The organism is Nocardia iowensis (assembly GCF_019222765.1).
Classification (GTDB): Bacteria; Actinomycetota; Actinomycetes; order Mycobacteriales; family Mycobacteriaceae; genus Nocardia; species Nocardia iowensis.
This window is the reverse complement of the sequence record NZ_CP078145.1, coordinates 1550645-1607476: the sequence shown is the minus strand read 5'-3', so window position 1 is coordinate 1607476 and position 56832 is coordinate 1550645. Positions and strand designations below refer to the sequence as shown.

Sequence of the window (56832 nt, the reverse complement as noted above, 5' to 3'; positions counted from 1 at the left end):
ATGAGGATCACGACGGTGGCGAAGATGGCCACCTTGATCACCGCGGCGATCACGTCGAACCCGGCCACGAATTGGAAGAAGTAGTGGTCGTACACGCCCGCGGATTGGCCGTGCACCAGCGTGATCAGCCCGCGGCAGGACAGGTACGCCAGGATCAGACCGATCAGGAAGGTCGGCACGATCGAGATCGCGCCTGCGATCACCCGGGTGGTCACGACGAAGGGCACCGAGCGCACACCCATCGCCTCGAGCGCGTCGATCTCCTCGGAGATGCGCATGGAGCCGATCTCGGCGGTGATCCGGCACCCGGCCTGCGCGGCGAAGCCGATCGCTGCGGCGATGGGCGCGAGCTCGCGGGTAGTCGCGTAGGCGGAGACGATGCCGGTGACCGGGCCCATGCCGAGGATGTTCAGCATGGTGAACGATTCGACGGCGACGGAGGCCCCCATGACCAGGCCGAGCACCATCATCATCGGGACCGTGCCGCCGCCGACGATGACCGAGCCGCGACCCCAGGTCATATCGGAGATGATGCGCATCGTCTCGTCGCGATAGTGCTTGAGCGTCAACGGAATCGACGAAAGCACCTGCCAGACGAAGGCCAGCACGAAGCCCAGCGACTCGAACCGCACCAAAATCAGGCCGCGGCGCTGGTAGAAGCGGGAGATCCAGCCCAAGCCCTTGGGCACGTAGGTCGAAGCAGCCACGTCACACCAACCTGGTCGGCAGGAACATCTCGACAACCTGGGTGACGCCGAGGTTGACGACCGCGATAGACACGACCGACAGCACCACGGCCGCGTTCACCGCGTCGGCCACACCGCGCGGTCCACCCTTGGCCTCCAGCCCGCGCTGGCAGGCGATGACCACCACCAGGAAGCCGAACAGGGCGGCCTTGAGCAGCGACACCCATACATCGGCGACGGTGGTGAAGGAACCGAAGGTGGCCCAATAGCTGCCCGGGGTGACGTTCTGACCGCCGACAGCGACCGCGTAGCCCGCGACGATGCCGACGAAGATGATGAGGATGTTCAGCAGCGGCGCCACGAAGATCATCGCGACCAGTCGCGGAATCACCAGGCGCGGAATCGGACTGATGCCCATGGTGTTGAGCGCGTCGATCTCCTCGCGGATCGTGCGCGCGCCAAGATCGGCGGCGATGGCAGCGGCGCCGGCACCGCCGAGGAGAAATCCGGTGGCCAGCGGGGCGCCCTGCTTGATCACGCCGAGTCCGCCGGTCGCGCCGAGCAGCGAGTCGGCGCCGAGGGTGTGGATGAGGTTGCCGACCTGAATCGAGACGATGACGCCGAACGGGATCGCGATGAGGATCGCGGGAATCGCGGTGACCGTCACCAATCGCCAGGCCTGCGTGACCGCTTCCCGCCACTGGAATTGGCCGCGCGCGATCCCGGTGGCCGTACCGGTCACCGATTCGCGCGCGATGTCCACGGCTCGACCGAAGGTCCGCAATGACGAGACGACGGTCTCGGAGAAGTTCTTGCGGACGATACGGACGGCGGCGCTGGAGCGAGCCCCGGTCACAGAGGCCACGCTTGGCCCCAGCTAGGCCGGTGTGTCTCAGGTTTCAAAGTGGTTCTCTCCATGATGGGCGTCACTGCCACCATGAAGCTATCGGTGACCATTGGTAACAGTAAAGCTGATCACGGTGTGAGCATCGCCTCCTATTCGCTTGCTGACGACTAGCTTCACCGGCCGGTCAAAAGCACAGAATGGAAGTAACTCACCGTTCTGCAACGAGTTATCAGCGCATATTCGCTATCAATGTGCTTTGCGTCACCCAGTTTGGCTAACCTCGAGCAAGATCACGAACCGATTACGGACGGACGAAATCGGCAAACAGGACAAGGTGGACCGCAGCCCTACGGCAAGGTGACCCGCCGCGGGACAACAGTCAGCACACTGGCGACTCGCGTCGCCCACCTGTGCTCTCTAGGGACTGGCGGCGAGGAACACGAAGGCCGAGAACAGGGCCAAATGGACACCGCCTTGCAAGAGCGTCGCCCGGCCGGGGACGACCGTGAGGACGCCGACCACGATCGTGAGCGCCAGCAACACCATCTGCGTGGCGCCGAGCCCGAGGACCAGCGGGCCCTCCAGCCAGATGGTGGCCACCGCGATCGCCGGAATGGTCAAACCGATGCTGGCCATGGCCGAGCCGAGCGCGAGGTTGAGGCTGATCTGCACGCGGTCGCGGCGGGCTGCGCGCACCGCGGCGAGCGTCTCCGGCAGCAGCACGAGCAGCGCGATCACCACGCCGACGGCGGACGGCGGCAGGCCCGCGGAGGCGACGGCCGATTCGATGGACGGGGAGACCACCTTGGCCAGTCCCACCACACACACCAGCGCGACGAACAGCAGCGCGAGGCTGATCAGCGCGGCTCTAGTGGTGGGCGGGGCGTCGTGCTCGTCGTCGTCGGTCACCACGCCGTCGCCTTCGACGGGCAGGAAGTCGTCCGGATGGCGCACCGTCTGCACCATGACGAACAGCCCGTACAGCGCCAGCGAGGCGACTGCGGCGAAGGCCAGCTGCCCGGCGGAGAACTCCGGTCCGGACTGGCTGGTGGTGAAGGTCGGCAGCACCAGGCTCAGCGTGGCCAGTGTCGCGACGGTGGCCAGGGCGGCGCCGGTCCCCTCGGCGTTGAATACCGCGACCCGTCTGCGCAGCGCGCCGACCAGCAGGGACAGGCCGAAGATGCCATTGCAGGTGATCATGACGGCGGCGAAGACGGTGTCACGGGCCAGCGAGGCGGCCTTGTCGCCGCCGGAGATCATCAGCGTGACGATGAGCGCGACCTCGATGACGGTCACCGCGACCGCGAGCACCAGCGACCCGAACGGCTCACCGACCCGGTGCGCGACCACCTCCGCGTGGTAGACCGCCGCCAGCACCGCGCCGATCAGCGCCGCGGCTACCACGACCACCGCCACCCCGGACAGACTTCGCCCCCAGGTAACGGCCAGCGCGAGGGCGGCGAGGAGCGGAACGAGCACGGTCCAGCGGTTCGTCAACACACGGATCATGGGATCCATATTTGCAGCTAACCCTCCGCATCCAGGTCAGCGCGCTGGAACGGTTCGGTTAGTCGTCCAGATCGATGCGGACGGTGAGCAGCTCGGTGCCGACCAGCCGGACCACCGCGCTATTGCCGCGCGGCAGCTCACGCAACCGGGCGCGCGCGTCGTCGTCGGGCAGCAGGTGCGCGGTGCCGGTGTGCCAGCGGCCATGCAGGCGCAACCGAACGCGGTTGTTCGCCTTGATGTTTCGGATGTACTGGGAGCGGTTACCGAATTCGGAGACCAGCCAGAACTGGTTGCCGACCAAGCGGCCGCCGATCGGCGTGATGCGTGGCTGCCCGCTCACCCGGCCGACGGTCTCCAGCAGTTGCTGCCCGGGCACCTTGCGCTGCATCGGATTGACCACGCGGCGTTGCAGCGTCGTCACCACTCGATGTTGAATATCGCCCATACTCGACATGCGGCGACGTTAGCACCAGGGGTCGTTTTACCGCGCGAGCCAGGGAGGGCCGACTTCACTGATGGCGCAGGGCATGGGCTTCGGCCGAGCTGATAGTCGCCCGATGACGATTGTGCGATACGCGACCTTCGTGTCGCGGTTGACATAGGCCGCGGTTGACATAGGCACAGTGCCATAGGATTCGGGCGAATCCGTGGCGCAATGCCGAATCGCCGTTGGCACAGTGCCAGAAGCGAATACCGCCGCGCTGGGCAATTCGACGAATTGCCCGCAATACCGCGGCCTTCGTGTGACCCGCGTCATAAAGTCCGGTCCCCTGCACTACCACTGAGCACACCGGGACAAGTCATGCACGCATCACCCCTCCGTCCGCGCGGCCTGGTTCTCGCCGCGACCGCCGCGGCACTCTCCTTGATCGGCCCCGGCCTGATCGCCCCCGCCACTGCGCACGCCGCGGCTCCGATCAACTTCGCGCCGAAGGTGGATTCGCCGTCCGGCGGCCAGTTTCCCTCGTGGGGGCCGGGCCCGTCCGCGATCGGCACCGTCACCGCCGACTTCAACGGCGACGGCAAGGCCGATATCGTCTCGGCCGATTTCCAAGGGGTGGGCCCGATTCTGATGACCGGCAAGGGGGACGGCCGGTTCAACACCGGCACCAGGGTCGGCGATGCGGGCAACGGTTACGGCGCGGTGGGCGTCGGCGACCTGAACGGTGACGGCACACCCGATGTCGTCGCGCAGGCGTGGACCACGCTGGCGACCTTCCTGAACAACGGCGACGGCACCTTCCGCCCGGTCGTGAAGTACCCGACACTCGAAGGCGCGCAACAGGAGGCGATCGTCGCCGACGTCAACGGCGACGGCAAGGCCGACGTGCTCAGCCTGGTACCCACCGGCGTGAAGACCTGGCTCGGCAAGGGTGACGGAACGCTCGATGACGGATCGATCAGCCATATTCCGGGAGTCGCCGCCGCGTTCACGGTCGGAAAGTTCAACTCGGACAACAAGTTGGATATCGCGGTGAACAACGACGCGCTGCAACAGGTGCACGTCTTCACCGGCAACGGGGACGGCAGCTTCACCCGGCGCGGCGCGAGCACATCCGGCCTGATCACCGAGGACGTGCGCGCGGGCGACTTCGACGGCGACGGAATCGATGACGTGATCACCGCCGACTCGTTCTCCTTCAGCACCACCTTGCTGCTCTCCGACGGACAGGGCGGATTCAAGAAGACCGACCGGGTGAACCTGTCCGGTCTCGGCCCGACCAGCATCGCCCCCGGCGACTTCAACAAGGACGGCAAGCTGGACGCCGCGATGTCGGCGGTGCTGAACTCGAAGATGGTGGTCTTCACCGGTGAGGGCGGAAGCATCAGCAAGACCGGCGATTTCGACGTCACCTCGGCGCCGCAGACGCCGGTGGTCGCCGACTTCGACGGTGACGGCAAGCTCGACATCGTGGTAGCGGGCAGCGCGAACGCCGTGTCGTTCCTGAAGAACATCTCCTGATCGTGGTCAGCAGATCGAGATCGGAGCGATGTTGTCGTCGAAGGGCAAGAAGCCGTCGACGGTGGCGGTGACTTGCAAACTCCTGACGGTGATTTCACCGCCGTGGTTGTCCAGGAACGCGATATCGGAGGCGTCCCGGCCGGTGGCGATCCGGACCAGCGTGCCGCGTGGTGCGAGGCCGGTCGCGTCGAGTGCCCGCCAGGCGCCGTCGACGTAGCCCTCGGCAACCGCGTGGAAGTCCATCGGCGCACAACCCGGTGCGTACACCGACACCACCCGCGCGGGCACCTTGACCGCACGCAGCAGTGCCACGACCAGGTGGGCGAAGTCGCGGCACACCCCGGCGCCGGACAGCAGCGTTTCCACCGCACCGTCGATGGGGTCGCTGCTGCCCGCGACGTAGCGGATCCGGCGGCCGACCCACTCCGCCACCCTGGCCGCCAGCCGGGCATCCGGTGTGCCGGAACCGAATTCGGTGGCGGCGAAGCCGAGCAGCTTGTCCGACTCGGCGAACCGGCTCGGCCGTAGATACAGTGCGCGGTCGTAGTCGGAAGCCGGCTCCGGTGTCGCGGCGCCGAGGACGGTCGCGCTGTAGTGCGCGCGCAAAATGCCTGGGCCGACGGAGAATTTGTGGATACGAGTGCCGTGCGGCCCGTGGATCTCCCATGGCGTGACGGCCCAGCCGTCGAGCTCGAACACCAGTGACTCGGTCAGGCCCTGGTTTGCCTGCCGGGCGACGGCGATCTGGAATTCGAGGGTGGTCGGTGCGGTGATCGCCACCTCGAGCTGGGCCGAGACTTCGCGCTTCACACCACAATCCTGTCAGTCGCGGTCCAGTGCACCGGTGCATTCTCGGCCCCGCCGGGTTGAGTTGGCATCATATGCACCGCTAATTCACCCCCAGGAGGGGATTAGTGTGCCCTGCCGCGCGGATATGGGCGAGAATTTGCCCGTGCGGACCCAGTTCACCCAAGAGCTAATCGCGTTGACCAACGATTTGACGCTGATGTGCCGGCTTACCCATGACGCGGCCGAGCGGGTGACCGACGCGCTGGTCGGCGCCGATCTCACCGCCACCTATGAGGTGTTCGCACTCGACGAGCGGCTGCAGACAATGTACAGCGCGTGTGAGGCAAGGACGGTGGTGCTGCTCGCGTTGCAGGCGCCGGTCGCCCGCGACCTGCGGCACGTGGTCACCGCCATCCAGATCGCGACCGAGTTGTCGCACATCGGCGCACTGGTCAGCCGGGTCGCCGACCAGGTCTATCAAAGCCACCCGGGGCATGTTGCGCCGCAAGGCATTCTCGATGTACTCGCGGCCATGGGCCGGCTCGCGGCGGACCGCACCGCGCTCAGCGGCCGAGCCGTCGCCACCGGTCACCAAGAACCGCCCGGCGAACAGGATCCCGGCGTGCACGCGATGGAAGTACTGCACAAGCAACTGCATTCGGCCCTCGCCGCCGCCGCGCCGAGTCAGCCGACCACCGCCGCCATCACCATCGCGCTGCTCGCTAACCATCTGGAACGCTGCGTCGACCACACCGCCCGCATCGATCGCCTGATCCGCTTCCTGGACACCGGCATTCCCCCCACCGCCCAGCCCACCGACAACCCCTGACCGCCACCCCGCGGTGCGCACCGTTTTCCTAGTTGCGGGCGATGGTGTAGAGGTCACGGGCGGGGCCGGTCAGGCGGTGGCCGGTGGGCCAGACGGCGCGCAGGGTGCGGTTCAAATCCAGGCCGGTGACCGTCGGCGATACCAGCGTGCCCGCGGCGATTTCAGCCGCTACGGCCAGGGAACTGAGGACTGCAGGGCCGACGCCTGATGCGACGGCGGTCTTGATGGCGGTGGTGGAGGACAGCTCGAGGGCGACATCGGGTGTCCAGGTGGGGATGCGGCGAGAGATCGCGTGCTCGAACCAGTTTCGGGTGCCGGAGCCGGGTTCCCGTTGGATCAGCGGGGTTTCGGCGAGTTCGTCGAGCGTTATCGAGCCGCGGCGCGCCCATCGATGCGTCGGCGCGACCACCACGACGAGGCGGTCGCCGGTGACGATGTGCGACTCGAGACCGCGGAAGTTCTGCGGGCTTTCGATGAATCCGATGGCCGCCTTGTTGTCGAGGACCTGCTGGGCGACCTCGACCGAGTTGCCCGATTCCAACGCGATGGCGGTGTCCGGTGCGGTGGCGCGCAGTTTCATGAGCCAGCCGGGGAACAGGTATTCGGCAATCGTCTGGCTTGCCGCGACCCGCAGGTGCGAGTGCCGCTCGGCGCGCAAGGTGTCGATCCCGGCGTCGAGTTGCTCCGCCGCGTGAATTACGCCGCGGGCCCACTCCGCGATCAGCGATCCGGCGGGGGTCGGGCGGGAACCGAGCGTGGTGCGTTCCAGCACCGGAACCCCGACGAGTTTTTCCAGGTAGCGGATGCGGGAGGACGCGGAGGGCTGACTGATTCCGTGCGCGGCCGCGGCGCGACCGAGGCTGCCCAGTTCGATCACCGAGAGCAGCAGGTCGAGCGCGGCCAGGTCGGGGACACGCGGCGACAGCGGCATAGAACGAGTCTATGCATGCATAGGAACATGCCAGCTACCTGACCCGGCAGCATCGGGCGACGCTGGAGACATGACCGCCACCATGACTTTCCCGCCCGCCACCCCGAGGCGTCTGGTCGGCGACCTCGACCACGCGAGCCGCCGGTCCGGCTCGCTGCGCCAGCTCGGACCCAACTGGTTCGCCGCGGTGATGGGCACCGGCATCGTCGCCAATGCCGCGGCCACCCTGCCGCTGCGATTCACCGGACTTCGTGGCGCCGCGACCGTCGTGTGGGCACTGGCCGCCGCGCTGCTGGTGGCATTGAGCGTGGCCTGGGTCGCGCACTGGGTGCGTTTCCCCGATACCGCTCGCGACCAGCGCAATCACCCGGTGATGTCACAGTTCTTCGGCGCTCCGCCGATGGCGTTGCTGACCGTCGGCGGCGGAACCCTGCTGCTGGGCAGCGATGTGATCGGGATGTCCGCCGCGGTGGCGATCGACTGGGTGCTGTGGACCGCGGGCACCGCGCTCGGTCTGCTGACCGCCTTCGCCATCCCTTACCGCATGTTCACTCGGCACCGGGTCGACGCCGACGCCGCGTTCGGTGGCTGGCTGATGCCGGTGGTGCCGCCGATGGTTTCGGCCGCGATGGGGGCGCTGCTCGTCCCGCACACTCCCGCGGGCCAGCCGCGCTTGACCATGATCCTGCTGTGCGTCGCCATGTTCGGTCTCAGCATGATCGCCGCCCTGGTCACCATCACCATGATCTGGTCGCGCCTGGTGCATCACGGGACTCCGGCCGCGGGCACGGTTCCCACCCTGTGGATCGTGCTCGGTCCCCTGGGTCAATCGATCACCGCCGCAGGGCTGCTCGCCAACGCCGCCCCTTCGGCCTTGCCCGATCTCTATGCCAAGGGCTTCATGGTTTTCTCGGTCATCTTCGGCATCGTCGCCTGGGGGTTCGCCATGCTGTGGTTGGCGCTCGCCATGGCCGTCACCGTAAAGACCGCTCGCGCTGGCGAATTGAGCTTCAACCTGACCTGGTGGGGCTTCACCTTCCCGCTCGGCACCTGCGTCACCGGCAGCATCGTGCTCTATACCCACACGGGCGCAGACCTTTTCGCCGTCACCGCCGTCGCACTGTATGTAGTGCTGGTCGCCGCGTGGGTGGTGGTGGCCGCACGGACCGCGGGCGGTGTGCTGAACGGCGCTTTGCTCCGCCCCACGACCAGTTAGTCCGCGGCCGAGGGCTCGGCACTGGTCAGTCCAACAGCGGGAAGCGACCGGAGTGCAGCAATCCGGCGATCGCATCCATCTTCGCTTGTGGCGCAGCGTAATCCGGGTGTGCTCGCAAGACGGCGGCGGCGTCGTGTAACTGGACCATCTGTTGCTCGGCTCGAGCAACGGCGCGGCCGCCGGGGGTGATCGGGTGGCGGGCGAAGACCGGTTTCCGCGGGTCTACGCGACCTAGGGCGACGGCCTGGTCCACTCGGCGGGAGCAGCGGCAGAAGGCTTGCGGGTTCACCAGGCCGCAAGTGGAATTCAGGAAGGACCCGAGGCGTTTCTTGGCGCGCTCCAAACGCTTTCGGTAGGCGGCCGGGGTGATGTCGAGAATCCAGGCGGCATCGGTGGAGTTCAGTTCGAAGATCTCGCCGAGGACGAAGGCGACGCGCTCGTCGCGGGCCAGGCATTGCAACATGGCCTGGCTACAGTTGAGCCGGACCTCATCGGCCAGCAACCTGGCCTCCGGACCGCGGTAATCAGCGTCCGCGAGCCCGTCGGCCAGCCCGTCCCGGAAGGCATCCAGGCTCAGCTGCGCCGCCTCCGGGGGCGTCTGTCTCCGCAGGTTCAGCAGATAATTGACGCCGATCCGATAGGCCCAGGTCAGCAACTTCGCCTCGGCCCGCCAGGTGCTCAGGTTGCCGAGCACCCGCAGCAGAATTTCCTGCGTCGCGTCCTCGGCTTCGGCGGGCCGCCACACCATCCGCAGGGCGAGCCGGTACAGCGGATCCTGCAGTAGGCGCACCACCCCGGCGATGGCGTCACGCTCCCCCGCGACGGCCCGCGCGACCAGTTCCCGTTCCTCGGCCCCGACGAGCTCGCCTGCCTCCGCACTCACCCAGCCCATCCTTCGGCCGCGAGCCGCTGCAGCGCAAGTGTCAGTAGTTCTTCAGGGTGAGGGATTCGGGGTCGGCCTCCGGCGGGTTGGCGGCCATGGCGTCGAGGAACTCCTGCGGGGGCGGTTCGGCGAAGAGCATGCCGACCACCTCGTGGGCACCTTCTTGGTTGATCTTCACGTAGTCGCGCAGTTCCTGTTCGTAGGCGGCGAACGCGGCCCGGTAATCGCCTGCGGCGGTGGCCAGTTCACCGGCCAGGACGTAGGCGCCGATCAGCGCCTGTGAGGTGCCCCGACCGGACAGGGGCGAGGCACACGCGCACGCGTCCCCGAGCAGCACCACCCGGCCCGCCGACCAGGTGTCCATCCGCACTTGACCGACCGGTGTGAGGTACAGGTCCGACGACGCGGCCAGCTCCCGCAGCAGCCGCGGGACCTCCCACCCGGCGCCGGCGAACCGCTCCGCGATGAGCCGCTTCTGCGCATCGATGTCGCGCCGGTCGTAGTCGAGCAACTCCGAAGCGAAATACATGGCCGCACGGGCCTCGGTGTTGTTCCTGGTGCTGAAGACATTCGCCGACTTTCCGTTGCCGAGTTGGCATGCCCGGCCCTCGTGGTCGAGGTTCAAGAAGTTGTCGGTGGCGAAGATGGCGTTGTAGACGCCGAGATGATGGATGTAGTCCGCGTGGTCACCGAACACGAGGGATCGCACCTTGGAGTACATCCCATCGGCGCCGACCACCAGGTCGAACCGGCGCGGCTCGCCCCGTTCGAAACTCACCAGCACACCGTCCTCGCCCTCGGCGACGGCGGTGATCGAGTTGTCGAAGAGGTACTCGGTCTCCCCCTTCGTCAGGTCGTAGAGGATGTCGGACAGGTCGCTCTTGAGCACCTCCAGCTCACCGGCGAAGATCGCCGACGGCATCGTCACGACATGACGGCCCGTGCTGTCGACCACCTCGCTGTCCCGCATGTCGGTGCTGAACTTGCGGACCTCGTCGAGAATCCCCATCCGCTCCAGCACGGTCATCGACTCACCGCGGAAATCCACCGCGTACCCACCGGCGCGCGGGCCAGGCGCCCGCTCGACCACCGTCGCATCGAAGCCGTATCGCCGCAGCCAGTAGGCCAGCGCGGGACCGGCGACGCCGCCGCCGGAGATCAGGATGTTCGTGTTCTTCATGGTCGTTCTCGCTTCTCCTCGTACATGGTGAGTACAACGTACAGGACGCTCAATACATTGTACATTGCGTACTAGGCGCGAATTTACAGCGATACTTGCTACTCTCAGTTCTATGCGTACTAGTACACCCGACGGTATGGGTTCAACTCCCCCCTACCTGCGCATCGCGGCGGAGATCCAGGAACGGATCACCTCCGGCGAGCTGCGGGCAGGCGATCGGGTGCCCTCCGCACGGCAGATCACCAAGGAGTGGGGCGTCGCGATCGCCACCGCGACCAAGGTGCTGGCCGTGCTGCGCCACGAGGGCACGGTTCGGGTGGTGCCCGGCGTCGGCACCGTGGTGGACACCCCGCAGGCGGCGCCGCAACAACAGCACGGCCGCGAGACCGAGCTGACCGCGGCGACTGTGGTGCGGGCGGGGATGGCGATTGCCGACGCCGAAGGTCTTGCCGCGCTGTCGATGCGGCGCGTCGCCACCGAACTCGGCGTACCGACGATGTCGCTGTATCGCCATGTGGGCAGCAAGGATCGGCTGGTGCTGTTGATGGCGGACGCGGCCTTCGGCGAGGCCGAGTTTCCCGACCCGCCGCCCACCGGCTGGCGGGCCCGGCTGGAAGTGCTCGCGCGCCTGCAGTGGGCGATGTATCACCGCCATCCGTGGGTGGTCACGGCGATGTGGGTGAGCAGGCCGGAACCGGAACCGAAGCTGCTGGCGCACACCGAATGGGCGGCTCGCTCGTTCGATGACCTCGGCCTCGACCCGGATGCCGTGATCTACGCTCATGTCTCGCTGTACAGCTACGTGCGCGGGGTGGCGGTGAATCTCGAGCTGGAAGCGGTGGCGCGGCGGGCGGGTGCACCGGTCGAGCCGTGGGATATCCGGGAGCCGGAGTTCGAACGACTACTGGCGGGCGGGCAGTTTCCCACGCTGGCGAACCTGAACGAGCGCAACGACTTTCAGTTCGACATCGACAAGCTCTTCGAGTTCGGATTGCAGCGGCTGCTGGACGGGTTCGCCGCCTTCGTCGAGCCGCGCCGCTAACCGTTGGTGGCCGAAGTCGCGTCGACGAGCCCGTGCCGCGACAGCCACTCAGCCACCGCCGCACCGATCTCGTCCGGCCGATCCTCGGGCGCGTGATGCCCGGCCTGGCCGATCGGCGCGACCTCGACGCTGGCGAAAGTTGTTGCGGCCCAGTCGACCGCCTCCGCCGAGCCGAGCCCGACCCCATTCTCCAACGCCATCACCAGCTTCGGCACCTCGGGCGTCCGCGCCGCCCATAGCCCGTAGTTCCGCACGATCGCCACGACGTCCGCGGGTGCACCGTCCAGCGGGAATTCGCGCGGCCACATCAGCATCGGCCTGCGCGATTCGGGCGTCGGATAGGGCGCGCGGTAGACGTCGTGATCCTCGGGCGACAGGTCGGCTACACCCTTGGGCAGGTTGAACTCGATGAACATATTCTCCGTCAACACCATTCGCTCACCCTCCGTGCTGCGGAACTTCCGGAACAGCTCCGCGCCGAGCGGTGGCAGCTCGTCCCAGCGCAGCGGCCGCAGGAACGTCTCGATCAGCGCGATGCCGCGAACGCGACCCGGATGACGCGCGGCCAAGTCCATGCCGAGCGCGCCGCCCCAGTCGTGACCCACCAGCACCACCTGGTCCAGTCCGAGCGCCTCGAACCAGGCATCCAGGTAGCGGGCGTGGTCGGTGAACCGGTAGGCGATGTCGGGCTTGCCGGACTCACCCATCCCGATGAGATCGGGGGCCAGCGCCCTGGTTCGGTCGGTGACGTGCGGAATCACGTTGCGCCACAGGTACGACGAGGTGGGGTTGCCGTGCAGGAACACCACCGGCACCGAGCCCGTGCCCGCGTCGCGGTAGGTGATGAACGAGTCGAGAACATCGACGGTAGCCATGATCTGTCCTTCCAGAGGTCCGGCCTGCTTGCCTTCACTCGGTTGGACACCGAACTTCGTCCTACTGTGACCGCCGCTGCGGTGACGCTCATCACGGCTCCGAGCGGGCTGGTGCCGTACCGCAGCACGGGATCCGATTCCGCAACTGACCGGCACATCCGTACAAGTCCAGTAGATAAACCGACCAGACTGAAATGAACCTGAGAATATCGCCGAATCAGGGTCGGCGACTTGCCAAGATCAAACCCCGTTATCTACTGTCTCAATACGTAGCAACGAGCAAGGTCGGGACGGAGAGAAACAGTGCGGAAGCGAGAGGCGAATTCCCAGTCGCGGGTAGCGCTCTCAGCTGACGCCGATCGAATCCCGATCTGCCCCTAGTCATCACGAGCGAGTTCGCCGAGCGCGGCTCGACACCTCGGGTCCTCCCTCATCAGCCCCGTGGTGTCGGCGTGTGCGAATTCGGACTGGACAACCTCCCGCACCACCGCGGAACGGTCGACCTCCCTCGTGATCACCCGCCCCCGAGTCGGCGCCGGCACGGCGACTCGGGGGCGGACTTATATCAACTCCCCTTAGCTGTGCCGAAGCTCATATGCGGCAATCACTTCCATGACCTCGACCGCCGGATACGTTGGCGCCCGATATAGTTCAGGGTGATCGGCGTTAGGAAGCTCGATGAAGTTCACAGCTCAGCGGCTCGCTCTGATCGGGCTGGCCATCGCGACATTCATCGGACTGTCCTACTACTACGTCAACCGAGTCGAATCCCCCAGAGCGAACGCGCAGTGCACCGGGTCGGCGCAAATCTGTGCCGACGCACCGGCGAGCATGCCGAGCCGCGACGCACTCGCCATGCTCGAAGCGATCCGGGTGGCCGGGCGCGCACCCAAAACCGGTTACACCCGTGAACAATTCGGCAATGCCTGGTCAGATGACGTGTCGGTGCCCGGCGGCCACAACAAGTGCGACACCCGCAACGACATCCTGCAACGCGACCTCACCGAGATCACCTTCAAGGACAACAGCCGCTGCGTCGTCGCCACCGGCACCCTGAACGACCCGTACACCGGCAAGACCATCAAATTCGTCCGCGGTCCCAAGACCTCCGACGATGTGCAGATCGACCACGTGATCGCACTGTCGGACGCCTGGCAGAAGGGCGCGCAACAGCTTTCCGCGGAACGCAGGCGCGACCTCGCCAACGATCCGTTGAACCTGCAGGCCGTCGACGGCCCAACCAACCAGTCCAAGAGCGACTCCGACGCCGCCAGCTGGCTGCCGCCGAGCAAGAACTACCGCTGCGCCTACGTGACCAGGCAGATCCAGGTCAAAGCGGCCTACCAGCTGTGGGTCACCCAGGCCGAGAAGGACGCCATGACAAGGGAACTCAGCAGCTGCCCCTGATCACCGCACGCCTTCGATGAACTGGTGGTCGGTGTGGATGCGGCCGTCGGCATTCAGGCCGATGACGTCGAAGCCCGCGCCTGCCACGGAGTTGTCGGCCTGCGCGATCAAGGCCAAGCCGAGGCCGATGAGGCCGGCGGGCAATCTGCCGCACCATGGTCGTGCGGCTCGCCGAATCGCTCGAGCTCTCGCACACCCGGCTGGCCCGCAGCCCGGACCCGGCCCTCGAAGAATTGATCGAAGAGCTGGAAAGCTATCTCCCGCAAGTGGATCCGTGCCCGGACCACCTCGGCTTCGCGGTGCCCCTGCGGCTGCGCAGCGAGGACGGTGAACTCCGGTTGATCACCACCATCACCTCGTTCGCCACCGCCACCGACATCACCCTCGCCGAGCTCTACCTGGAGGCATTCCTGCCCGGCGACGAACAGACAGCCGAGATCCTGCGCAAGCGTGCAGCCAATTCCTGAACCGCTACCAGGTGCGGCTGACGGCGCGGAGGTGGCTGTGCACGAGATCGACGTGGGGGCGGGGGGCCGTGCCGGGGCGGCGGACCAGGAAGCCGGTGTTGATCGGCGGGTCGGGCGGGTCGAGCAGGGTGACCAGGGTGCCCGAATCCAGTTGGGGCGCACAGAGGTAGCGCGGTAGCACGCTGAGGCCCGCGCCCGCCGCGACGGCGGCGGCGACCGCGCGGAGATCCGAGACGACGACGGCCGCTTCGGCGGTGAGACGGATGCCGAATACGTGTCGCCAGTACCGCCGCAGAATCGGCAGATCGGCGGCGTAGCTGACGAGCGGTATCCCGGCCAGCGCGGCCGGGCCCTCGGCACGCAGTTGTTCGGTATCGATCCTTTCGGCCACCGCGGGCGCGGCGACCAGCACGAACTCCTCGTCCGATAGCGGCTCGGCGACCACGGTTCGGCCCCTCGGGCGCACGGTCGACATGACGAGGTCGTACTGTCCAGCGCGTAATCCGGCGAGCAGGTCTTCGGAGAGCCCCGCGGTCACCGTCAGTCGGACGCCGCGCGCGACCAACGACGCCAGCGCGGGAAGAGCCTGCACCGCAAGGATTTCCGCGGGCCCGGCCAGCCGGACCGGTGGCTGGGGCAGCGACTCGGCCGGGGTGGACCACCCGGCTACCGCGTTCAACGCGTCCAACGGTTCGGCGATCCGCGCGGCCAATTCCGCGGCGGCCGCGGTCGGCGCGACACCGCGCGGCAGTCGCTCGAACAACCGCTGTTCCAACCGCTTCTCCAGCGCCTGCAACTGCGCGGTCACCGTCGGCTGCGACAATCCGACCAGCCGCGCACCCGCCGTGATCGACCCCGCCCGGTGCACGGCCAGAAATGTGCGCAACTGATTCAGATCGAGACTGCCATCAGAATCCCTATCGCTCACGGGACAAGTCTATTGCTTGGCCGATGTGGAAGCGCGACTTTCAGCGCTCACCGATGACGGACCGCATCCAGCAGCTCAGGTCCACGGGTCGTCAGCCGCCGCTCAGCGAAGCGCGCGCCGACAACGGCCGCGGCGACACCGATCGCAATACCCACCGGCAGTGCGAGCCATTCGACCGCTTTCAGGTCGGTCGCGCGGCCGATCAGCAGAATGGCGACCACCGGAAGCACCGCGAACATCTGGCCGAAGACCATCGCGAACTGGATCAAGCCCTTGGCACACCCCGGGTTACCCCCGCCGGAGAAGGGATTGCCGGTGCGCGGCGGCAGCGGATACGGCGCCAGGACCGACAGGATCAGTGCCGAGCAGACGCCGACGCCGAGTGCCGCGGCATGCAGCGACAACACCCACGGGTACACGCCCCAGCGGCCGACCGCGCCCGGCAAGATCAGCGTGATCAGCAGCGTCGGCAGGCCGATCACCACCAGCATGGCCAGCAGCCTGCCGCGCACATCAGCCCGCACCGCTCCCGGCGTGACGAGCGTTTGCCACAGGGCGGTGCCGTCATAGCCGTAGAGATTGGCACCGGCCAGTGCGGCGAACAACGCCGAGGTCACCCCGGCGAACGGCACGCCGCCGGTGCCACCGCCCTGGACAGCGGGGAAAACCGGCATCAGGATGCCGACCACCAGGATCGGCAGCAGGGTCGCCCGGCGCCTGCTGTCCCGCCACCAGGCGCGCAGTTCCTTGACCGCCACCGCGCCGACCGGCCCGTCCTGCCGCACCCGGCTGAGCAGCCCACCGCCCGCGCCACCGGCCACCGAATTCATCGGGGTCGCCAGCCTGCGAGCCAGCAGCACCGACCACGCCTGCCACAGTCCGAGCGACACCGCGCCGAGGCCGACCAGCGGCAGCAATGCGAGCAGCCAATTTTCTTGCGCCGCCCCTTCTACCGCGACAGCGGACCAGCCGGAGGGCAGCCAGCGCAGCGTCGTGGCCGCGCCGGACGGTAGATCACGCAGCACGCTCACGTGGGACAGCAGCCAACTCATCGGGTAGTAGGCCAAGCCGACCAGACCGGCCAGCAGCACGCCCACATCTTTGCCGCGCCGCGACCGCATGGCGGCACCGACCCAAGCCAGCACCACCCGGGACAGCAGCACCACGAACACCAGTTGCAGCAGCACCGCGATCAAGGCGACCAGGCTTGCCGCCCAACCGAATTGCGCCGCCAGCACAACCAGACCGCCGAACGCGATCAGATTGATCACCGGCGCGGGCCCGGCGAATGCCGCGGCGAGCAGGCCGGTGGCCAGCTGCCGATTGCTGAGCGGCAGCAGCCGCAGGTGCTCCGGTTGCACGGTCTCGTCGCTGCTGCCGATCAGCACCGGACCGCACAGCCAACCCAGCGTCCACACGCCGAAAAGCGCTGCGGCAATGGTGGTTCCCTTGGTGGCGTCGGATGCGCCGAAGCCGATCAGCGCGGCGGTGACGACAGCGGCGAAGAGGCCGACCACGATACCGAGTACGAAGGTGAAACCTTGCCAGCCGTTGCTCAACCCACGCTTGGTGAGCAGCAACCGCATTCGGATCAGGACGCCAACCACGACAGCCCGTCCTCTCCCCCGACGCGGCCGCCGACCAGCCGAACGAACGCCTCCTCCAACGTGGTTCCGGCCCGGACCTCGTCCAGCGTGCCTGCCGCCACCACCCGTCCCCCGGTGATCACCGCGACCCGATCGCACATGTTCTCCACCAACGCCATCACGTGACTCGACAGCACCACCGCGCCGCCCGCCGCGACGAAGCGCTGCAGGATGGTGCGAATCGTGCCCGCTGACACCGGATCCACCGCCTCGAACGGCTCGTCGAGCACCAGCAGCTTCGGCGCGTGCAGCAGCGCGGTGGCCAGGCCGATCTTCTTGCGCATGCCCGCGGAGTAGTCGACGACCAGAGTGCCTTCGGCGCCGGTCAATTCGAATACCGCGAGCAGTTCGTCGGCCCGTTCGGCGACGGTGCGCTCCGGCATGCCGCGCAACAGCCCGGTGTAGGTGAGCAATTCGCGTCCGGTGAGCCGTTCCGGCAGCGCGAGTCCGTCCGGCAGCACGCCGGCGAGGGTCTTGGCGCGCGCCGGATCGGCCCACACGTCGGCGCCGAAGATCTCGGCGCGCCCGCTGTCCGGGCGCAGCAGCCCGCAGGCCATCGACAAGGTGGTGGTCTTGCCCGCCCCGTTGGGGCCGACCAGGCCGAAGAAGGAGCCCGGCGGTACCACCAGGCTCACATTATCGACGACCCATGGTCCGCCGAAGCGTTTACACAGGCCGGTGAGGTGCAGTGCGGGCTGGTGGTCTGATGGCATGGGTCCCCCGGTCGTCGATTGGATGGTCCCAAGAGTACGAGCCACCAGCCCGCACGGTTCGGCGGCTCAGGCCACGACCGCGAGTTCCCGCTGCACCGGCGCGGCCCAGTCGATCCGGTAGCGCTGCTCGGGTCCCATGGTCTTCTCCGTGTTCATCATCTTGATGAACAGTGGCGCCGTGAGCTGCATCAACTTGCGCCCGACCGGTCCGAGGGTCTTGCTGTGGTTGGACTTGGCGGCACGGGCCGCCACGGCTTCCACGCGGGCGCGGCGCAACCGCTCATAAGTAGCGAACGCCTCCGGTATCGGCAGGTCACGCAGGCAGCGGGCCACCTGGATGGCACTCTCGATGGCCAGCGACGCACCCTGGCCGGAACTGTTGGACGGCGCGTGCACCGCGTCACCCACCAGCACCATGCGACCGCGGAACCAGTGCGGCACCGACGGCATGATGTGCAGTGCGCCGGTGACTTCCAGTTGTTCCTCGGTGGTGCGCCTGGCCAGTTCGCCGCCGGGGGTGTCCTCGGCATAGGTCTCCCGCAGGATGCCGAGCCAGTGCGACTTCGGGATCGCGCGGGCCGCGGTGAGCGACAGGTACTCCTTGTGCGGCAGGTTGGCGCCCCACATGACCCGGCCGTCGCCGCCCGGCCCGTACAGGTAGTAGGCCTTCTTGCCGAAGGCGAAGGTCATGGTGTCGGCCGGGATGTCGCCGTCGTAGTCGACCAGCGCGCCGAAGCCGAGCATGCCGAGGTACTCCGGTCCCGGCGCGTTCGGGTCGATCAAGCCGCGCACCGTCGACCGGATGCCGTCGGCGCCGATCAGCACGTCGGCGGTGGCGGTGCTGCCGTCGGTGAACCGGGCGGTGAGGCCCGACTCGTCCTCGACCACGTCGATGAGGCGCTTGTTGTACTCGAAGGGCACACCGGCGGCTACCGCATGATCGTGCAGGGTCTGATGCAGCTCACCGCGGTCGACCAGTTGCAGCGGCGCCAGGCCTGCCGGACCGGGCACCCGCATGTGCTTGCCGCCGATCGACAAACTCATGTTCGCGATCGGCAGCGCGATGTCGCGGACCGAATCGCCCGCATCGATGACATCGAGGGCGGCAAGGCCGTTCGGCGCGAGCGCGAGCCCGCTGCCGATGTTGTACGAGGGGCCGGGATACGCCTCGTAGACGCGGGCCTCGATGCCTGCCTTCAGTAGTGCGGTTGCGGCGACCGGTCCGGCGATGCCGCCGCCGATGACCAGTGCGGTTTGTGTTTTCGACATGGATGTCTCCAGGTTTGCGCGTTATGGGTTCTTCGAATCCCCGAACCGACCCGTGCATCGCGCACCCAGTTATCCTGTGGTTGCCAGCCTTGTAGCCGGGTGCGCGCATGCGGGCGCGGTTCGAGACTGTTCAATCGGGCTCGGCGGCGGTGTTGCCGCACCCCGCCGGGCCTGGTCTCGTTGTCAGGACGATTCCTGTTGGGTCATCCCCCTTTCCACGGACTCGATGACTTCGGCGAAAGGGGTGCCTTCGGCGTGCATCTGTCGCCACCAGGCGACGTCGGGGAAGGTGCCGTCGACCAGTTCGTCGCGCAGCGAACGTGCCCACGCCGCTTCGGCTTCCAGCATGGCGAGACCGAACTCGGTTTCGATGACGAACAGTCGCGGCAGCTTGATGGCCGCTATCCGCTCGAGTTCGCCGCGCACGACGTCGATGGCTTGACTCAGCGCGTCGATGCGCTTGCCGAGCAACTCGATGACTTCGTCCGGCGGTAGCACCGCGAGGATGGAAAGCCCGGCGACGAACCGGTGCTGTTCCGGCTCGGGTACGGCGAGCAATTCCCTTGTCCAGTCGGTGAGTTCGGTTCGTCCGGCATCGGTGATCCGATAGATGACCCGTTCCGGTCGCGCGCCGTCGCGCTCGCTGCCGACGATTTCCAGGAAGCCGACCTTCGCCAGGTTCTGCACGACGGTGTAGAGCGAGCCCCACTTGATGTCCATGTCGTGGTCTTTGCCGCGGTCACGCAACGTTTGGGCGATCTCGTAGCGGTGCTTCGGCCGGTCGATCATCACGGAGAGCACAGCAAGCGCGAGCAGGTTGTTCACCTTGCGTTTCGTGGCCATCACACCTCCTTACTCGTCTACGAATATACGTGCACGAGTATTTGCGTGGCAAGTGTCGTTCGCGATCGGAGACAAGCGAGGTCAGGTGCGGGCGGGCTCGTGCTCGCCCGTCTCCTCTTCGAGCAGCTTGGCGGCGACGTTGTCCAATGCCTGGTCGAACAGCGCGCGATCGGCGGGATCGTCGTTGTTCCAATCATCGAGCGTGCTGTCGAGCCACCGGCGCCACGCGGCCTTGACCCGATCCAGCTCGCCCTGGCCCGCGTCGGTCAGCCGCAGTTCCCGGCCGTCGTCGATGAGATAGCCCTTCTCGGCCACCCGGCGATAGATCGGCGCGAGTACGTCATCGGGCAGCTTGTGCGCCCGCGCGACCGCGTCCAGCGTGGCCCCGCCCTTGACGCGGTCGCGCAGGTACACCTGCCCGAGCGCCCATGCCTCGCCGCGGCTGAGCGTGCTGCCCGCGTCCGCGAGAATGCGCGGGCCGATCGGTCCCTCGGCGTGCGACTTGCGCAGGGTCCCGGCGATCGCCCGCTCCAGTTGCACGACTCGGTCCGCGGAGTCGGGCACCGAGAAGCCACCGCCCACATCACCCGCACTCGTGCGCGCACTGTCGCGCAGCGGCACTTCTTTGAGGAACCAGGCGACCACGAAACCGATCAAGGCCACCGGTACCACCCAGATGAAAACGTGGTCGATGGTGTTGGCGTAGGCGTCGATAATGGGCGCCGAGACTTCCTCTGGCACGGCCTGTAGCGACTGCGGATTCGCGGCGACCTGCGGCGGCACCACTTTGACCTCTTGCAGCGCCGCGGTCAGATTCGGGCCGATCTCGTTGCTGTACAGGGTGCCGAAAATCGCGGTGCCGAAGGTACTTCCGAGGGTGCGGAAGAAGGTGACGCCGGAGGTCGCGGTGCCGAGTTGGGCGTACGGCACGGTGTTTTGCACGACGATGGTGAGCACCTGCATGGTCAGGCCGATGCCAAGACCGAGCACCATCATGTACAGCGATTCCTCCCAGATGCCGGTGTCGCGGCCCATGGTCGACATCAGGTACAGCCCGAGCGCCATCACCAGCGTGCCGACGATCGGGAAGTACCGGTAGTGGCCGGTCTTGCCGACCACCTGGCCGGACAGGATCGAGGTGACCAGTAGACCGGCCACCAGCGGCAGCGAACGCACACCGGACATGGTCGCCGAGACGCCGTCCACGTACTGGAGATACGCGGGCAGATAGGTGATCGAGCCGAGCATGGCGAAGCCGCAGATGAAGCTGAGGATCGAGCAGACCGTGAACACTCTGCTGCGGAACAGCCCCATGGGGAGCATGGGTTCCTTGGCTCGCAGCTCGATGGCCACGAACGCCGCGAACAGCACCACCGACGCAGCGAACAGGCCGAGGATCATCGATGAGCCCCAGGCGTATTCCTGCCCGCCCCATTCCAGCCCGAGGATGAGGGTCGAAACCGCCACGGCGACAAGTCCGATGCCCGCGTAATCGATGATCGGCTTGATGGCGGCGCGCACCTTGGGGATGGTGCGGGCCGACATCACGATCATGATGATCGCGATGGGCACGTTGACGTAGAAGCACCAGCGCCAGCTCGCGTGGTCGGTGAACAGCCCGCCGAGCGTCGGCCCGATCACCGTGGTGACACCGAAGACGGCGCCGAGCGCGCCCTGATACTTGCCGCGCTGGCGCAGCGGGATGGTGTCGGCGATCAGCGCCATCGCGGTGACCATCAGGCCGCCGCCGCCGAAGCCCTGGATGCCGCGGGCGACGATCAGCAGCGTCATCCCGTTCGCCAGCCCGGCGATCATCGAGCCGACGATGAAGATCAACGCACTGAGCTGGAAGATCAGCTTGCGGCCGAACAAGTCGCCGAGCTTGCCTGCCAGCGCGGTCGCCACCGCCTCGGCGAGCAGATAGGCCGTGACCACCCAGGCCATGTGCCCGGCCTCGCCGAGGTCGGCGACGATCGTCGGCAGTGCGGTGGACACGATCGTCTGATCGAGGGCCGCCAGCAACATGCCGAGCACAATCGTGGCGAACACTATGTTGGTCTTGGCCCGGCTCATCGGCTCGGGGGCTTTCTCGGCGACATCGACTGCACCGGTCATTGGGCCAGTATGGTCCGAGTCCGCCGAACTGTCCGTCCAGCGACACGACAGCGACTCAGCCGAGCAACCCTTCGAGCACCTTGCTGCGGCCCGGTTGCCGCAGCTTGGTCATGCCTTTGGCCTCGATCTGGCGGGCCCGTTCGCGAGATACGCCATAGGTCTTGCCGATCTCGTCGAGCGTCTTCGGATCGGCGCCGTCCAGACCGAAGCGCAAGGTGATCACCTCGGCTTCGCGCTCGGTCAGCCCGGCGAGCGCCTTGTCGAGCTGGCCGCGCACCGCCGTCGCCAGTGCCGCCTCGGACGGGTCGGGTGCGGTGTCCGCGATGAGTTCGCCGACCTCGGCGTCGTCGCCGATGGGGGTGTGCAGCGAAATCGGTTCGCGCGCATGGTCGAGGACCTCGCGCACCTTGGCGGGGGTCATGTCCAGTTCGGCGGCGAGTTCCGCCGAAGTGACGTCGCGACCGAGCTGCTGAGTGAGCGTCCGCTGGGTGCGGATCACGCGATTCAGCACCTCGACCACATGGACCGGGATGCGGATGGTGCGGCTCTGGTCGGCCAGCGCGCGGCCGATGCCCTGCTTGATCCACCAGGTGGCGTAGGTGGAGAACTTCAGGCCGCGATGATGATCGAACTTCTCGATCGCGCGCATCATGCCGACCGTGCCCTCCTGCACCAGGTCGAGTAGCGACATGCCGACCGGCGTCGGGTAGCGCTTGGCGATCGAGACGACCAGCCGCAGGTTGGCCTCCACCATGTGATCCTTGGCGCGCTGACCGTCGGCGACCCGGCGGCGCAACGCACGGCGTTCCGTGAGCGCGAGGTCGGTCTCGGCGGCGAGCCGCCGGGCGGCGAGCGCACCCGCTTCGATGCGTTCGGCCAGCTCGACCTCCTGCGCGGCGGTGAGCAGGGGCGTGCGGCCGATGAGACGCAGGTAGTCCTTGACCGGGTCTTCGCTGACGGTGCCAGACAGACGGACGGGGCGGGCGGTGCAGAACTGGGTCACGGGTGAGTCCTTCCGAAGGGAGCGAACCGGTCGTCGGCGCGGTAGTGCGCCGACGACCGGCGGGGGCAGTACTCGACGGTCAGCCGCGACCGGGGATCCGCAGCGGCCGCTGCGGGGCCGCCCGGAAGGCGGTCCGGCCGCGCGACAGCGCGACGGCCTTCCGGTCGATCCGCGGCGCGCCGGGGAATCCGTTGGCGCGCTGCTTCTTCGGCTTTGGCGCCGCCTCGTTCAACCCGTAGCGGCGGAGGACGGCGTCGATGGTGGTCTGCGCGGTGGTCTTGTCGGCCATGGTGGCTGGTCCCTTTCGGTCGGTGATGGAGATGGTGCGGGCCGGGGTCGCTTCGACAAGTCCGTGGTTCATCGCGATGACGCTCCTTCGTTCTCGGTAACGAGGAGAAATTTAGACCAGACCTAAAAATATGTCAAGCATAAATTTTGGTCGGTATCAGATATGGTGGGGTCATGACCGCAGAGACGCTGGGCCTCCGGGACCGAAAAAAGCTTCAGACCAGGGAGAACATCTCCCATCAGGCCACCAGGCTGTTCCTGGAGCACGGCTTCGACAAGGTGACGATCGCCGACGTAGCAGCCGCCGCGCAGGTCGCCAAGATGACGGTGACCAACTACTTCCCGCGCAAGGAGGACCTGGCGCTCGATCTGCACGACGTCTTCGTCGAACAACTCGCGCGCATCGTCCGCGAACGACAGCCGGGTGAGTCCGCGCTGGCGGCTCTGCGCGACGCCTACCTAACGGCGGCGGCCGAACACGATCCGGTGGTCGGCTTCTCCGGGCCCGAGTTCGCCAAGATGATCGCCGATAGCCCCGCGCTGGTCGCCCGGCTGCGGGAATTCCACGACGAACGGGAGCAGGCCCTCGCCGACACCCTTGCCGCGGAGACCGGAGCGGCCGCAACGGATATCCGGCCGCGGGTGGCGGCGGCCCAACTGGGCGGGGTGCATCGGGTGCTGTTCGACGAGACCATGCGCCGCACCCTCGCGGGTCAATCGAACGAGGAGATCGCCACGGCCATCACCGAATACATCGGCATCGCATTCGACGCGCTGGCCCCGTCGCTGGCCGGCTACGCCGTGCGCTGATCCGGGACTTCGAGCAGCGACAGCGCGATCGGCACCAGCAATTCCACCAGCTCGGCCGTCGAAGGGCGCGGATCGGCCAGCACCCATTCGTGCGTGAGGCCGTTGATCGCGCCGATGAGAGCGCTTGCGCCCCAGGCGGTTCCGCCGCGAATCCGGGCGCCCGGCGCCACCGCGGGCACGACGGTGGCGTCGAGCATCGCCGCCCATGCGTGCCGCCGTTCGCGGCGGTGCTGTTCCATTCGGTCGCTCACGCCGACCACCTCGATGAAGGCGACCTTGGTGCGATACGGGTCGGCGCCGATCGACCCCAGATACGCCGAGACCACCGCGGTCATCGCCGTGGTCATGTCGAATCGCGGATCGAGTTCGGCCAGCGCCGCGAGCACCGCGGCCGCGGCCTCATCCTGGATCCGGTCGTAGGCGGCGACCAGCACGTCTTCCCTGGTCTGGAACTCCTCGTAGAACTGCCGCTTGGACAGGGCCGCGGCGGCGCAGACGTCGGCGAGGGAGCAGTTGGCGTAGCCGCGTTCGGCGAAGATGCGGGTCGCCGCATCGAGGAAGCGCTCGCGGCGTTCGGCCTTGCGCTCCGTGACAGCGCGTCCGCCGTACTGCCTGCCCACCATGGTCACGCCACCCACCGTATCGGAGCCGCCGCCCGGACCGGCGCGACCACAGTCGCCGCCGCGTGCCAGCAACCAATCAGCAGCGGACAGTGAATGAACTCTGCGGCGGCGCGATGTGATCTGTGACGGACACCGAGCGATCCTCGGCGTGCGCTGCTGTGATCGCTACCGACTTGGATCTCGCGGCGGTGATCTTCAGCCACGCCGAGTGACAGAAATCACCTCCGTCTGAGACACTCGTCATCGGACCGGGGCGAAGCCCTTCCCTCGGAACTTACTCCAGAGTAAGGTTAGTTTATGGCGTGGAAACCTACTGAAATCCCGGATCAGACCGGACGCACCTTCGTGATCACCGGCGCGAACGGCGGGTTGGGCGCCGTCACCACCGAGGTCCTCGCGGCCAAGGGCGCTACCGTCATCATGGCCTGCCGCAATGTGGACAAGGCCAAGGTGGTCGCCGACGGCATCAGCGGCGACGTCCGCGTCGCCGAGCTGGACCTGGCCGATCTGGCCTCGGTCCGAAAATTCGCCGACGAGTCGGCCGAAATCGATGTGCTGATCAACAATGCCGGGCTGATGAACGTCCCGTTCTCGCGCACCAAGGACGGCTTCGAAACCCAGTGGGGCGTCGACCATCTCGCTCACTTCGCGCTGACCGGCCTGCTGCTGGACCGCATCCGCGACCGGGTGGTGACGCTGGCCAGCATCGCGCACAAGCAGACGCCGAAGCTGTGGGTCGATGATCTCAACTACGAGAACCGTCGCTACCAGCGCAATCTCGCCTATGCGCAGGCCAAGTTGTCGAACCTGATGTTCGCCAGGGAACTCCAGCGCCGCCTCGCCGAATCCGGTTCCAGCAAGCGCTCGTACGCGGTGCACCCCGGCGTCTCGGCCACCGACCTGTTCGCCAGGACCGAGACCCCGGTCGACCGGATCATCAAACCGTTCGTCGCGCTGATCGGTCACCCGCCGAAGAAGGCGGCGCACTCCTCGCTGTTCGCGGCCACCATGCCCGATGCCGACCCGGAGGTCTACTGGGGCCCGCGCCGGTTCTTCCAGACCCAGGGGCCGGTGGAGTCGTCGCCGTCGAGCCGGCTATCAAAAAACAAGGATCTCTGGAAGCGGCTCTGGGAAGAATCCGAGCGGCTGACCGGCGTCACCTACAAGTTCTGACCTCGGCCGACCCGTCCGCTCCGGTGCGGGCGGGTCGCCGAAGTGACGAGACCGGCCTGCTCCTACGGACCGTGTAGTAGACGGGTACCGTAGTAGCCGTGTCCGCTTCACCTCGCCGCTCGGCACACAATCGGCCGGCCCTCATCGTGCTGGTGCTGGTCGCTGCGCTGGGTTGCCTGGCGCTGGCGTGGTGGCAGTGGCAGCGGTTCGAATCGTCGAGCGGCACCGGCCAGAACCTGGGGTACGCACTGCAGTGGCCGCTGTTCGCGGCGTTCGCGGTGTTCGCCTATTTCCGGTTCGTCCGGCTGGAGCGCGAAGCCGAGGAAAGCGAGAACCCCGGCGATACCCCGCGGCCTGCCCCGAAACCTGTTGCGCCGCGCGAGATTCCGGCTGGCCTGCTGCCGGAGCGGCCGAAGGCGGTGCGCGACGAGGATCCGGTACTCGCCGAGTACAACAAATACCTGGCCGCACTGCACGCCCAAGACGTCGATGATCAGGTCCGCGAGGCGGGCCTGCGCGCCCGCGATACCGAGAGGAGCGCCGGTTGACCGCCAGCGAGAATTCCACCGAGAGCACCGCGGCACCGGCCACCGCGACTACCGCGGCACCCGCGCGGACCGGTGCGGCGAACACCGCCAAGATCAAGTCCGCGCTGCTGCGCTACCGCACCCTCGCCTGGGTCACCGGCCTGTGGCTGCTGCTGCTCACCGGCGAGATGATCGCCAAGTACGGCTTCGACGTCCACACCCCTAGCTGGATCGCCGTCGTGCACGGCTGGGTGTACTTCGTCTACCTGCTGGTCACCGCCGACCTCGCGGTCAAGGTGCGCTGGCCGGTACTGCGCACCGTCGGCACCCTCCTCGCGGGCACCATCCCGCTGCTGTCCTTCTTCGTCGAGCACGTCAACGCGAAAAAGGTCAAACAAGACTTCGCCGTCTGACTCGCCCGGCCCCTGCGCCCGCGATGAGCGATGGCGCACATCCTCTGGGTAAGCCGCACATCCGGTAGACGGGGTGTGCGGCGCCCACAACAGGTGTGCGGGTTGCCCAAGGGGTGTGCGGGTTAGTCCGCGGCGAGGGTCGAGAGGGCGGGGAGTAGTTGAGCCAGGGCGCGGGCGCGGTGGGAGACCGCGTCCTTTTCGGCGGGGGTCAGCTGGGCGGCGGAGGTGTCGCCGCCGTCGGGGATGAACAGCGGGTCGTAGCCGAAGCCGCCGTCCCCCACCGGTTTCCGGCCGACCGAACCCGGCCATTCGCCGCGCACAACGACTTCCGGGCCATCGGGGACGACCAGCGCGCAGGTCGAGACGAAACGCGCGCCCCGCCGCTCATCGGGCACATCGTTGAGCTGTGCCAGCAGCAGTGCGTTATTGGCGGCGTCGTCGCCGTGCCGACCGGACCAGCGCGCCGAGAGCACCCCGGGCATGCCGTTGAGCGCGTCCACCTCGATGCCGGAATCGTCTGCGACACAAGCCAATCCGGTGGCGGCGGCGCCGTCGCGGGCCTTGACGAGCGCGTTCTCCTCGAACGTCGCGCCGGTCTCCGGTGCCTCGTCGTAGGCGGGCACGTCGGCCAATCCGACGATCTCGATGCCCGCGATGCCCGCCTCGGCGAGGATGCGGCGCAACTCGTTCAGCTTTTTGGCATTGCGGCTGGCCACCAGAACGCGACGCGCCATTACTTCTTCTTCGGCTCGGCGGGCTCGGGCAGCACCCCGGGATACGGCAGCGCCAGCGCTTCCTTCTGAATGGCGAAGATCTTCTCGCAGCCGATCAGCGCGGAGTCGAGCATCTTGTCCAGGGTGGAGCGCGGGAAGGTGGCGCCCTCGCCGGTGCCCTGGATCTCGACCAGAGTGCCGGTGTCGGTGGCGACCACGTTCATGTCGACCTCGGCGCGCGAATCCTCTTCGTACGGCAGGTCGAGGCGCACGCGGCCGTCGACGACGCCGACGCTCACCGCGGCGATCGCGCAGGAGATCGGCTGTGGGTCGGCTAGGCTGCCCGCGGCGGCGAGGTAGGTGACCGCGTCCGCGAGCGCGACGTATGCGCCGGTAATGGCGGCGGTCCTGGTGCCGCCGTCGGCCTGCAGCACGTCGCAGTCGATGGCGATGGTGTTCTCGCCGATGGCGGCCAGGTCGATGCACGCGCGCAGCGAACGGCCGATCAGCCGGCTGATCTCCTGGGTGCGGCCGCCGACCTTGCCCTTCACCGACTCACGTCCGCTGCGGGTGTGCGTCGCGGCGGGCAGCATCGCGTATTCGGCGGTGACCCAGCCGAGTCCGGAGTCGCGACGCCACGGTGGCACGCCCTCGGTGACGCTCGCGGTGCACATCACCCGCGTCTGACCGAACTCCACCAGCACCGAACCGGCTGGATGCGTGGTGAATCCACGGGTGATCCGTACCTCGCGGAGTTCGTCGTCCGCCCTGCCATCGGCTCGTCTAGACACGGGCACAGCCTAGTCACACCAACCTGTCCGCCGGGTAACCGGTCAGAGGTCGAATGTCTCGCCGGGGGCCACGGCGTGCACGGGGCCGGTGAACTGCGCTTTGGCCTCGGCGATGACGTCTTCCCGGGAGGTCCACGGCGGAATGTGGGTGAGCAGCAGTTCCTTCACGCCCGCCTTGGCGGCGATCATGCCCGCCTCGGTGCCCGAAAGATGAATGCCGGGCGGCCGATTCGCGGGATCGTGCGTCCATGATGCCTCGGCCATCAGGATGTCGGCGCCCTTGGCGAGCTCGTGCACCGAGTCGCACATGGCCGTGTCGCCGGTGTAGACGAAGGTTCGTCCCGCGGCGGTGACGATCCGCAGACCGTAGGACTCCGGCGGGTGGAACATCCGGCGCGCCGAGACAGTGTGCCCGGGTCCGAATTCGATCTGCTCGCCGACGGTCCACGGTCGCAGGTCGATCACGTCGGACCAGTCGTCGCATTCGCCGCCGACCTCGGCTGAGGCGTTGCCGATGCGCAGCGCGCTGTCCGAGGGCCCGCGCACGATGGCCCGGCCCACCGGCGGGGTCGGGTGGTAGCGCCGCCAGACCAGCAGGCCGGGCAGGTCGAGGCAGTGGTCGGCATGCAAGTGGGTGAGGAAGATATCGACTTCACCGGGATCGGCGTAACGCTGCAGCGCGCCGAGTACGCCCGGCCCGAAATCGATCACCACGGGCGTCATATCCGGCCCGGTCAGCAGATAGCCCGACGCTGGGGAGTCCGGGCCGGACACGCTGCCCGAGCACCCGAGGACGGTTAGGCGCATTCCCCCATGCTGCCACGACGAATTCGCACTCATAACACCACCTCGCTAACGCTCGGCGCTGTCACGAGCGCTGGGGCAGCTGTGTCCATTGCTCGCTCGCTCAAGAAACTATCCCCCACATTTCTCGACGGGCCGCACGATCATCGTGGCGACGCAATGGTTCCAGCTCGATCCCCGCGACGATTCCGGCGTGCATCACCAGAGAATACCCAGCCGGCGAGCAGTCCACCCATCGCCCCGAAAAGATGTCCCTGCCAAGAGATTCCGGCTTGTCCAGGCAATACACCCCACAGCAGCGACCCGTAGAGCGCCACAACGACGAGCCCGAGCACGATCTGCCCGATGTTGCGGGCGAACCAGCCGCGCGAGATCAGGAACGTCAACCAGCCGAATACCAGCGCCGACGCGCCCAGATGCACGCTGCCCGAACCGCCGGTCAACCAGGTGCCGACACCGGCGACGAGCCAGATGATCGCGGTCGCGGCGAGTCCACGGCCGATGCCCGCGGCGAGCGCGAGAAAGCCGAGTACCAGCACCGGGAGGGTGTTGCCGACCAGATGCGGCCAGCCGTGGTGCAGGACCGGGGCGAACAGGATGCCCGAAAGACCATCAGCCGATCTGGGGTGAATACCGGCGTTGTCGAGTTGGTTGTTGTCGAGGGTGTCGACGCCTTCGATGCCATAAAGCAGCGCGACGAAACCGGCGATGAGCAGTCCGGCGCGCAACCACAATTGTTTGACGGCGGCGAAGTTATTCGACTTCGCCGGGGCGCCCGCGGTTGTCCGCGGCGTCGTTGCGCCCGGATTCGCCAACTGTGCCCGGATCGCCGCGATCCGGTCGGGGTCGAATGACGGACCGATTCCCGCACCGCCGGTCATCGCAGCCTCCTCGTCGAGCAGGGAGTGCGACGGTTCGCCTGTTCATGTCCGAACCGTCATCCCGCTCTTCCGAGGGTACCGGCGAGGACCAGGGCCCGCGTGCGAGCGCTATGCCCAGAGCTGGCCGTCGAGCCGTTCCTCGGCCTCTTCGAGGGTGCCGTCGTACGCGCCGGTCGACAGGTACTTCCAACCGCCGTCGGCCACCACGAACGCGATGTCGGCACGGTTGCCCGTCTTCGCGACCTTGCGGGCGACACCGAGGGCGGCGTGCAGGATCGCGCCGGTCGAGATGCCCGCGAAAATGCCCTCCTCGGCGACCAGTTCGCGGGTGCGTTTCACCGCGTCGTACGGACCCACCGAGAACCGGGTGGTCAGCACCGATTCGTCGTAGAGCTCCGGGATGAAACCCTCGTCGATATTGCGCAGCCCGTAGACCAGTTCGCCGTAGCGCGGCTCGGCCGCCACGATCTCGATGCTCGGCACCTTCTCCCGCAGGAAACGGCCGGTGCCCATCAGCGTTCCGGTGGTGCCGAGGCCCGCCACGAAGTGCGTGATCTCGGGCAGGTCGGCCAGGATCTCCGGGCCGGTGTTCTCGTAATGCGCCAGCGCGTTCGCGGGGTTGCCGTACTGGTACAGCATCACCCAGTCCGGGTGCTCCGCGGCGATCTGCTTGGCCAGCGCCACCGCCTGGTTGGAGCCGCCCGCGGCCGGGGAATCGATGATCTGCGCGCCGAACATGGTCAGCAGCTGACGCCGCTCGACCGAGGTGTTCTCCGGCATCACGCAGACCAGCTGGTAGCCCTTGAGCTTGGCGGCCATGGCCAGGGAGATGCCGGTGTTGCCGCTGGTGGGTTCCAGGATCGTGCAGCCGGGTGTCAACAGGCCGTCGGCCTCGGCCTGTTCGATCATCCGCAGCGCGGGACGGTCCTTGATGGAACCGGTCGGGTTGCGGTCCTCCAGCTTGGCCCACAGCCGCACGTGGTTGTCGCCGTCCCATTGCGGGGACAGCGTGCGCAGGCCGACCAGCGGCGTGTTGCCGAGGGTCGCGATCAGCGATTCATAACGCGCCACGGGTGGGTCAGCCTCCGGCGACGGCAGGCAGGATGGTCACGCTCGCGTCGTCGGGCACCTCGGCCTCGAGGCCGCCGGCGAAACGCACGTCCTCGTCGTCGACGTAGATATTGACGTAGCGGTTCAGCTTGCCGTCCTTGAGCAGCCGCTCGGCCAGACCGGGGTGGTTCGACTCGAGGTCATCGATCAGCGCGGACAGCGTGGCACCCTGTGCCTGCACGCGCTTCTCCCCTCCGGTAAGGCCACGCATGATGGTCGGGATGGACACGGTTACCGGCATGAGAACTCCTCGGTTGCACGAACAAGCATCGGTCTAGGCGGTTTCGTACGCATCGACGATGCGCACCGGCTCCTCGGTGACCTCCCCGTCGACGATCCGGTAGCTGCGCAGCTCGTGCTGCTCCGGATCGCGAGTGGAGATCAGCACGTAGTGCGCGAACGGTTCGGACGCGTAGGACACGTCGGTGCGGCTGGGGTACGCCTCGGTGGCGGTGTGCGAGTGGTAGATCACCACCGGGGTCTCGTCGGCGTCGTCCATGGCGCGCCACACCTTCAGCTGCTCACCGGAATCGAAACGGTAGAAGGTGGGCGAACGCTCGGCGTTCATCATGGCGACGAAGCGCTCCGGACGGTCCGAGCCCTCCGGTCCGGCGATGATGCCGCAGGCCTCGTCGGGGTGGTCGGCGCGCGCGTGCGCCACCATCGCCGCCACGAGGTCGGCCCTGATCACCAGCACGAGTCAAACCCTTCCGCAATGCCGACCCATCGCAGTCGACAACGAGTGAGAATATTCGGCTATTCCCGCCGCCTGATAGCCCGGTCGGGATTCCCCGCGTCTAGCGGGGAAATAAGTCCGGGTAGGCGGGGATTCCGGCGAGGGACCGCGCGGCGAGAATCGCGTCGACGATCGCGCGTTCCACGCAGACCGCCGCGGCGGTACAGATCTCGTCGAGCAGCAGCAGATCCGCCGGGAAGGCGGGCGGCAGCGGAAAATTCGCAGGCGACGCCGCGGTGCCGGTGGCCAGCGCGAAGATGGTGTCACCGTCCAGCGGGGAATGGGCGGGACGGATCGCTCTGGCCAGGCCGTCGTGCGCGGTAGTCGCCACCCGCTGACAACCGACCGGGTCCAACGGCGCGTCGGTCGCGACCACGCCGATGGTCGTGTTGAGCACCGTGCCTTTCACCGGAAGCGCGTTCGCGTGGGCGAGCTGTTCGGCGGTCGCGGGGCGCAAACCGAAGTGGTCCGCGCCGTCGGTGCCCGCGCCCCATGGCAGGCCGGTACGTGGATCGAACACGGAGCCAACAGGATTCGCGACGATCAGCGCGGCGACCGTGACCCCGGCCGCTACGCCGTCGCCGAGCACGACGCTGGCGGTGCCGACGCCGCCCTTGATCGAACCGGCGCGCGCGCCGACACCGGCGCCGACGGTGCCGCGTTCGAATTCCACCGACGCGGCGGTCGTGGCCTGGTATCCGAATTCGGCGGTCGGCCGGATGTCCCACGCACCCACCGGCAGGTCGAAGATCACCGCGCCCGGCACGATCGGCACCACCCGGCTCGCATCGGCCGGGTCCATCGGAATGCCTTCGCCGTGCTCCTCGAGCCAGCGCATGACACCGTCGGCGGCGGCGAGGCCGTAGGCGCTGCCGCCGGTGAGCAGGATCGCGTTGACCTGACGGACCGTGTTGGACAGATCGAGCACATCGGTTTCCCGGGTGCCAGGACCGCCGCCGCGGACATCGACGGCGGCGACCGCACCGCCCGGTGCGTAGACGACAGTGCAGCCCGTGGCCGCTCCGGCGCCGATCGTCGCGTTCGGGTCGAGTACATGATGATGGCCGACCAGCAGACCGGCGACATCGGTGAGCGAGTTACGTTGTCCGGCTTGCACATTCACGGTTGCGCTCCTGACTTTCGATCACGGCGACGGTTCGCTGGTCATCCGGTTCGGCGCTACCTTCGGTGCGGCGTCCTTCGCGTTCCGACCATCGCCGCATCGAGTGGTGACGTTCCGCGACTCGGCTCCGGCATTCGGGAAGACAACGGAGATGTTCAGGGGGCCAGGGCCTGGAGCAGCGAGTCCTGCATCCAGGTGAGCCAGTGGTAGACGTCGAGGTGCGGCGCCCTCGGGTCGTCCGGGCTCAGGTGATCGGGGGTGTCGGCGTCGATGCCGAGGACCGTGCCCAGTGCCAGCCGCACGTCGGTGAGAGCGGTCAGCCAGGCGTCGGCTTGTTCGGGGGTGAGCACGATCTTGCCGCCCTCGGTGGGCACGGTGTCCAGGATGACGCTGCCCGCGGCCAGCTTGGCATCGATGATCTCCGGTTCGTGCAGTCCGCGCAGCGCGCTGTTGAGGTCGGCGCGGTCGGCATCGGGGGAACCGGGTTCGCTGCGGTGGAAGTCCGGCAGCAGTCTGCGCAGCCGCGGATCCTCGGGGGGCACCGTGTTGCCGGTGCGCAGTCCGGTCAGCGCGGCGAGGTCGTCCTCGGGCGCGGCTTCGGCTCGCTCGGTGAGCAGCCCGGAGACCGCGCCGACCAGCGACCTCAGCACGTTGGCCTCTCGTGCGTCCATCTCGGATCGCAGTTTGAGACCGCTGAGCGAGTTTTTCCTGCTCCACTTCCGCACGGCGTCAGGGTAGTCGTCCTGGTCAGTCGTCCCGCTGCATGGTCGCCCAGAGTCCCGCGGCGTGTAGCCGCTGGACGTCATGTTCCATCTTGTCTCGCGAACCGGACGAGACCACCGCCTTGCCCTCGTTGTGCACCAACAGCATCAGCTCGGTCGCCTTCGCTTTGCTGTAGCCGAAGAGCTTCTGGAATATGTAGGCGACGTAGTGCATGAGGTTGACCGGGTCGTCCCAGACCACAGTGACCCACGGGCGATCTTCCGCTTCCAAGATCTCGGTGTATTCGACCGCCTCCGGGGTCGCCTGTGCCGCCGACAGCGTGGCGTCCACGGCGTCCACCACGACGCCGCCTCGGACTATGTTGCACAAGGCCATAACGTCAAGGGTACGACTCGCCTCCGAATGAGCAACACCCCGCTCAGCCCTGTTTCCAGCATTTCACAACCGCTGGGCGGGCACCGGCCTATGCTGAACAACCACCCTGTCTACAGTTGGCTGCGTGGACATCCGCGACGGCGACGGCGTCACCAGCACCGCACTGCTGACCGACCAGTACGAACTGACCATGCTGGCCGCCGCGCTGGCCGACGATTCCGCGCATCGCCGCTGCACCTTCGAGGTATTCGCCCGCCGTCTCCCGCACGGCCGCCGCTACGGCGTCGTCGCGGGCACCGGCCGGGTGCTCGACGCGCTGGAGCACTTCCAGTTCGGCGAAGCGGAGCTGGCAGTGGTCGCGCGATTCCTGCCCGCCGAGACGGTGGAGTGGCTGCGTGACTACCGCTTCACCGGCGACATCGACGGCTACGCCGAGGGTGAGCTGTATTTCCCCGGCTCCCCCGTGCTCTCCGTTCGCGGCAGCTTCGCCGAATGCGTCGTGCTGGAGACGCTGGTCCTGTCGATCCTCAACCACGACAGCGCGATCGCCTCGGCCGCCGCCCGGATGGTCAGCGCGTCCGGTGGGCGCCGGATGATCGAGATGGGGTCGCGGCGCACTCACGAACTGGCCGCACCGTCCAGCGCCCGCGCCGCCTACCTGGCGGGCTTCGACGCCACGTCGAATCTGGAGGCGGTGCGCCGCTACGGTGTGCCCGGTGCGGGGACGAGTGCACACGCGTTCACGTTGCTGCATGCGGGGACGGCAGTCGGCGGAGCGGACGGGGTGGGTGAGCACAGCGGGGCGGATGGTGAGCACGAGGCGGCCGCGTTTCGCAGTCAGGTCGAAGCGCTCGGTATCGGCACCACGTTGCTGGTCGACACCTACGACATCACCCGCGGCGTGGCCACCGCGATCGAGGTTGCCGGGCCGGAACTGGGTGGGGTGCGCCTCGATTCCGGTGATCTCGGCGTGCTGGCCAGGCAGGTGCGCGACCAACTGGATGGTCTCGGCGCGACCAAGACCCGCATCGTGGTGTCCGGCGATCTGGACGAGTACGCGATCGCCGCGTTGCGGGCCGAGCCGGTCGACGTCTATGGCGTCGGCACCTCGCTGGTGACCGGGTCGGGCGCGCCGACCGCGGGCATGGTCTACAAGCTGGTCGAGGTCGACGGGGTGCCGGTCGCCAAGCGCAGCAGCCACAAGGAGTCGCGCGGCGGCACGAAGAAGGCGGTGCGGCTGTCCAGGGACACCGGGACCATCGTCGAGGAGATCGTCTACCCGGCGGCAGGGCCCGCGCCCGCGTCGAACGGGTACGAGGCCAGGGAGCTGCTCGTCCCGCTGGTCCGCGGGGGCAAGCCGGTCGAGGATCTGCCGACGCTGTCGGACAGTCGGGACCACGTGGCGCACGGACTGATCAGCCTGCCGTGGGAGGGGCTGAAGCTGTCCGCCGGTGAGCCCGCCGTGCCGACCACGTTCGCGAACTGAACGCCCGGCGCCCGGCGAAACGGCGTATCGGCGGCATGCCCGAGACTTTCGTGAGCCGCCTGCACCGACGGTCTTACCGAGCGGCACAATGCAATACAGGTACATCGTTCCCACCGCGGGAGGTCATCATGACCCGAGCCCTTATCATCGTCGACGTCCAGAACGATTTCTGCGAGGGCGGGTCGCTGGCCGTCCCGGGCGGTGCCGCGGTCGCGTCCCGAATAAGCGATCATCTCGCGGCCACCGACTACGCCGCGGTCGTCGCGACCCGCGACTTCCATGTCGATCCCGGCGATCACTTCTCCACGCACCCCGATTACGTCGATTCCTGGCCACCGCACTGCCGGGCGGGCACCCCGGGCGCGGACTTCCACCCGAATCTGGACACCGCGCCCATCGAGGAGGTCTTCTCCAAGGGCGAATATTCCGCCGCGTACTCCGGTTTCGAGGGCACCACTGCGGACGGCACCACCTTGGCCGACTGGCTGCACGACCGTGACATCGAGGCGGTCGACATCGTCGGCATCGCCACCGATCACTGCGTCCGCGCCACCGCCTTGGACGCCAGGATCGAAGGTTTCGACACCCGCGTCCTGCTCGACCTGACCGCCGGAGTTTCCCGCGCCACCACCGACGCCGCGCTGGACCGCATGCGCACCGCGGGCGTCGACCTCGAAGGCAGCGTCTGCGCGTAACGGCCGCACACCGCGCGGCCGAGCGACGGCTCGAGTACGCCGAATCGATCACCGCAAGGGGCGCGTCCGGTGTCGGTGCCGGGCAGTAGGCTGCTCGCGTGCCCGAACTCCCCGCCGTCCCCGAACTTTTGGCCACTGCCGTGCAGGCGCTCGGCGGGAAAGAGCGCGTCGGGCAGGTGACGATGGCGACGGCGGTGGACCACGCGATCGACACCAAGGAGCACCTGGCGGTGCAGGCCGGGACGGGCACCGGCAAGTCGCTGGCGTATCTGGTGCCGAGTCTGCGGCACGCGGTGCGGACCGGGCGAACAGTGGTGGTGTCGACCGCGACGATCGCCCTGCAACGGCAGCTGGTCGACCGCGATCTGCCGCGCCTGTCCGAGGCGCTGAGCAAGCCGCTCGGGCGCGCGGCGAAGTTCGCGATCCTCAAGGGCCGCAACAACTACCTCTGCCTCAACAAGATCAATAGCGTGATTCCGGACGAGCCAGCCGAGGCCGAACTGTTCGACGCGTTCGCCGTCTCACGGCTCGGCCGGGAGGTGCAGCGGCTCAACGAGTGGGCCTCCGACACCGAGACCGGCGACCGGGACGAGCTGGTGCCCGGCGTCACCGACCGCGCCTGGCGGCAGGTGAGCGTGTCGTCGCGCGAATGCCTCGGCAAGTCGCGCTGCCCGTTCGGTCAGGACTGCTTCGCCGAACGGGCCCGGGCGGAATCGGCGCAGGCCGACGTCGTGGTGACCAACCACGCGCTGCTGGCGATCGACGCGATCAGCGGCATCCAGGTGCTGCCCGAACACGATGTGGTGGTGATCGACGAGGCGCATGAGCTGGTCGACCGCGTCACCGGCGTGGCCACCGCCGAGCTGGCCTCCTCGGCGATCAGCGCGGCCGCGCGGCGCTGCACCAAACTCATCGACGAAAAAGAGGTGGATCGCCTCGAAAGTGCCGCCGAGGCCTGGCACAACGTGCTGGACGAGCTGCCCGCCGCCCGCTGGGAGCGGCTGCCCGACGGCGTCGCCCCGGTGCTCGCCCTCATCCGCGATGCCGCTTGGAACGTTCGGACCGCGCTCGCCCCGCAGGGCGGCACCACCCAGCAGGGTGATGTCGAGACCGCCGCCGCGCGCACACAGGCGCTGGCCGCTATCGATGAGGTGCACGACACGGCGGTGCGCGCGCTCACCGCGTTCGACGAACCGGATCCAGCGAACCGGCGCGACGTGATCTGGCTGTCCGCGGAGGAAATGCGCGGCGTAACGCGGCGCTCGCTGCGGATGGCGCCGCTGTCGGTGGGTGGGCTCTTGCGCAGCAGGCTGTTCGGCACCGCGACCGTGGTGCTGACCTCGGCGACGCTACAGATCGGTGGCTCGTTCGATGGGCTCGCGATCACCTGGGGGTTGCCCGCGCAGTCGTCGAACCGGGCCGACACCGGCATGGCCAATGGCGCGCAGGCGCCCGCCGATGCCGACAAGGTGCGGTGGAGTTCGCTCGACGTCGGCTCACCGTTCGACCATGCGAAGTCGGGCATCCTCTACGTCGCCAAGCACTTGCCCGCGCCCGGCCGCGACGGCCTCGCACCCGCCTACCTGGACGAGATCGAACGGCTCATCAAGGCCGCGGGCGGTCGCACCCTCGGGCTGTTCTCCTCGATGCGCGCGGCCAAAGCGGCCACCGAGGCCTTGCGTGAGCGACTGGACACGCCCGTGCTGTGCCAGGGCGACGACTCGACCGGCGCGCTGGTCCGCAAGTTCGCCGACGATCCGGAGACTTCGCTCTTCGGCACGCTATCGCTGTGGCAGGGCGTCGATGTGCCCGGTCCGTCGCTGAGCCTGGTCATCCTGGACCGAATCCCCTTCCCCCGTCCCGACGACCCGCTGCTCACCGCGCGCCAGCGCGCGGTGGAATCGCGCGGCGGCAACGGGTTCATGGCGATCGCGGCCAACCACGCGGCGCTGCTGCTCGCCCAGGGCACCGGGCGGTTGCTGCGCAGCGTCGACGACCGCGGCGTGGTCGCCATCCTCGACTCCCGGCTGGCCACCGCCCGCTACGGCGGATACCTGCGCGCCTCGCTGCCGCCGTATTGGGAGACCGCCAACCCCGAAGTCGTCGTGAAAGCGCTCCAACGGCTCAACGAAAACGCTGTGTGATCCCGCGCACATTGGGGCGCGCATACTTCCGAACAGAAGTAAATTGAGGGTGGTACTTCGGTGAACCCCAATTCCCACACCGAACGTATCGGCGGTCCCCGCGCCAAGCCCTGCACGCGGCGCGGGGACACCACAAATTCCCGCTCGCGCCCGGTCCGCGCATGAGACCGTTTCCAGATGAAGCACCTTTCCGACAGTGATGTCCTAGGCGAATTTCTGGTCAGCGCAAGATCATTGGCCGAGTATCGCGCCATCTTCGCTCTCGCCGATGCCGACCTGCGGGGCCGGATTCTCGACTGCCCCGGCGGCGCAGCCAGTTTCACGGCCGAGGCGAGTGTCCTCGGCGCCCAAGTGACCGCCGCCGATCCGGTTTATGCCCGCGAGCCCGACCAGTTGAGAAGTCTCGCACTCACCGAGACCGATCGCGGAAGTAGTTGGGCCACAGCACATTCCGCGATGTATCGGTGGGACTGGTACGGCGGCCCCGGCGAGCACCGCGCAATGCGGCACGCCGCCGCCCAGCGATTCGGCGCGGACCTGATCGCGCACCCCGAACGGTACGTCGCCACCGAACTGCCGTCGCTCCCCTTCGCCGAAAACAGCTTCGACCTGGCACTCAGCTCGCACCTGCTGTTCACCTACGCCGATCGGTTGACCGCCGATTTCCATCTCGCGGCCCTGCTCGAGCTGGCCAGGGTCTGCGCGGGCGAGACCAGGGTCTACCCGCTGGTCGACCACCTAGGTCACCAGCTGGACGATTTGGTCAGCTACCTCCGAAAGGAACTCGAAGACAAAGGCATTCGGACCAGCCTCCGCGAAACCAGCTACGAATTCCACCATGGAGCGCACACCATGCTGGTCCTGCACCCCTGACTACCAGCTGGGTGCCGCCGAGCGGTAGGTGGTTTCGATGAGCGCGTGCAGCTGACGCTGGATCTCCCCCACCGGGCCAGGGGTCAGCGTGAACTCGTCGTCGCCGTGGTGGTGCAGCAGATAGCGGCCGTCGGCGGGCAGGTAGTCCATCCAATGGAAGCCGCGGCCGTCGGTGGTCGGCCTGCTGTCGATCGCGCCGCCGGCGAACACGCCGATTTCGCCGAGCCCGGAGCGCGGGCGACGGACGATGCGGTTGAGCTGCTCGGTGTGCGACAGGCGCGTCGGGTGCTTGGCGTATTCGACCCGGTCCAGATCCGACCGGCGGCCGCTGATCGCCGGATATCGGCCACCCACGCAATTCGGCAGGTTCGCGGCGATCTGCCCGGGCACCGCCTGCGGCGGGCATCGGGTCAGCAAGATGTCGCGGCCGTATTCCTGTGTGGGGCCGGGCAATTGGACCGCGATGGTCGCGGCGCGGGCGGTCATTCCCGCGTGCACGCGCACCACCTGGCCGAAGTCGCGCCCGAAGAAGCCGTGCACCTCGACGCGAACCTGTGGTTCCAGCAAGACCTTCAGGGCGTTGAACAAATCGGGACCGGCGAAACTCGACAACTGCTGCGCGGCATTGGTGCGCAAACGCTCGTAGTCCTCGTAGGCCTGCACGCCTTCGATGGTGTAGCGCAAGGGATACGGAAGACGGTCACGGCCGAGCGCTGCCAGTGCCAGCTCAAACATCAAACCGTTGAGGCGCCAACGGGATTCGGTCATGCGTTAGCCTCGCTAGCCCGCGCCGTCGTGCGCAAGGTGCACCGGGTCATGATCGGCTCGCTTACCCGCCGATGACGCCGCCGGGTGGCAGCGCGGGCGGTTGCGTGCCGAGCAACTCCGAACCGCGGTCGTAGATCAGGTAGTCCGGGGTCTTGTGCTCGCCGTCGTCGTCACCTTTGCCGCGGGCGCCGCCCGCACCCATGCCGGGGAAGCCCGCCGCACCCGGCCTGCCTGCCGCGGCGGCTCGGGCGGCGGTCGCGGCAGCAGCGGTGGGAGTGGGAGTGGCGGGTTTGGCGGGGACGCTTTTTCCCGGGCCGGGAGTGGAGCTCGGGGTGCCGGGGACGCCGGACGGTGTGCCCGGGCTTGTGGCCGACGGGGTGTTGGTGGGCGTCGACAGGTTGCGTGACTTGCTCGGATCGTCGGCGCTGGTCGTACCGGCCGGGGTGGTCGAGGCCGGAGTGGTGCTGGTCGGCTTATCCGACGTGGTGTTTGTATCCGTGCTCGCCGGTTGCGTCGACTGAGGGTTGTCGGGTTTGTTCTCCTCGCCCTGCGGGTTCTTGTCCGTGCCGTCGGGCGAACCCGTCGGGTTGGCGCTCGCCGGACTGCTCGGTTGATTCGAGCTCGGATTGCTCCCTGGGTCGCCCGAATTGTTCTTGTCCACGGGGCTGGTGGGTTCGGGGAGGATCGGGGTGATGCCATCGACTTCATTGATCCCAGGCCGGTAGTACTGGGTCATGACGAGCCGGGCCTCGCTCTCCGCTTCCTGCGCGCGGTGCGTAGGGCCCTTGATGATGTTCTGCCCGGGAAGCGCATCGATGATTTTGTCACCGATGGTGTAGTTGTCGGGTTTGCCGACAGAGCCTTTGGCTTGAGCCAAGTGCGCTTGCGTCAAATCCAAACCGTGCCCGACCATTTGGAACGAGGCGGCCAGTTTCGTGAACGTGGTCGAGAATTCACGGGTGGCATCGATCGCGCTCTTGCCCGACTTGCCATTCCAGTGCTCGGTGATGGATTGGTTTACGCCCGTGGAGAACTCGGCGACGGCAGTCCGCGCATCATCGGACAATCTGCGCCAGCCGTCCGCCTTGGTATTGATCTCGTCCGGCTTGACCCCTTGCAGCGCATCGTAAATCGCTTGATGGGACATGGTCTCGAACGGATCCTGCGCCTTGATCGCCCGGCCGTCGAACCGGTCGCTGCCGTACTCCGACAACAATCCCGACCACTCGTTGTTGACGTACCCGCGATCCTGATCCCACTTCGCCTTTTCATCGGCGGCCAACTGCTGATCGGTGCGCTTGTTCTTGTCGGCCTCGTGCGTGGAGCCGGTGATGTTTCCCGCGCCGATCGCTACGACCCACTCGTTGAACGAGACCATCACGAACCTCCCGCGTTCAGTGCGGCGAGCCTGTCGGCGGCGGACTGATCCGACTCCTTCAGTTTCCCGATGGCGAGCTCATAGGTTTCCTTCATGAGGATGACGACGTCGATGCTCTGCTTGAGCCGTTTGACGGCGGAATCGTCGCCATTGTTCGCCTTGAGAGCAAACTTGTTTCGCAGATCGCCCGCGGACGTGAGGCTGCCGAACCCAGACAGGTGCTCGAGCTCACCGGCCTTGTTCAGCATGTTCTGCAGCTTGGTACGCATCTGCTCGGCATGACGGGCCAAATCTTGGCCGATCTGCTCGTCCAGGCGAAACTCGCCGCCCTCCGCCTGCTTCTTCAGGGTCTGCCATCGCGTCAGCATGCCCTGCATATCGGCCTGCTCGGTCTCGGCCAATGTCCCTCCTGAATCCATCACGACCGGTACGGCGCCCAGTCGCATCTCTGCACCGCCGCTCGACGAAGCCCGACAGCCACCAGCTACTTAGGTAGGTGAGGTTCGAGTTCTTTCGCGTGCTGGATAGCGAGTTCACAACGATCACGCGTCATCGGTTCCCCGTACCGCCAGCCGACAGTCACTTCGAACATCCCCTGCGCCGCGGGCAGACTTACGTAGCAGCGCAACTTGTCTTCGTCGGCCTTGTCTTGATAGATCAACCCCGCCCGTGGCCCGACCTGAACGTCCCGAAATCCCGTGAGCTTGTCGTTCTTACGGGCTTCGTCCTGCGTGTAGACCGAAGATGAGACGGACACGAAGTACGGGCCGCCGACCGCGTTCCACTGACAGACCCGTGCACTCACTGGGCCGGTCGGCGCGTCGGTGACGACGTCCTTCGAGGCGGGGTCTATCCGCGCCGCACGAAGGGCCTGATCGGACAATTCCGTGCAGGGATTGAACTCGACCGTCCGCTCACCGTTGGTCGACTTCCCACTTGGCCCCTCCGTCTTCGGAGCCTCACCCCCCGACGAGCACCCCGCGACCAGCCCGGCCACCACCATCCCGGCCAGCACCATCCGTGCTGCACCCCTCGGCGACACAAAGGCGGTTCGCATATCTCTCCTGACTTCGGCCCAGACACCCCGACACAGGATAAGACGCACAAGATCTCCCCCTGGTTCCACACCAAACTAGATCCATCCAACGGACCGGTTCGAGCCAGGTAGCCGAAATCCGCGCTCAGCCGCGCACGGCGACCGCATCCACCTCGAACAACATCCCCGGCAACGCCAGTGCGGCAACCCCCGTCAGCGTCTGAACCGGCGGCCGCCCACCCCAGATCTCGCCGATCTTCTTACCGACAATCGCGAGCTTGTCGAGATCATGCCCGACGATGAAGGTCCGCAACTGCGCCACATCAGCAAAATCCACCCCCGCCGACCGCAGCGCAATCCCAAGATTCACGAACGCATTGTCGACCTGCACCCCGAAATCCGCACTGGTCGTATGCCCTTCGGCATCGGAGTCATACTGCCCCGCCACGATCACCAGCTCCCCACTGACCCGCGCCACATGGCTGTACCCGAACCCGGTCGGGTCGTGCAGCTCCGCAGGATTGCTGATCTCGACACCCATCATCGTCTCCTTGTTTCGACTTTTCCGCACAACAAGACGACGACGCAGCATCCCCGACTGTGACATGGCAGCGATCAGTGGCATGACTGCCATGCGGCTGCCTGGAATCAGTGCGCGCGCTGCCGAATTGGCAATCGCGACGTACGGTCGGACTACGATTCAACGCTTCATCGGGAGGGACGACATGAAAGCGAAATCTGCCGCCGCCGTGGTCGGGCTTGCGGCCATGATGATCTTCGGCCTCAGTGCGACAGCTCACGCGAATCAACCCGGGAATCAACCACCGGGTAGCAGGTTCGTAGGCACGTATCCCACCGAGAAGGACTGCTTTTTCGCGGCAGCCGAGGAGATCGGGCGGGACCCTGCGCATCGTAATTATTCTTGTGGGCTTACCCCGCACGTCAGGTGGGCCTTGTACGTCTGGTGACAGCGCCGCGGGTCCCGCCCCCGAATGGCGGCGAGACCCGCGGGACAACCTAGGTCACCTGCACGAGACCGGTTTCGCTCTTACAACGTCCACTTCAGGATCAGGGTGAGCACTGCCGCGACGATCGCGATGACCACCGCGCCCGCACCCCAGACGAAGCCATGGCGCTGCCACGGACGGCCGTGGTCCAGCGAGAACTTGCCCGGTCCGGTGAAGGCAATGGCCGCGCCGACAGCGGCGAACAGCAACGGCATCTCGTAGGAGTCCTTGCCGAACAGTCCCAGACTCCACAGGGCGTTGACGGCATTGATCATGGTGCCCAGCACGATGGCGCTCGCGAGCGGCGTCAGCAGGCCGAGCGCGAGAAGTAGACCGCCACCGAACTCGCACAGACCAGCCAGGGTGCCGAAGAATTTGCCGGGGTTGTAACCCATGCTGTCGAACCCAGCCGCGTTGGCGTCCAGGCCGGGACCGCTGAACCAGCCGAACAGCTTCTGGGCGCCGTGCACGGCGAGCAGTCCGCCGAAAACGACTCGGATGATCAGGAGGCCGATGTCGGCGGCGACGCCGTCCAGTTCGGTGTTTGTTGTAGCTCGTTCCAGTACGGATTTCGTGGTCATGCTGGTCCTCATCCCTGCAATTCGGTTTCCAATTGATGGCCCATAGCCTCGGCGATGAAGCGGACTGCGGTCCGATTATCACACGAGGCATCCCAACTTCCCAGGACCCGTTCTTATTCCTGCTATACGTTGTCGCCCTCGGGCGGGTTCACTCCGCGAGGAAGAAGAAGTACCCGAGGAAGACCACCAGCAGTGCCCACATTGCCGGGTGAACGTCCTTGATCCGGCCTTTGGCGACCATGACTACCGGGTAGAACAGCATTCCCATGGCCAGACCGTTAGCGATCGAGTAGGTCAGCGGCATCATCACGATGGTGATGAATGCGGGCACTGAGTATTCAAGCCGATTCCAGTCGATCTCGCCCAGTGCACGCGCCATCAACACGCCTACCACGATCAATGCGGGTGCGGTCACTTCCCCAGATCCAGCGACGACCGCGAAAATCGGGTAACAGAACATGGCGATGAGGAACCAGCCCGCGGTGGCGACGGCGGTCAACCCGGTGCGCCCGCCCGCGGACACGCCCGCGGTGGATTCGACGTAGGCGGTGGTGGTGGAGGTGCCGATGACGGCGCCCGCCATGGTGCCGACCGAATCGGCGGCCAGCGCGCTCGCGGCCCGAGGCAGTTTGCCGTCCTTGTCGAGCAGGTTGGCCTGGTTGGCGACGCCGATCAGGGTGCCGGAGGCATCGAAGAAGTCGACGAAGAGCATGGTGAGGACGACGACGGCCATCTGTCCGGTGAACGCGTCGGGCAGGTGGATGATCGCCTGACCGAACGTGTGCTCCAGCCCCTTCGGCGCCGCGACGACACCGTCGGGCAGTGCGACGAGTCCGCTGACGATGCCGACGAGCGCGGTGAGCACGATGCCGTACAGCACCGCGCCGTGCCAGCCGATGACGAGGAAGACCACGGTCACCACGAGCCCGAACAGCGCGAGCAGGGTGGTGCCCTTGGTGAAGTCGCCGAGCGTGACGAGGGTGGCGTCGCTGTTCACCACGATGCCCGCGTTCTTCAAGCCGAGGAACGCCACGAACAACCCGATGCCCGCGCCGACGGCCAGCTTCATCTGCATCGGAATCGCGTTGAGGATGCGTTCGCGCACCTTGGTGACCGCGAGTACGAAGAAGATGATCCCGGACAGCAAGGTGCCGGACAGGGCGACCTGCCACGGAATGCCCATGCCGAGCACGACGGAGTAGGCGAAGAACGCGTTGAGGCCCATGCCGGGCGCGAGCGCGATCGGGTACTTGGCCCACAGTCCCATGACGAGCGTGCCGAACACCGCGGCAACGGCGGTCGCGGTGAACACGGCCTGCATGGGGATGCCCTTGTCGCCGAGCGCCCCCTCGTCGCCGAGCACCGACGGGTTCACGGCGAGCACGTAGGACATGGCCAGGAACGTCACCGTGCCCGCCATCAGTTCGCGTTTCATGGTGGAACCAGTCGCGCTGATGCCGAAGAACGCGTCGATGCGACCTCGGGGCTCGGTCGGTACGGCGGTGGCCATGGGCGGTCTCCAGTCGGGGAATGGTACGGGCGTGCCCAGGCACGGTAGCCGACGATTCACTCGAGCGGAGAATTCGGCCACCGATAACCGCTCGGACCGTCGCAGGACCGAAAGCGCTGGTGCGACCACCTACTGGCCGCTGCGGGACGAAATACGTCGTCGAACCCGCGTATGGCCGGGGACCGTCAAGCGTTGGGTGCGGCGACCAACCCGAGCTCCGCGTCGCAGGCGAGCAATTCGTTGTGCGGGAGCACCCGCACGGTGTAGCCGACGGCACCGGACAACGGGACGGGGGTGTCCACGGTGAAAAGCTCGACGCCGGAATCGGACCCGGTGTGCGTCATCGGGACAGTGCTGACGTCGGAGAGGTCGTCGGACGGCGACACCCGGCCGAGTACCGCCTGCACGACGACATCGGACACCGGCAATCCGCCGAGGTCGATGCGCGCGGACAGCGACAACCGGGCCCCGATGATCGGCGTGTCCGGCAGGCCCGCGCTGTCCACCTGGATCACCTTCACCGACGGCCAGGCCGCCTCGACGCGGCGCCGGTAGTCGGCGATCGAGCGGGCAACGGCGAACTCGTCGGCGGTCGCCCGCTGATAGGCGTTGGCGGCGGGCGCGTAGTACTCGACGGCGTAGTCGCGGACCATCCGGGAGGCGAGCACCTGCGGACCGAGGGTCTGCAGGGTGTGGCGGACCATCTCGACCCAGCGCACCGGCATCCCTGACGTGTCGCGGTCGTAGAAGCGGGGCGCGACGGTGCGCTCGAACAGGTCGTAGAGCGCCGCGGCCTCGAGGTCGTCGCGGCGGTGTTCGTCGCGGACGCCGTCGGCGGTCGGGATGGCCCAGCCGTTCTCGCCGTCGAACATCTCGTCCCACCAGCCGTCCCGGATGGACAGGTTGAGACCGCCGTTGAGCGCGGACTTCATCCCGGAGGTGCCGCACGCCTCCAGCGGGCGCAGCGGGTTGTTCAGCCAGACATCGCAGCCCCAGTACAGGTACCGGGCCATCGACATGTCGTAGTCGGGCAGGAAGACGATGCGGTGGCGCAGTTCCGGATCGTCGGCGAAGCGGACCACCTGCTGGATGAGCGCCTTGCCGCCGTCGTCGGCGGGATGGCTCTTGCCCGCGACCACCAATTGCATCGGCCGCTCCGGGTCGAGCAGCCTGGCGCGCAACCGTTGCGGGTCGCGCAGCATCAGGGTGAGCCGCTTGTAGGTCGGCACCCGGCGGGCGAAACCGACGGTCAGCACGTCCGGGTCGAAAACGCTGTCCACCCAACCCAATTCGGCTTCGGCCGCACCACGATCCAGCCACGACGCGCGGACCCGGCGGCGCACCTCGGCAACCAGGATGGCGCGCAACGTGTTCCGGGTGGACCACAATTCGCCGAGGTCGACATCACGCAGCCGTTCCCAACCGCGCGCCTCCTCGACCAGCTCGGCGCCGATGTGCTTGCGTGCCTTGTCGAACCACTCGCGGGCAGCCCAGGTCGGGGCGTGCACGCCGTTGGTCACCGAGCCGATCGGCACCTCGGCCGCATCGAAGCCCGGCCAGAGCGCGGCGAACATCTCGCGGCTCACTTCGCCGTGCAGTTTCGATACACCGTTGGCGCGCTGGGCAAGTCGCAAACCCATGTGCGCCATGTTGAACACGGACGGGTCGGCCTCGCGCCCCAGTGCGACGATCCGGTCGACGGAAAGCCCAGGGAGCATGGCGGATTCGGATTCGCCGTGCGCGCCGCCGAAGTAGCGGCGCACCATCGGCATCGGGAACCGGTCGATACCGGCCGGAACGGGGGTGTGCGTGGTGAACACCGTGCCCGCCCGCACCGCCGCCAGTGCGGTGTCGAAATCATGTCCGGCAGAGACGAATTCGCGGATGCGCTCGACGCCGAGGAAACCGGCGTGGCCTTCGTTCATGTGGAAGACATCGGGGTCGGGCAGTCCGGCCGCGTTGGTGTAGGCGCGCACCGCGCGCACGCCGCCGATGCCCGCCAGGATCTCCTGCCGGATCCGGTGCTCTTGGTCGCCGCCGTAGAGGCGGTCGGTGACCGCGCGCAGCTCCGGATCGTTCTCGGCGATATCGGAATCCAGCAGCAGCAACGGAACCCGGCCCACCTGCGCGATCCACACCCGGGCGCGCAGCACGCGCTGGTCGGGCATCGCCACGTGGATGAGCACCGGCGCGGTCTCCGACTCCGGTCCACCGTTGTCGGAGGTGAGCAGCCGCAGCGGCAGCCCTTGCGGGTCCAGGTCCGGGTAATGCTCGGTCTGCCAACCGTCGGCGGACAGCGTCTGCCGGAAATAGCCGGAGCGGTACAGCAATCCGACACCGATCAGCGGCAACCCCAGATCGGAAGCGGCCTTCAGATGGTCACCCGCCAGAATCCCGAGCCCACCCGAATAGTTCGGCAGCACCTCGGTGACACCGAACTCCATGGAGAAGTAAGCGATCCCGCGCACGCCCTCTTCCCCGGCCCGGCGCTCGAACCAACTCGGCGCTGCCAGGTAGTCCCGTAAGTCCGCCGCCGCGGCATCGACCCGACGCACGTACTCCGGGTCCGCTGCCAGCTCATCCACCCGCGCCGCAGGCACCTCACCGAGCATCCGCACCGGATCGTGACCCATCTCCAGCCACCGCTGCGGGTCCATCTCGGCAAACAGATCCTGCGTCGGCGGATGCCAGGACCACCGCAGATTCGTAGCGAGCTCCCCGAGAGCCGCCAGCCGCTCGGGCAGATGGGCACGGACGGTGAATCGACGCAATGCCTTCACCAGCCGAACCCTACCGAACACCCGGGGAAGCAGCCGCCTCGGCGGTACGGCTCACACCTGTCGGCGCCACTCGACGCGGTCGTCACCCGGTACCGCGCACTCGATCGGACCGGTCGTGAGCTCGGTGACGCTCGGCTCTGCCGTAACGGGGTGACTTATCCCGCGGGCTGCGGTTGCGCCGACCATCAGTAATCGGCTGCCGGAAGTACCTATAGACGACAGATTCGGGCGCTGTCCTGCGGCAATAGCGTCGTTCTCGTCAGCAAGAACAAGCATCCAGTAAGACGAAGGACACATCATGAGTCGAATCAGCCGCCGTTCGCCGGGTCGGGCAATCGTCGTCGCGGCAGCCGCGATCGTGGCGCTGGGAATGGGTACCGCGTGTGCTACCGGAGAGCCGGGGCAAACGCCGCCCTCGGGTAGCTCACAGACCGCGGCGCCGGAGATCAGCATGGAGACGGTCGTTGCCAAGTATCTGGAGGCGTGGAATGCCACCGACCCCGCCGCGCGCAAGGCCGCCGTGGCCGCGATCTTCACCGAGCAGGCGACCTATGTCGACCCGCTGATGGCGGTGACCGGACACGCGGAGATCGACGCCGGAATCGCCGCTGCCCAGGCCAAGTTCCCCGGGTGGGTGTTCCGGCCCGCCGGGCCGATCGACGCACACCATAACCAGGTCCGCTTCACCTGGTCGCTCGGCCCCGAGGGTGCGGAAGCGCCGATCATCGGTTTCGATGTCGCTGTTGTCGAAAATGGCCGCATCGCAAAGGTTTACGGCTTCCTGGACAAGGTCCCCGCTGCCTGATCGGCATCGCTCATGACCGAAACCGCAATGCGGCCCCGGCTTTTCGCCGGGGTCGCGTTCGTGGTCACTGGCCGGTGAACTTCTCGGCGGTGTACTCAGGGCTGAACTTCTCGACGTACTCGCCCGTCGGCGGAACCTCGGTGATCATGTCGATCAGCACACCACTCGGGTCGGCGACAATGAAGTGCCGCTGACCGAATTCCTCTGTGCGCAGCGCCAACTCGGCCGCAAGCCCGCCGTTGACGACCAGCCGCTCCCACTCCGCATCCACATCGGCCACCTCGAAGTTCAGCAGCAGACCCTGGACCGGCTTGCGGTACGCCTCGGGCACGGTCGGGTGGGTGTAGTCGAGCAGCGCGAGCTCGTAGGCGACCTCACCCTGGCGGCGCAGGCTGATGTACCAGTCCGCCTCGAAGGTGATCTCGAAACCCAGCCACTTGGTGTAGAAGTCGCGCGATTCCGCGATCCGGGTGGTGCCGATCACCGGGTAGAAGCTGCTCAGTTTCATGTTCCCACCTTTCACATACCGTTGGTATGTGAGCTAAGCTAATTCACGTACCGACGGTATGTCAACAGTGAGGTGATCGATGCCGAGCAAGATCCGCACCGAGCAGCGCGCGGCGACCAGGCGCGCACTGCTACGCGAGAGCAGGCGCCTGTTCGCCGCGAAAGGCTATGGCGCGGTGGGCTTGTCGGAGATCGTCACGGCGGCCGGGGTGACCAAGGGGGCGCTGTACCACCAGTTCGACAGCAAGGCGGAACTGTTCGCGGCGGTGCTGGAGCAGGTGCAGATCGAGGTCGGCGAGCGGGTGGCCGCGGCCGCCGACGCGGTCGAGGATCGGTGGGAGCAACTGGTCGCCGGCTGCGAGGTCTTCCTGACGACCTGCACGGACCCGGACATCCAGCGGATCATGCTGATCGACGGGCCCGCGGTCCTCGGCTGGCACGAGTGGCGGGCGATGGATGCGGCCCAATCGGCCCGCCACCTCGGCGAGGCCCTGGCCGCGCTGATCGATGCGGGCGTGCTCGCCGAACAGCCGGTCGCCCCGCTGACGCACCTGCTGTCCGGCGCGATGAACGAGGCGGCGCTGTGGTTGGCCACCTCGACCGAGCCGGACGCGCTGGCCGACACCACGGCAGCGCTGCGCCGTCTGCTGGAAGCCTGCCGCAGCACCCCGGAGTGAAGCCGCAATCCCTTGGTTTCCCAGCATGCGGAACCGCCCACGGTTCGGCATGCGGGAAACGGCGTGCGGCTCCCCAGTGGTTGTGGCGCGGTCGAGATCGCGGCAATCTCCCAAATCCCCTGGCGGGCACGCTGATCGGCGTGGCAGCATCGGCTGATGCCGCACTGGGTTCAAGTCCTCCCCCAATTCCTGCTGGCCTGTTTGATCCTGGCCGCGCTGCCAGGCCCGGCGACCGCCCTGTTCCTGCAGCGCTCGGTGCGCGACGGCCGGGCGGCGGGTCTCGCGGCGGTCGCGGGGAACGAGATCGGCGTGCTCGGCTGGACGCTCGCGGGTGGCGCGGGACTGTCGGTACTGCTGGTTGCCAACGAGTTCATGAACACCGCGGTGCATATCGTCGGCGCCCTGGTGTTGATCTGGCTCGGCGTGCAGGCCTGGCGCGGCGCTCGCGGCGACGACGAATTCGGCGGCACCATGACCGCGCTGCTGCCCGCCGGACGGACCCCGGGCTCAGCGTTCCGCGCCTCCCTGATCTCGATCGCCGCGAACCCGAAGGCCGCGGTATTCGGCCTGACGATCCTGCCGCAGTTCCTGCCGTCCACCGGCCCGGTGCTGCCGACCGTGGTGATCCTGGCGCTGATCCAACTGGTGATCGACACCGCCTGGTGTGTCGGCATCGTGCTCGCCGCCGACCGCGCGGGCGACTGGCTGCGCCGCACCGGTATCCGGCAGCGGGTGGAACGCGCGCTCGGCGCGATCCTCGTCGCATTGGGTCTGGGCCTCGCGGCCGACGCCCGCTGACCGGACGCCGCGGCGATTCCCTCCGGCCGCGGCGCTGATCCCGTGCTTCCCGGCCGCTGACGGTAGGTTGGACCCGTGACCGGCCGCATCGCAATCGATGACACTGCCCCGTCCATCGCAGGCGGTCGGCCTGCCAAGGCCGTCGTCGGGGAGGTGTTCCCGGTGCGCACGGTGGTGTGGCGGGAAGGCCACGATGCCGTCGCCGCGACGCTGACCGTCCGCGGGCCGAACTCCTCGCGACCGATCCGCATCCGGATGTCGCCCGATCCCGAGCCGGACGTGTTCAACGCCACCTTCACGCCGAACCTGCCCGGCGCCTGGACCTACCGCATCGAGGGCTGGAGCGATCCGATCGCGACCTGGCGGTCCGCGGTGGAGGCGAAGCTCGCGGTCGGGCAGACCGCCCCCGATCTGGCCAACGACCTGGAGATCGGTGCCCGGTTGTTCGACCGGGCCGCGCAGGCCGTGCCGAAGAAGCAGTTCGAACGGTTGCGCGCCGCGGCCGCCGCACTGCGCAGTGACGAGCAACTGCCCGCACGGGTGGCCCCGGCCTTCGCCGAGGAGATCGCCGAGATCCTGCGGGCAACACCGTTGCGCGACATGGTGACCCGCGGCCCGCAGCACACCGTGCAGGTGGAACGCCAACGGGCACTGTACGGCTCGTGGTACGAGTTCTTCCCGCGCTCCACTGGGGGACGCGACGCGGCGGGCAAGCCGGTGCACGGGACCTTCGCCACCGCCGCGAAGGAATTGCCGCGCATCGCGGGCATGGGCTTCGACGTGGTCTATCTGCCGCCGATCCATCCGGTCGGTGAGGTGAATCGCAAGGGCCGCAACAACGCACTCGTCGCCGAGCCGGGCGATGTCGGATCGCCGTGGGCCATCGGCTCGAAGGACGGCGGGCACGACGCCGTGCATCCGCTGCTCGGCACCGAGTCCGACTTCGCCGAATTCGTCGACACCGCAGCACAACTCGGCCTGGAGGTAGCGCTGGACCTGGCCCTCCAGTGCGCTCCCGACCACCCCTGGGTGGCCGCCCATCCGGAGTGGTTCACCACCCTGCCCGACGGCACCATCGCCTTCGCCGAGAACCCGCCGAAGAAGTACCAGGACATCTACCCGGTCAACTTCGACAACGACCCCGATGGCCTCTACGCCGAGGTGCTGCGCGTGGTTCGGCATTGGATCGCGTTGGGCGTGAAGATCTTCCGGGTGGACAACCCGCACACCAAGCCCGCCGACTTCTGGGAGTGGCTGATCGGCACCGTGCGCCGCACCGATCCGGAGGTGATCTTCCTTTCCGAGGCGTTCACCCGCCCGGCCCGGCTGTATGGGCTCGCGCGCCGCGGCTTCAGCCAGTCGTACACGTATTTCACCTGGCGCATCGCGAAGTGGGAGCTGACCGAGTTCGGCAACGAGCTGGCCGCCAAGGCCGACGAAGCCAGGCCCAACCTGTTCGTCAACACCCCCGACATCCTGCACGAGAGCCTGCAGCACGGCGGACCCGGCATGTTCGCCATCCGCGCGGTACTCGCCGCGACCCTCGCGCCGAGCTGGGGCGTGTACTCCGGATTCGAGCTGTTCGAGCATCAGGCGGTGCGGCCGGGCAGCGAGGAATACCTGGATTCGGAGAAGTACGAGTTGCGCCCGCGCCCGTTCGCCGAGGCGCTGGCCCGCGGTGAATCGTTGGAGCCGTGGATCACCCGGCTCAACGAGATCCGCCGCGCGCACCCCGCGCTACAACAGTTGCGCTGCATCCACTTTCATCATGTCGACAATGATGCGCTGATCGCCTACTCGAAGATCGATCCGATCAGCGGCGACGCGGTGCTGGTGGTGGTGAACCTGAATCCGTTCGCCGCCGAGTGGGGCATGGTCTCGCTCGACCTGCCCGCCATCGGCCGCGAATGGCATGACCACCCGGTGGTCTACGACGAGGTCAGCGGCGAGGAATACCACTGGGCGCAAACGAATTATGTGCGGTTGGACCCGGCGCGGTCGGTCGCGCACATCCTCACCCTGCCCCCGGTCTCGCAGCAGGCGCGCACCGAACTCGCTTACCGGAGCACGCTGTGATGCGCCGCAGGGATCTGATGCTGCTTGCCGCGGGCACGCACGCCGATCCGCACACTGTGCTCGGCGCCCATCCCCATCCGGACGGCACGCAGGTCAGTGTGCTGCGTCCGCTCGCGGAATCGGTGGCGGCGCGGGTCGGTTCGGTGGATCATCCGCTGAAATCGTTGGGGCACGGCGTTTTCGCCGCGGTGCTGCCCTACCCCGACCTCATGGACTACCGCATCGTGACCACCTATCCCGGCGGTCAGACCATCCTCTCCGCCGACGGCTACCGCTTCCTGCCGACGGTCGGCGAGCTAGACCTACACCTGATCGGCGAGGGTCGCCACGAACGACTATGGGAAGTGCTCGGCGCGCACCCACGCCGCTACACCACCCTCGACGGCGAGGTGACCGGCACCTCGTTCGCGGTGTGGGCGCCGAATGCCCGCGGGGTCACCGTATTCGGCGACTTCGACGGATGGGCGGGCCATACCGCGCCGATGCGAGCGCTCGGGTCGTCCGGAGTGTGGGAGGTGTTCGTGCCCGGCGTCGGGCCGGGCACCAAGTACAAGTTCCGGGTGCACGGCGCCGACGGCCGCACGGTCGACCACGCCGACCCGATGGCGTTCGCGACCGAGCTGCCGCCCGCGACGGCGTCGGTCGTCACCGAGAGCAGCTATCGGTGGGACGACAAGGCGTGGCTCGATACCCGAGCGAAGACCGACCCGACCCAGGCGCCGATGAGCGTCTACGAAGTCCATCTCGGCTCCTGGCGGCCCGGTCTCGGTTATCGCGAATTGGCCGACCAGCTGGCCGATTACGTGCGGGCCACCGGATACACCCACATCGAACTGCTGCCCATCGCCGAGCATCCCTTCGGCGGTTCCTGGGGCTACCAGGTCACCTCGTATTACGCGCCAACCGCACGCTTCGGTTCCCCGGACGACTTCCGCGCGTTCGTCGATCGACTGCACCAGGCAGGCATCGGCGTGCTCCTCGACTGGGTGCCCGCGCACTTCCCGCGCGACGAATGGGCGCTTGCCCGCTTCGACGGCACCCCGCTCTACGAGCACGCCGACCCGCGCCGCGGCGAGCAACTCGACTGGGGCACCTACGTTTTCGACTTCGGGCGACACGAGGTGCGCAATTTCCTGGTGGCCAACGCGCGCTACTGGATCGAGGAGTTCCACATCGACGGCCTGCGCGTCGACGCGGTCGCGTCCATGCTGTACCTGGATTACTCACGCCCCGAAGGGGGTTGGGAGCCGAACGTGCACGGCGGCCGGGAGAACCTGGAGGCCGTCGACTTCCTACAGGACCTGAACAACACCGTGCACCGCCACCACCCCGGCGTGGTGACCATCGCCGAGGAGTCGACCAGTTGGCCCGGCGTCACCCGCGGCACCGACGTCGGCGGACTCGGCTTCACCATGAAATGGAACATGGGCTGGATGCACGACACGCTCGGCTTCCTGCAGCGCGACCCGATCCACCGGTCCTGGCACCACAACGAGATCACCTTCTCGGCGATGTACGCCTGGAGCGAGAACTTCGTGCTGCCGATCAGCCACGACGAGGTGGTGCACGGCAAGGGCACGCTGTGGACCAGGATGCCCGGCGACGACTTCGCCAAAGCCGGTGGCGTGCGGGCACTGCTGGCCTACATGTGGGGGCATCCCGGCAAGCAACTGCTGTTCATGGGCCAGGACTTCGGCCAGTTCCGCGAGTGGTCACACGACCGGGGACTGGACTGGCAGGAGCTGGACAACCCACTCCACCAAGGGATTACGGCGGTCGTGTGCGACCTCAACGCCGTCTACCGCGCCCATCCCGCGCTGTGGAGCCAGGACACCACCCCCGGCGGCTACTCGTGGATCGAGGCCAACGACCAGGCGAACAATGTGCTGGCGTTCCTGCGCTACGGGTCCGACGGATCCGTCGTCGCGTGCGTGTACAACTTCTCCGGTGCGGTGCACGGCGCGTACCGGGTCGGTCTGCCCTTCGCCGGACAGTGGACGGAAATCCTGAACACCGACGCCGCCGAGTACGGCGGCTCAGGCATCGGAAACCTCGGCGCTGTCAAGGCCACTGACGAACCGTGGCACGGTCGCCCCGCCTCCGCGACCATCGCGATGGCTCCCAACAGCGCCGTCTGGCTGGCCCCAGAACGCTGACCGCTCGCCCGCTCGCGCCGACCCGTCAAAAGGGGTGTGCACACCCTTCGTAGCAGCCACACACCCGGTGTACCGGGTGTGCGACTAATGGAAGGGGGGCACGCCGCGTCGCCCGGACGCACGGCTTCCGCCGGGCTGGGGTTGGGTCGCGGTGGCTCAGTACAGCGCGGCGGCGAGCTTGCGGCGGGCGGCGACCACGAACGGCTCCGCCTGGTCGAACAACTCGAAGAGTTCCAGCAGGCGGGTGCGAGCCCTGGTGCGGTCGTCGCCCGCCGTGCGCTTGACGACCCCGATGAGCCGGTCGAACGCGGCCTCTGGCTGCTGGTTGAGCATCTCCACGTCGGCGGCGTCGAGGGCGGCGTCCACATTGGCAGGGTCGGCGTCGGCGGTCGCCACCGCGGTCTCCGGAATCCCCTGCGCGCGAGCGAGGAAGCGCAGCTGGCGCAGCGCGCCCTTGGCCTCCTCGTTGCCCGGTTCCGCGGCGATGATCGCCTCGTAGGCGGCCTCGGCGCCGGCCAGGTCGCCTTGCTCCAGCGCCGCTTCCGCGGCGATGAAACGGGGATCTTCCTGGGCCTGCTGCGGTTCCTCGCCGCCGGGCAGCTTGCCGGCCACCGCGTCGACGACGGCGCTGAGCCACTGCCGCACCTGTGGTTCCGGCTGCGCGCCCTGGAAGTCGGCGAGCGGCTGGCCGCCCGCGACCGCCACGACGGTCGGAATGCCCTGCACGCCGAACGCCTGCGCGATCCGCATGTTGGTTTCGGCCTCGACGGTGGCCAGGTCCCAGACGCCGCCACTCTCCCCGACCAGACGCTCCAGCGTCCGGACCAGCTCCACGCTGCCCGGGCTGCGCTGCGAGTACAGCACGACGACCACCGGGACCTGCACCGAGCGGCGCAGCACCTTTGTCTCGAAGTTCGCTTCGTTCACCGCGTAATCGCCATTACCGGCCGCCGTGGATGCTCCGGCGGACGGCTGCTTCAACGCGGAAAGATCAACTGCCCCGGACATGGCGGCGACAGCGGCTGGCGAAGGACGGCGTGCGGCAGGTCGAGTCACGGTTTCCAGTTTGTCACGACGCGGCGGCGGCCGGGGCTCCGGAGTCGGCAGAATTCCCGTTGCTCAGTTCACCCAGCTTGCCCGACCGGACCGCCCAGATCTCGAACACCACGGTGCAGAACGGCGGGATGCTCGACAGCAGCGCGAGCACCGTGGTCTTCGCGTTCCAGGCCAGTTCACGCGCGGTCACGATGACGGCGATCACGAACAGCATGAAGATGATGCCGTGCGTCATGCCGAACACCTTGACCGGCCATAACACCGGCTC

The 56832-nt window shown here is 67.4% G+C and carries 59 protein-coding genes (2 of these 59 only partly in view); 19 read left to right on the top strand and 40 right to left on the bottom strand.

Translation table 11 applies throughout. The features are described from left to right. The 4 genes from KV110_RS07235 to KV110_RS07220 form a co-directional block, all read right to left on the bottom strand. Positions 1–707, bottom strand: partial view of an ABC transporter permease gene (locus KV110_RS07235; protein ID WP_218474517.1) — the 5' portion only. It extends 160 nt beyond the left edge of the window; only the first 707 of its 867 coding nucleotides appear in the window; it begins with the start codon at positions 705–707; the stop codon falls past the left edge of the window. Position 708: 1 nt separating this feature from the next. Then, complete coding sequence (locus tag KV110_RS07230; protein ID WP_218474514.1) at positions 709–1551, bottom strand: ABC transporter permease; 843 nt, start codon at positions 1549–1551, stop codon at positions 709–711. A gap of 399 nt (positions 1552–1950) precedes the next feature. Further along, positions 1951–3042, bottom strand: coding sequence for a calcium:cation antiporter (locus KV110_RS07225; RefSeq protein WP_218474512.1), 1092 nt, complete (start codon positions 3040–3042; stop codon positions 1951–1953). A 58-nt stretch (positions 3043–3100) separates the two neighbouring features. Further along, entirely contained in the window at positions 3101–3496 is a 396-nt protein-coding gene (locus KV110_RS07220) for a nitroreductase/quinone reductase family protein (RefSeq protein ID WP_218474510.1), read from the bottom strand. A 348-nt stretch (positions 3497–3844) separates the two neighbouring features. Here KV110_RS07220 and KV110_RS07215 point away from each other — a divergent pair, with 348 nt between their 5' ends. Beyond that, positions 3845–5005 (top strand): FG-GAP repeat domain-containing protein, encoded by a 1161-nt coding sequence (locus tag KV110_RS07215; protein ID WP_218474508.1) that lies wholly within the window; start codon positions 3845–3847, stop codon positions 5003–5005. 6 nt (positions 5006–5011) lie between these two features. Here KV110_RS07215 and KV110_RS07210 read toward each other — a convergent pair whose 3' ends face one another. Then, on the bottom strand, positions 5012–5815 hold the full coding sequence (locus tag KV110_RS07210; RefSeq protein WP_218474507.1) for a transglutaminase-like domain-containing protein: 804 nt from the start codon (positions 5813–5815) through the stop codon (positions 5012–5014). A gap of 142 nt (positions 5816–5957) precedes the next feature. Here KV110_RS07210 and KV110_RS07205 point away from each other — a divergent pair, with 142 nt between their 5' ends. Next, a complete protein-coding gene (locus tag KV110_RS07205) occupies positions 5958–6623 on the top strand; it encodes a phosphate signaling complex PhoU family protein (protein WP_246634381.1) in 666 nt (221 codons plus the stop codon). 28 nt (positions 6624–6651) lie between these two features. Here KV110_RS07205 and KV110_RS07200 read toward each other — a convergent pair whose 3' ends face one another. Beyond that, positions 6652–7554, bottom strand: coding sequence for a LysR family transcriptional regulator (locus tag KV110_RS07200; protein ID WP_218474504.1), 903 nt, complete (start codon positions 7552–7554; stop codon positions 6652–6654). Positions 7555–7624: 70 nt separating this feature from the next. Here KV110_RS07200 and KV110_RS07195 point away from each other — a divergent pair, with 70 nt between their 5' ends. Then, a complete protein-coding gene (locus tag KV110_RS07195) occupies positions 7625–8770 on the top strand; it encodes a TDT family transporter (protein ID WP_246634380.1) in 1146 nt (381 codons plus the stop codon). 25 nt (positions 8771–8795) lie between these two features. Here the strand turns inward: KV110_RS07195 and KV110_RS07190 are convergent, their stop codons facing one another. Together KV110_RS07190 and KV110_RS07185 are read right to left on the bottom strand one after the other, a co-directional pair. Beyond that, positions 8796–9653, bottom strand: coding sequence for an RNA polymerase sigma factor (locus tag KV110_RS07190; RefSeq protein ID WP_246634379.1), 858 nt, complete (start codon positions 9651–9653; stop codon positions 8796–8798). A gap of 40 nt (positions 9654–9693) precedes the next feature. Beyond that, a complete protein-coding gene (locus tag KV110_RS07185) occupies positions 9694–10833 on the bottom strand; it encodes an FAD-dependent monooxygenase (RefSeq protein ID WP_218474500.1) in 1140 nt (379 codons plus the stop codon). Between the two features lie 112 nt (positions 10834–10945). On the opposite strand from KV110_RS07185, the gene KV110_RS07180 reads away from it, so the two are divergent. Continuing rightward, a complete protein-coding gene (locus KV110_RS07180) occupies positions 10946–11875 on the top strand; it encodes a TetR/AcrR family transcriptional regulator C-terminal domain-containing protein (protein WP_218474498.1) in 930 nt (309 codons plus the stop codon). Here the strand turns inward: KV110_RS07180 and KV110_RS07175 are convergent. Then, the gene (locus KV110_RS07175; RefSeq protein ID WP_218474496.1) at positions 11872–12750 is read right to left on the bottom strand and encodes a haloalkane dehalogenase; all 879 of its coding nucleotides are present in this window, start codon (positions 12748–12750) and stop codon (positions 11872–11874) included. The genes KV110_RS07180 and KV110_RS07175 overlap by 4 nt on opposite strands. A 678-nt stretch (positions 12751–13428) precedes the next feature. Here KV110_RS07175 and KV110_RS07170 point away from each other — a divergent pair. Then, complete coding sequence (locus KV110_RS07170) at positions 13429–14157, top strand: HNH endonuclease family protein (RefSeq protein WP_218474494.1); 729 nt, start codon at positions 13429–13431, stop codon at positions 14155–14157. On the opposite strand, the gene KV110_RS07165 is transcribed toward KV110_RS07170, so the two are convergent. Beyond that, the gene (locus KV110_RS07165; protein ID WP_218474492.1) at positions 14158–14301 is read right to left on the bottom strand and encodes a hypothetical protein; all 144 of its coding nucleotides are present in this window, start codon (positions 14299–14301) and stop codon (positions 14158–14160) included. 11 nt (positions 14302–14312) lie between these two features. Here KV110_RS07165 and KV110_RS07160 point away from each other — a divergent pair, with 11 nt between their 5' ends. Next, positions 14313–14624 (top strand): MmyB family transcriptional regulator, encoded by a 312-nt coding sequence (locus KV110_RS07160; RefSeq protein ID WP_218474490.1) that lies wholly within the window; start codon positions 14313–14315, stop codon positions 14622–14624. A 4-nt stretch (positions 14625–14628) separates the two neighbouring features. Here the strand turns inward: KV110_RS07160 and KV110_RS07155 are convergent, their stop codons facing one another. The 8 genes from KV110_RS07155 to KV110_RS07120 form a co-directional block, all read right to left on the bottom strand. Next, positions 14629–15552: a LysR family transcriptional regulator gene (locus KV110_RS07155; protein ID WP_218474488.1), complete on the bottom strand. Its 924-nt coding sequence runs from the start codon at positions 15550–15552 to the stop codon at positions 14629–14631. Between the two features lie 47 nt (positions 15553–15599). Next, entirely contained in the window at positions 15600–17159 is a 1560-nt protein-coding gene (locus KV110_RS07150; RefSeq protein ID WP_218474487.1) for a hypothetical protein, read from the bottom strand. Next, on the bottom strand, positions 17144–17911 hold the full coding sequence (locus tag KV110_RS07145) for an ABC transporter ATP-binding protein (RefSeq protein ID WP_218474485.1): 768 nt from the start codon (positions 17909–17911) through the stop codon (positions 17144–17146). Before KV110_RS07145 ends, KV110_RS07150 begins: the two co-directional genes overlap by 16 nt. A gap of 66 nt (positions 17912–17977) precedes the next feature. Continuing rightward, entirely contained in the window at positions 17978–19180 is a 1203-nt protein-coding gene (locus tag KV110_RS07140; protein WP_218474483.1) for an FAD-dependent oxidoreductase, read from the bottom strand. A 183-nt stretch (positions 19181–19363) separates the two neighbouring features. Continuing rightward, a complete protein-coding gene (locus KV110_RS07135; RefSeq protein WP_218474481.1) occupies positions 19364–20023 on the bottom strand; it encodes a PadR family transcriptional regulator in 660 nt (219 codons plus the stop codon). A gap of 81 nt (positions 20024–20104) precedes the next feature. After that, entirely contained in the window at positions 20105–22138 is a 2034-nt protein-coding gene (locus KV110_RS07130; RefSeq protein ID WP_246634378.1) for an MDR family MFS transporter, read from the bottom strand. A 55-nt stretch (positions 22139–22193) separates the two neighbouring features. Continuing rightward, positions 22194–23141 carry a sigma-70 family RNA polymerase sigma factor gene (locus KV110_RS07125; protein ID WP_218474480.1) on the bottom strand — a complete coding sequence of 316 codons (948 nt, stop codon included), beginning with the start codon at positions 23139–23141 and terminating at the stop codon, positions 22194–22196. Positions 23142–23220: 79 nt separating this feature from the next. Then, positions 23221–23502, bottom strand: coding sequence for a hypothetical protein (locus KV110_RS07120; RefSeq protein WP_218474478.1), 282 nt, complete (start codon positions 23500–23502; stop codon positions 23221–23223). A 101-nt stretch (positions 23503–23603) separates the two neighbouring features. On the opposite strand from KV110_RS07120, the gene KV110_RS07115 reads away from it, so the two are divergent. Beyond that, the gene (locus KV110_RS07115; RefSeq protein ID WP_218474476.1) at positions 23604–24239 is read left to right on the top strand and encodes a TetR/AcrR family transcriptional regulator; all 636 of its coding nucleotides are present in this window, start codon (positions 23604–23606) and stop codon (positions 24237–24239) included. Here KV110_RS07115 and KV110_RS07110 read toward each other — a convergent pair. After that, a complete protein-coding gene (locus tag KV110_RS07110) occupies positions 24224–24862 on the bottom strand; it encodes a TetR/AcrR family transcriptional regulator (protein ID WP_246634700.1) in 639 nt (212 codons plus the stop codon). The genes KV110_RS07115 and KV110_RS07110 overlap by 16 nt on opposite strands. A 297-nt stretch (positions 24863–25159) precedes the next feature. Here KV110_RS07110 and KV110_RS07105 point away from each other — a divergent pair, with 297 nt between their 5' ends. The 3 genes from KV110_RS07105 (at position 25160) to KV110_RS07095 (ending at position 26975) form a co-directional block, all read left to right on the top strand. After that, entirely contained in the window at positions 25160–26035 is an 876-nt protein-coding gene (locus KV110_RS07105) for an oxidoreductase (protein ID WP_218474472.1), read from the top strand. Positions 26036–26133: 98 nt separating this feature from the next. After that, entirely contained in the window at positions 26134–26583 is a 450-nt protein-coding gene (locus KV110_RS07100) for a transcriptional regulator (protein ID WP_218474471.1), read from the top strand. Beyond that, entirely contained in the window at positions 26580–26975 is a 396-nt protein-coding gene (locus tag KV110_RS07095; protein WP_218474469.1) for a DUF3817 domain-containing protein, read from the top strand. The genes KV110_RS07100 and KV110_RS07095 overlap by 4 nt, the downstream gene beginning before the upstream one ends. A 122-nt stretch (positions 26976–27097) precedes the next feature. On the opposite strand, the gene rdgB is transcribed toward KV110_RS07095, so the two are convergent. The 10 genes from rdgB to clpS form a co-directional block, all read right to left on the bottom strand. Continuing rightward, a complete protein-coding gene (rdgB, locus tag KV110_RS07090) occupies positions 27098–27709 on the bottom strand; it encodes an RdgB/HAM1 family non-canonical purine NTP pyrophosphatase (RefSeq protein ID WP_218474467.1) in 612 nt (203 codons plus the stop codon). Further along, positions 27709–28479 carry a ribonuclease PH gene (gene rph, locus KV110_RS07085; RefSeq protein ID WP_218474466.1) on the bottom strand — a complete coding sequence of 257 codons (771 nt, stop codon included), beginning with the start codon at positions 28477–28479 and terminating at the stop codon, positions 27709–27711. Before rph ends, rdgB begins: the two co-directional genes overlap by 1 nt. A 42-nt stretch (positions 28480–28521) precedes the next feature. Next, positions 28522–29286 carry a cyclic nucleotide-degrading phosphodiesterase gene (locus tag KV110_RS07080; protein WP_218478236.1) on the bottom strand — a complete coding sequence of 255 codons (765 nt, stop codon included), beginning with the start codon at positions 29284–29286 and terminating at the stop codon, positions 28522–28524. A gap of 140 nt (positions 29287–29426) precedes the next feature. Continuing rightward, positions 29427–30164: a rhomboid family intramembrane serine protease gene (locus KV110_RS07075; RefSeq protein WP_218474464.1), complete on the bottom strand. Its 738-nt coding sequence runs from the start codon at positions 30162–30164 to the stop codon at positions 29427–29429. Between the two features lie 108 nt (positions 30165–30272). Further along, a complete protein-coding gene (locus tag KV110_RS07070; protein ID WP_218474462.1) occupies positions 30273–31235 on the bottom strand; it encodes a PLP-dependent cysteine synthase family protein in 963 nt (320 codons plus the stop codon). Positions 31236–31242: 7 nt separating this feature from the next. Then, positions 31243–31515, bottom strand: coding sequence for a MoaD/ThiS family protein (locus KV110_RS07065; protein WP_218474461.1), 273 nt, complete (start codon positions 31513–31515; stop codon positions 31243–31245). Positions 31516–31548: 33 nt separating this feature from the next. After that, a complete protein-coding gene (locus KV110_RS07060) occupies positions 31549–31971 on the bottom strand; it encodes a M67 family metallopeptidase (protein WP_218474459.1) in 423 nt (140 codons plus the stop codon). A gap of 100 nt (positions 31972–32071) precedes the next feature. Continuing rightward, positions 32072–33133, bottom strand: coding sequence for a P1 family peptidase (locus KV110_RS07055; RefSeq protein ID WP_218474457.1), 1062 nt, complete (start codon positions 33131–33133; stop codon positions 32072–32074). A 155-nt stretch (positions 33134–33288) separates the two neighbouring features. Further along, a complete protein-coding gene (gene aosR / locus KV110_RS07050; protein WP_218474455.1) occupies positions 33289–33858 on the bottom strand; it encodes an oxidative stress transcriptional regulator AosR in 570 nt (189 codons plus the stop codon). Between the two features lie 22 nt (positions 33859–33880). Next, a complete protein-coding gene (gene clpS, locus KV110_RS07045) occupies positions 33881–34231 on the bottom strand; it encodes an ATP-dependent Clp protease adapter ClpS (protein WP_014982109.1) in 351 nt (116 codons plus the stop codon). 124 nt (positions 34232–34355) lie between these two features. Between clpS and KV110_RS07040 the strand changes: the two genes are divergently transcribed. From KV110_RS07040 to KV110_RS07025, 4 genes are all read left to right on the top strand, one after another. Then, positions 34356–35717, top strand: coding sequence for a nicotinate phosphoribosyltransferase (locus KV110_RS07040; protein ID WP_218474454.1), 1362 nt, complete (start codon positions 34356–34358; stop codon positions 35715–35717). A gap of 128 nt (positions 35718–35845) precedes the next feature. Continuing rightward, complete coding sequence (gene pncA / locus KV110_RS07035) at positions 35846–36412, top strand: pyrazinamidase PncA (protein WP_218474452.1); 567 nt, start codon at positions 35846–35848, stop codon at positions 36410–36412. Positions 36413–36510: 98 nt separating this feature from the next. Then, on the top strand, positions 36511–38556 hold the full coding sequence (locus KV110_RS07030) for an ATP-dependent DNA helicase (protein WP_218474450.1): 2046 nt from the start codon (positions 36511–36513) through the stop codon (positions 38554–38556). Positions 38557–38733: 177 nt separating this feature from the next. Continuing rightward, positions 38734–39429: a class I SAM-dependent methyltransferase gene (locus KV110_RS07025; RefSeq protein WP_246634377.1), complete on the top strand. Its 696-nt coding sequence runs from the start codon at positions 38734–38736 to the stop codon at positions 39427–39429. On the opposite strand, the gene KV110_RS07020 is transcribed toward KV110_RS07025, so the two are convergent. The 8 genes from KV110_RS07020 to glgP form a co-directional block, all read right to left on the bottom strand. Then, positions 39430–40197, bottom strand: a complete 768-nt coding sequence (locus tag KV110_RS07020; protein ID WP_218474448.1) for an ESX secretion-associated protein EspG — start codon at positions 40195–40197, stop codon at positions 39430–39432. Between the two features lie 61 nt (positions 40198–40258). Further along, the gene (locus tag KV110_RS07015) at positions 40259–41575 is read right to left on the bottom strand and encodes a PPE domain-containing protein (protein ID WP_218474446.1); all 1317 of its coding nucleotides are present in this window, start codon (positions 41573–41575) and stop codon (positions 40259–40261) included. Next, on the bottom strand, positions 41575–41976 hold the full coding sequence (locus KV110_RS07010) for a hypothetical protein (protein ID WP_218474444.1): 402 nt from the start codon (positions 41974–41976) through the stop codon (positions 41575–41577). Before KV110_RS07010 ends, KV110_RS07015 begins: the two co-directional genes overlap by 1 nt. 83 nt (positions 41977–42059) lie before the next feature. After that, on the bottom strand, positions 42060–42593 hold the full coding sequence (locus KV110_RS07005) for a DUF3558 domain-containing protein (RefSeq protein WP_246634376.1): 534 nt from the start codon (positions 42591–42593) through the stop codon (positions 42060–42062). Positions 42594–42756: 163 nt separating this feature from the next. Continuing rightward, positions 42757–43236: a RidA family protein gene (locus tag KV110_RS07000; protein ID WP_246634375.1), complete on the bottom strand. Its 480-nt coding sequence runs from the start codon at positions 43234–43236 to the stop codon at positions 42757–42759. A gap of 423 nt (positions 43237–43659) precedes the next feature. Continuing rightward, a complete protein-coding gene (locus KV110_RS06995; RefSeq protein WP_218474440.1) occupies positions 43660–44199 on the bottom strand; it encodes a DoxX family protein in 540 nt (179 codons plus the stop codon). Positions 44200–44347: 148 nt separating this feature from the next. Further along, entirely contained in the window at positions 44348–45709 is a 1362-nt protein-coding gene (locus tag KV110_RS06990) for an NCS2 family permease (protein WP_281427744.1), read from the bottom strand. Between the two features lie 185 nt (positions 45710–45894). Then, positions 45895–48489 (bottom strand): alpha-glucan family phosphorylase, encoded by a 2595-nt coding sequence (gene glgP / locus KV110_RS06985; protein WP_218474438.1) that lies wholly within the window; start codon positions 48487–48489, stop codon positions 45895–45897. Positions 48490–48787: 298 nt separating this feature from the next. Here glgP and KV110_RS06980 point away from each other — a divergent pair, with 298 nt between their 5' ends. Then, complete coding sequence (locus KV110_RS06980; protein WP_343224168.1) at positions 48788–49294, top strand: nuclear transport factor 2 family protein; 507 nt, start codon at positions 48788–48790, stop codon at positions 49292–49294. A 64-nt stretch (positions 49295–49358) separates the two neighbouring features. Here the strand turns inward: KV110_RS06980 and KV110_RS06975 are convergent, their stop codons facing one another. Further along, positions 49359–49802: a VOC family protein gene (locus KV110_RS06975; protein ID WP_218474436.1), complete on the bottom strand. Its 444-nt coding sequence runs from the start codon at positions 49800–49802 to the stop codon at positions 49359–49361. A gap of 79 nt (positions 49803–49881) precedes the next feature. On the opposite strand from KV110_RS06975, the gene KV110_RS06970 reads away from it, so the two are divergent. The 4 genes from KV110_RS06970 to glgB all read left to right on the top strand — a co-directional run bounded on the left by KV110_RS06970 (position 49882) and on the right by glgB (position 55508). Then, complete coding sequence (locus tag KV110_RS06970) at positions 49882–50478, top strand: TetR/AcrR family transcriptional regulator (RefSeq protein WP_218474434.1); 597 nt, start codon at positions 49882–49884, stop codon at positions 50476–50478. Positions 50479–50634: 156 nt separating this feature from the next. Further along, complete coding sequence (locus KV110_RS06965) at positions 50635–51276, top strand: LysE family translocator (protein WP_218474432.1); 642 nt, start codon at positions 50635–50637, stop codon at positions 51274–51276. A 75-nt stretch (positions 51277–51351) separates the two neighbouring features. Continuing rightward, positions 51352–53352, top strand: coding sequence for an alpha-1,4-glucan--maltose-1-phosphate maltosyltransferase (locus KV110_RS06960; RefSeq protein ID WP_218474430.1), 2001 nt, complete (start codon positions 51352–51354; stop codon positions 53350–53352). Continuing rightward, positions 53352–55508, top strand: coding sequence for a 1,4-alpha-glucan branching protein GlgB (gene glgB, locus KV110_RS06955; protein WP_218478227.1), 2157 nt, complete (start codon positions 53352–53354; stop codon positions 55506–55508). The genes KV110_RS06960 and glgB overlap by 1 nt, the downstream gene beginning before the upstream one ends. A 156-nt stretch (positions 55509–55664) precedes the next feature. Here glgB and KV110_RS06950 read toward each other — a convergent pair whose 3' ends face one another. Together KV110_RS06950 and KV110_RS06945 are read right to left on the bottom strand one after the other, a co-directional pair. After that, complete coding sequence (locus KV110_RS06950; protein ID WP_218474428.1) at positions 55665–56516, bottom strand: tetratricopeptide repeat protein; 852 nt, start codon at positions 56514–56516, stop codon at positions 55665–55667. 61 nt (positions 56517–56577) lie between these two features. Next, a protein-coding gene (locus KV110_RS06945) for a DUF3817 domain-containing protein (RefSeq protein WP_218478226.1) crosses the window boundary here: on the bottom strand, positions 56578–56832 show its 3' portion. It continues 123 nt past the right edge of the window; only the last 255 of its 378 coding nucleotides appear in the window; the start codon falls outside the window, past its right edge; it ends in the stop codon at positions 56578–56580.

Bases quoted from the DNA above. Each gene is read 5' to 3' on its own strand.
- KV110_RS07220 (WP_218474510.1), bottom strand. From the start codon at position 3,496: ATGTCGAGTATGGGCGATATTCAACATCGAGTGGTGACGACGCTGCAA.
- KV110_RS07075 (WP_218474464.1), bottom strand. From the start codon at position 30,164: ATGACCGGCGGTGCGGGAATCGGTCCGTCATTCGACCCCGACCGGATC.
- KV110_RS07025 (WP_246634377.1), top strand. From the start codon at position 38,734: ATGAAGCACCTTTCCGACAGTGATGTCCTAGGCGAATTTCTGGTCAGC.
- clpS (WP_014982109.1), bottom strand. From the start codon at position 34,231: ATGGCCTTGTGCAACATAGTCCGAGGCGGCGTCGTGGTGGACGCCGTG.
- KV110_RS07140 (WP_218474483.1), bottom strand. From the start codon at position 19,180: ATGTCGAAAACACAAACCGCACTGGTCATCGGCGGCGGCATCGCCGGA.
- KV110_RS07160 (WP_218474490.1), top strand. From the start codon at position 14,313: ATGGTCGTGCGGCTCGCCGAATCGCTCGAGCTCTCGCACACCCGGCTG.
- KV110_RS07115 (WP_218474476.1), top strand. From the start codon at position 23,604: ATGACCGCAGAGACGCTGGGCCTCCGGGACCGAAAAAAGCTTCAGACC.
- KV110_RS07130 (WP_246634378.1), bottom strand. From the start codon at position 22,138: ATGACCGGTGCAGTCGATGTCGCCGAGAAAGCCCCCGAGCCGATGAGC.
- KV110_RS07005 (WP_246634376.1), bottom strand. From the start codon at position 42,593: ATGGTGCTGGCCGGGATGGTGGTGGCCGGGCTGGTCGCGGGGTGCTCG.
- KV110_RS07200 (WP_218474504.1), bottom strand. From the start codon at position 7,554: ATGCCGCTGTCGCCGCGTGTCCCCGACCTGGCCGCGCTCGACCTGCTG.
- KV110_RS07105 (WP_218474472.1), top strand. From the start codon at position 25,160: ATGGCGTGGAAACCTACTGAAATCCCGGATCAGACCGGACGCACCTTC.
- KV110_RS07145 (WP_218474485.1), bottom strand. From the start codon at position 17,911: ATGCCATCAGACCACCAGCCCGCACTGCACCTCACCGGCCTGTGTAAA.
- KV110_RS07170 (WP_218474494.1), top strand. From the start codon at position 13,429: ATGAAGTTCACAGCTCAGCGGCTCGCTCTGATCGGGCTGGCCATCGCG.
- KV110_RS07225 (WP_218474512.1), bottom strand. From the start codon at position 3,042: ATGATCCGTGTGTTGACGAACCGCTGGACCGTGCTCGTTCCGCTCCTC.
- KV110_RS06970 (WP_218474434.1), top strand. From the start codon at position 49,882: ATGCCGAGCAAGATCCGCACCGAGCAGCGCGCGGCGACCAGGCGCGCA.
- rdgB (WP_218474467.1), bottom strand. From the start codon at position 27,709: ATGGCGCGTCGCGTTCTGGTGGCCAGCCGCAATGCCAAAAAGCTGAAC.
- KV110_RS06990 (WP_281427744.1), bottom strand. From the start codon at position 45,709: ATGGCCACCGCCGTACCGACCGAGCCCCGAGGTCGCATCGACGCGTTC.
- KV110_RS07135 (WP_218474481.1), bottom strand. From the start codon at position 20,023: ATGGCCACGAAACGCAAGGTGAACAACCTGCTCGCGCTTGCTGTGCTC.
- KV110_RS07020 (WP_218474448.1), bottom strand. From the start codon at position 40,197: ATGACCGAATCCCGTTGGCGCCTCAACGGTTTGATGTTTGAGCTGGCA.
- pncA (WP_218474452.1), top strand. From the start codon at position 35,846: ATGACCCGAGCCCTTATCATCGTCGACGTCCAGAACGATTTCTGCGAG.
- KV110_RS07195 (WP_246634380.1), top strand. From the start codon at position 7,625: ATGACCGCCACCATGACTTTCCCGCCCGCCACCCCGAGGCGTCTGGTC.
- KV110_RS07185 (WP_218474500.1), bottom strand. From the start codon at position 10,833: ATGAAGAACACGAACATCCTGATCTCCGGCGGCGGCGTCGCCGGTCCC.
- KV110_RS07120 (WP_218474478.1), bottom strand. From the start codon at position 23,502: ATGAACCACGGACTTGTCGAAGCGACCCCGGCCCGCACCATCTCCATC.
- KV110_RS07080 (WP_218478236.1), bottom strand. From the start codon at position 29,286: ATGCGCCTAACCGTCCTCGGGTGCTCGGGCAGCGTGTCCGGCCCGGAC.
- KV110_RS07215 (WP_218474508.1), top strand. From the start codon at position 3,845: ATGCACGCATCACCCCTCCGTCCGCGCGGCCTGGTTCTCGCCGCGACC.
- KV110_RS07180 (WP_218474498.1), top strand. From the start codon at position 10,946: ATGCGTACTAGTACACCCGACGGTATGGGTTCAACTCCCCCCTACCTG.
- KV110_RS06980 (WP_343224168.1), top strand. From the start codon at position 48,788: ATGAGTCGAATCAGCCGCCGTTCGCCGGGTCGGGCAATCGTCGTCGCG.
- KV110_RS06950 (WP_218474428.1), bottom strand. From the start codon at position 56,516: ATGTCCGGGGCAGTTGATCTTTCCGCGTTGAAGCAGCCGTCCGCCGGA.
- KV110_RS07175 (WP_218474496.1), bottom strand. From the start codon at position 12,750: ATGGCTACCGTCGATGTTCTCGACTCGTTCATCACCTACCGCGACGCG.
- KV110_RS06975 (WP_218474436.1), bottom strand. From the start codon at position 49,802: ATGAAACTGAGCAGCTTCTACCCGGTGATCGGCACCACCCGGATCGCG.
- glgB (WP_218478227.1), top strand. From the start codon at position 53,352: ATGCGCCGCAGGGATCTGATGCTGCTTGCCGCGGGCACGCACGCCGAT.
- KV110_RS06995 (WP_218474440.1), bottom strand. From the start codon at position 44,199: ATGACCACGAAATCCGTACTGGAACGAGCTACAACAAACACCGAACTG.
- KV110_RS07000 (WP_246634375.1), bottom strand. From the start codon at position 43,236: ATGCCACTGATCGCTGCCATGTCACAGTCGGGGATGCTGCGTCGTCGT.
- KV110_RS07110 (WP_246634700.1), bottom strand. From the start codon at position 24,862: ATGGTGGGCAGGCAGTACGGCGGACGCGCTGTCACGGAGCGCAAGGCC.
- KV110_RS06965 (WP_218474432.1), top strand. From the start codon at position 50,635: ATGCCGCACTGGGTTCAAGTCCTCCCCCAATTCCTGCTGGCCTGTTTG.
- KV110_RS07015 (WP_218474446.1), bottom strand. From the start codon at position 41,575: ATGGTCTCGTTCAACGAGTGGGTCGTAGCGATCGGCGCGGGAAACATC.
- KV110_RS07065 (WP_218474461.1), bottom strand. From the start codon at position 31,515: ATGCCGGTAACCGTGTCCATCCCGACCATCATGCGTGGCCTTACCGGA.